Genomic DNA, 57,671 nt, shown 5'->3' on the forward strand with positions numbered 1-57,671 from the left:
TCCCCGCGGGCCGCTCGGGCGGCAGCGCCCCCTCCCCCCCCCCCCGCCCGGATCCGGGGGTCAGTGCCGCGGCGGCTGGACGCAGCGGAAGCTGCTCGCGGCGCCCGGGTCCCCGTGGCCGGTGTAGCGGGACACCATCGGGTAGCGGCACAGGTCGCGGGCGACGGTGGTGCCGGTGCCGGTGGTCAGGGTGGCGTGCAGCACCGACGGCGCGCTGCCCTGCTCCACCCAGGCGGTCAGCGCCGCCAGGTCGTCGACCTTGCCGCCGTCCAGGCCGCAGTGCTCGACGCCGGGGGCCAGGAACAGCCGGTAGAAGTCGTCGACCTTCTTCGCACCGCCCATCCGCTCCTCCACCCGCTTGCGGTAGTCGACCGTGCCGGCGGTGGGGATCAGCTGGTCGGCGTCGCCGTGCCAGCTGAGCAGCTTGCCGCCGGCGTCGCGGAACGCGGAGAGGTCCGCGTCGCGGGTGCCGATGACCTGGTCGTACTCGGCGCGGGCCGCCCGGAAGATCCGGTCGAACTGCGCCCGGCTGAGGTGGGCGGTGTCGAACCCGGGCTGCTTCTGCACGAAGGTGGCGACCCACGCCGCCGGGACGACGAACGGCACGCCGGTGGTGACGCCGTTCGCATCGGTCCTGCTGGCCGCCAGGTAGCGGAAGTCGGCGCCGATCGGCAGGCCGTACCAGAGCCGCTTGCCGTTGACGTCGCGCGGGCCGTCCCAGATCCGGCGGACCACCTCGGCGTCCGCCGCCGTGACGGTGACCTGCTTGCCGTCGCACTCGACCCGGGTGCCGACCAGGCGGCGCGGGTCGAAGTCGCACCGCTGCGGGTCGCTGATCAGGCCGTCGGCGACGCCGTCGAGCGTGTCGCAGGCCTTGAGGGCGGCCCGGTTGAAGGCGTCGAACTCGCACCCGGTCGGGTAGGTGCGGGTCTCGTTCATCACCACCTGGGGCCACAGGGTGGCCACCTCGAACTGGTTCCAGTTGACGCCCGGCGCGGCGGCCTTGATGCCGTCGAAGTCCGTCGGGTAGCGCTGGGCCTCCAGGTAGCCCTGGCGGCCGCCGGTGGAGCAGCCGTTCCAGTAGGAGTAGGACGCCGCCCGCCCGTAGGCCGCGGCCACCACCTCCTTGCCGACCAGCGCCATCTCGTGCGCCGAGCGGGAGGCGAAGTTGTCCAGCAGCGCGGTGTCGACCCGCCCGGCGGCGTCCAGCGCCCAGCTGGTGTCCAGGGCCCCGCCGACACCCGCGTCGGTCGTGGCGGCGGCGTAGCCCTGCTTGACGGCCGCGGCGAGCCCGGCCCCGTTGTCCCCGGCGGCGTAGGCACTGCCGCCCACCGCCTGGAAGCGGCCGCTCCAACCCGCCTGCGGCAGCCAGACGTTGACCTTGGCGTGGTCGTTCGCGCCGGGGTGGGTCAGGGTGACCGTCACCTCGCAGTGCGCCGGGACGTCGGGCACCGGGAAGCCGCCGAGCGGCGGTTCCCCGGGCACCTGGAAGGTCCCCGCCGGCACCGCGACCGCGGTGACGGACTCCACGGCGGTGCCCGCCGGGGCCGGGATCCCGGCCGGGGCGCAGCTGAACGCCGACGGGCCGGCGGTGGCACTCGTGGCCGTGGCACTCGTGGCCGTGGCACTCGTGGCGGTGGCACTCGCGCCGGTGCTCACGGTGGTGGCGCTGACGGCGGCGGCGAGCTCCGGTGACGCGCTCACCGGAGTGGACACCGCAGCGGCGGCGACCAGGGGGACGGCCGCCGCGACGACGGCCAGGAACCGTCTCTTCATGATCTCTCCTCGGTATCGGGCTTGGCCCCCTCACTCTGGCCGCGCCGGCGGTGACGGCACATCAGTCACCTGACGCTCCGCCGACACCGCCCGGGGCGCACCCGAGCGGCCGGAAGGATGGAGTCACATGACCGATGCGCCGGGCCCGGACGGCGGACCACAGTGGGGCCCGCTGGATCCACTCACCATTCGAAACCCCTTGGAGCACTTGCATGTTCAGCCTTGAGCACGGCCGCCTGCGTCGCCTCGCCACCGGTGCCGCCGCCGGGGTCGGCGCGATCGCCTTCGCCGTCGCCGGCACCGCGAGCGCCGCGACCGAGGACGCGGCCGCCGACCGGGGCCCGAAGCCGACCGTCGTCCTGGAGCACGGCGCGTTCGCCGACGGCTCCAGCTGGGACGGCGTCGTCGCCCGGCTGCGCCACGACGGCTACCCGGTGGTGGCCGCCGCCAACCCGCTGCGCGGCCCGGCCTCCGACGCGGCCGCGCTGCGCAGCGTGATCGACCACGTCAAGGGCCCCGTCGTCCTGGTCGGCCACTCCTACGGCGGCTCGGTGATCAGCGCGGCCGCCGTCGGCCGGCCGCAGGTCAAGGCGCTGGTCTACGTCGCGGCGTTCCTGCCCGCGCCGGGCGAGTCCGCGCTCCAGCTGACCGACGCGTTCCCGGGCTCGACCCTGTCCGGCGCGCTGGACCCGGTACCGGTCACCAACGCCGACGGCAGCACCGGCACCGACCTGTACATCCGGCAGGACCGGTTCCGGGCCCAGTTCGCCGCCGACGTCCCCGCCGACCGGGCCGCGCTGGCGGCCGCCGCCCAGCGGCCGATCGCCCAGGCGGCGCTGACCGAGCAGGCCACCTCCGCCGCCTGGCAGACCGTCCCCAGCTGGGACGTCATCACCACCGAGGACCGCAACATCCCGGCCGACGCCCAGCGGTTCATGGCCGGGCGGGCCCACGCCCACACCACCGAGGTGGCCGCGTCGCACTCCGTCGCGGTGTCCCACCCCGGTGTGGTGGCGGGCGTCGTCGAGCAGGCCGCCCGCGCCACCCGCTGACCGGCGGCCCTGAGCAGGGAGGGCGGCGCCCCCGATCCGCCCTCCCGATCCGCCCGCCCTCCCGCCGTCGGCCCCGGGTCGGCCCCGGAGCGCTGCTCCGGGGCCGATGCGTCAGCGCAGCGCGCGGAAGGCGGTGCGGAGTTCCTCGGCCAGCAGCTGCGGCTGCTCCCAGGCGGCGAAGTGGCCGCCGCGGTCGACCTCGTTCCAGTGGATGATGTTGCCGAAGGTCCGCTCGCCCCAACTGCGCGGCGCCGGGTAGATCTCGGCGGGGAAGACCGTCACCGCGACCGGCAGCTTCGGGATCGGCACCGCGTTGAACGGTCCGCCGCCGGCCCGGGTGCCCTCCCAGTACAGCCGGGACGAGGAGGCACCGGTGCCGGTCAGCCAGTACAGCGAGATCGCGTCCAGCATCTCGTCGTACGTGAGGACCTTCTCGGGCTCGCCGTCGGAGTCCGTCCACTCCGCGAACTTGTCGTAGTAGTAGGCCGCCATGCCGACCGGGGAGTCGGTGAGGGAGTAACCGATCGTCTGCGGGCTGCGGTTCATCATCGCCGCGTAGCCGAAGCCGTCGCGGTAGAAGTGCAGCAGCCGGTCGTACGCCCGCACCTCCTCGGCCGACAGGTTCGCCGGGGCCGGGTCGAAGTTGCGCAGCCGGCGCAGCAGGTCCTCCGGCACGGTCCCCGGCATGTTGACGTGGATGCCGAGCAGCCCCTTCGGCTGCTGGACGGCGAGCACCTCGGAGAGGATCGCGCCGTGGTCGCCGCCCTGCGAGACGTACTCCGGGTAGCCGAGGCGCAGCATCAGCGCGTGGAAGGCCCGCGCGATCCGGGCGAAGTTCCAGCCGGCCTTGCCGGGGTTCCCGGAGAAGCCGTAGCCGGGCAGGGTCGGCAGCACCAGGTGGAAGGCGTCCTCGGCGCGGCCGCCGTGGGCGGTGGGGTCGGTCAGCGGGCCGATGACCTTGAGCAGTTCGACGATCGAGCCGGGCCAGCCGTGGGTCATCAGCATCGGCATCGCGCCGGGGTGCGGGGAGCGGATGTGGGCGAACTGGACGTCCAGTCCGTCGAGTTCGGTGACGAACTGCGGCAGCCCGTTGAGGCGCCGTTCCACGGTCCGCCAGTCGTACCGGGTGCCCCAGTGCTCCACCAGCGGGCGCAGCTTCGCCAGCTGGGCGCCCTGGCTGCGGTCGTCGACGGTCTCGCGGTCGGGCCACCTGGTCGCCCGGACGCGGCGGCGGAGTTCGTCGAGCTCGCTCTGCGGGACCTTGATGCGGAAGGGGCGGATGCCCGGGGCGGGCCGCGGAGCCGGGGCGGGTGCCTGGGCCGGGGCCGACGTCGGGGCCGGGGCCGCGTTCGGGGTCTGCGCCTGGGCCTGGGCGGACACGCCGACCTGCCCGGCGACGACACCGGCCGCGGCGAGGCCGAGGAAGCGGCGTCGGCCGGTGGAGGGGCGGTTGGTGCTGGTGTTTCCGGATGCTGCCATCGAGGACTCCTCGGGTTCGGAAGGGGACGGGAGGTGCGGTGCGGACGCCGGGGCACCGGCGCGGCCGTTCAGTGCGCGGCGTCCAGGTGGGCGGTGAAGAAGCCGGCCAGCTTGTCGACGGCCCGGTCGATGTACTCCTGCCGGTCGTAGAGGTCGACGTGGCTCGCGCCCGCGATCCGGTGCAACTCGGTTGGTCCGGTGGCGCGTTGGTGGGCCTCGACGGCCATCCAGGCGGTGACGGCACGCTCGCCGACGATCTGCAGGATCGGGCGCGGGCCGATCAGCGGGACGGCGAAGAAGGGGTCGTAGCCGGCCAGACGGTCGACGCTCTCCCAGGCCAGGGACTTCGCGGACCGCTCGTGCGCGCCGCGTGAGGTGCAGTAGTACGCGAAGCCCTCGGCGCCGTGCTCGCCGCCGAGCTCGCGCGCCTGCTCGGCCGTCTCCGGGAACACCGTCAGCCCGCCGGGGTCCTGCCCCCGGGCGGCGGCGGTGCGGGCCCGGGCGGCCGCGTCCAGCAGGGCCCGGAAGACGGCCGGGTCCTGGCCGCCGTCGGCGCCGAGCCGGAACTGGCGGGACGGGTCGGCGGTGCACACGGCGGCCACCGCCCGGACCCGGCTGTCGCCGCCGGTGGCGGCCAGGGAGTACCCGCCGGACGCGCAGATGCCGAGCAGGCCGATCCGCTCGGCGTCCACCTCCGGGCGGGTGACCAAGTGGGACACGGCGGCCTTGAAGTCCTCCACCCGCTGGGCCGGGTCCTCCAGCCCGCGCGGCAGACCGCCGGACTCGCCCTGGTGGGCCGCGTCGAAGGCGAGGGTGACGAAGCCCCGCCCGGCCAGCAGCCGCGCGTAGGTGCCGGACGCCTGCTCCTTCACCCCCGTCCCCGGGTGGCCGACCACCAGGGCCGGGCGCGGACCGGGGGCCGGGGTGTCGGGGAGGTACAGGTGCGCGGCGATCTCGATGCCGGCGCTGTCGAAGCGGATCTCTGACCTGGCCATCCGGGGCCTCTTCCTGTCGATCGGCACATCGCGTGCGCGTCGTATGCGCGTCGGGCGCACGTCGGTGGTTCATGGGTGGTTCGTGCTGCCACCACCGTGGCCCACTGGCGGGTGCCGGGGCTTCGGTCAGATGACTCCGGAACCGACGTGCAGTCATGGAGCGGCCCGCCGCCGACCGGCCCGGACGTCAGATGACCGATGCGGGGCTCCCCGGCCGCCCGAAGGATGGAGACCCCCAGGTCACGGACGTCGGCCCGGTCCCACCCCCCGCCGACCTCCCTTCCCCCGACAGGAGTCGCTCCCATGGACGCGAACGACGAACCCGCCCACAGGCCGGCCACGGTGGTCCTCGACGCCGCCTTCAAGGCGGACGCCCCCGCCCGGTACGCCCGGCTGCGGGAGCTCGGCCCGATCCACCGGGCCGAGTTCCAACCCGGCCTGGAGGGCTGGGTGGTGGTCGGCCACGACCTCGCCAGGACGGCGCTGACCCACCCCGGCCTGCTCAAGGACGCCACCCCCGCCGCCGACGCCCTCGACGCGGCCGGCTTCGTCCTGCACCGGCCCGCCGTCGGCCTCGGCGCCCAGATGATGGAGGCCGACCCGCCCGAGCACACCCGGCTGCGCCGCCTCGCCGCGGCCGCCTTCACCCCGCGCCGCACGGCCGAACTCGCCCCACGGATCGAGCAGATCGCCCACCGGCTGCTCGACGCCCTGCCGCCCGCGGGCACGGCCGACCTCGTCGAGGCCTACAACGCCCCGCTGCCCGCCACCGTCATCGCCGAGCTCCTCGGCGTCCCGGCCGCGCACCACCGCGACTTCCGCCACTGGTCCGCGCAGGCGCTGCGGCCCGCCTCCCCCGAGCACCGCCCCGCGCTGGCCGCGCTGCACCACCTGCTGGCCGACCTGGTCGCGGCCAAGCGCCGCCACCCGCAGGACGACCTGCTGTCCGCCCTGGTCTCCGTCCGCGACCGGGAGGCGGGCCGCCTCACCGAGGAGGAGCTGGTCGGCACCGCGCTGATGCTGGTCGTCGCGGGCCACGAGAGCACCGTCAACCTGCTCGGCAACGCCCAACTCGCCCTGCTCCAGCACCCGGACCAGCTACGGCGGTTGCGCGAACGGCCGGAGCTGCTGCCCGGCGCGGTGGAGGAGTTCCTGCGCCACGACACCTCCGTGGAACGCTCCACCAACCGCTACGCGGCGCAGGACCTGGACCTGGGCGGGGTGAGGATCCCCCGGGGCGGCGTGGTCGTGGTCGCCCTCGGCTCCGCCGGCCAGGACGCCCCGCAGACCGGCTCCGGCGACCCGGCCGCCCTCGACGTGGCCCGACCCGACGCCCGCCACCTCGCCTTCGGCCACGGCATCCACCACTGCCTCGGCGCCCCGCTCGCCCGGCTGGAGGCCACCATCGCCCTGCGCGTCCTGCTCGCCCGTGTCCCGGAGCTGGAACTCGCCGTCCCGGTGGACTCGCTCGACTGGATCGGCTCCGGGATCATCCGCGGCGTGCTCACCCTCCCCGTCCGCTACCGGCTCGGCTGACCGGACGGGGGCTCCGAACGGCCCGCCTCCGTCACCTACCAGACTGGTGACGGGGACGGGCCCGTCCCTGCTAGAGTCGCCGTGACGTGCAGTCAGCATGCAGTCAGCCGGCCGTCCGGGTACGGCCGGAGGAGCGAGGAGCGGCAGACGTGGCGGGTGACGACGACATCTCCGGGTGAGCCCCGGAGCTGACGGCCACCGGCGGGTGCTCAGGAGCACCGCCGAAGTGGTCCGCCTCGTCGTACCCCTTTCCCCGGCGCCCGCCCACGGGCAGAGCTCCGCCCTTCCCGCGGACCGCCGGGGCCCGACGCCCCCCCGGAAGGATCCCCGTGCTCCAGCACGCCCTGCTCGCCCATGACCTCGTCCGCAACCTCGACGGCCGCCGCGTCCTCGACGGCTTCGGCCTGACCGCCTCGCCCGGCCAACGGATCGGCCTGATCGGGGAGAACGGCGCCGGGAAGTCCACCCTGCTGCGGGTGCTCGCCGGCCTGGACGAACCCGACTCCGGCACCGTCTCGCGCCCCGCGGACCTCGGCTTCCTGCACCAGGAGCTGCCGTTCCCGGCCTCCGCCTCCGTCGCCTCCGTCCTGGACGACGCGCTCCGCGAGGCCCGCGCGGACCTCGCCGCACTCGACCGGCTCGGCGCGGAGATCGCCCGCGTCCCGGACACCGACCCCGGCCACGGGGACCTCCTGGACGCCTACGGCCGGCGGCTCGAACAGGCCCAGTACCGGGAGTCCTGGGACGCCGACCGCCGCGCCGCCCTGGTCCTGGACGGACTGGGCCTCGGCGCCTTCGGCCCCGGCGCCCCCGGCCACGGCCGCCCGCTCGGCTCGCTGTCCGGCGGACAGCGCGGCCGACTCGCCCTGGCCGCGCTGCTCGTCCGCCGGCCGTCCGCACTGCTGCTGGACGAGCCCACCAACCACCTCGACGACGGCGCCGCCGCCTTCCTGGAGCAACAGCTCCGCGCGCACCCCGGCACCCTGCTGGTCGCCACCCACGACCGGGCCTTCCTCGACGCCGTCTGCACCCACCTGATCGACCTCGACCCGGCGGTGGACGGCCCGGTCCGCTTCGGCGGCGCCTACTCCGCCTACCTGGGCTCGCAGCGCGCCGAGCGGGAGCGCTGGGAGCTCCGGTACGCCGAGGAGCAGGAGGAGTTGGCGCAGCTGCGGCACTCGGCCGGCGTCACCGCGCACCTGGTCGCCCCGGACCGGGGACCGCGCGACCACGAGAAGATGGGCTACGGGCACCGCGCCGGCCGGGTGCAGAGCCAGGTCGCCCGCCGGGTGCGCAACGCCGCCCGCCGGCTGGCGGAGCTGGAGCGCGCCCAGGTGCCCGAGCCGCCGCGCCCGCTGCGGTTCGCGGCCGACGCCCTGGCCGCGCCGGACGCCCTGGCCGCAGCGCAGACCCCGGAGACCTCGGAGACCCCGGAGCCCCTGGTGTCCCTCCGGGGCGTCCGGGTCCCCGGCCGGCCCCCGCTGCCGGAGCTCGACGTCACGGCCACCGACCGACTGCTCGTCACCGGCGGCAACGGCACGGGCAAGTCGACCCTGCTCGCGGTGCTGGCCGGCCGCCTCCCGGCCGGGGGCACGCTCCACCGCCACCCCCGGCTGACGGTCGGCCTGCTCACCCAGGACACCGCGTTCGACCGCCCCGACCGCACCGTCCACGACACCTACCGGCTCGCCCTCGGCCCGGCCCGCGCCGAGCGGGTGCCGCTGGCGTCCCTCGGCCTGCTGCACCCGGCGGACCTCGACAAGCCCGTGGCCCGTCTCTCCGTCGGGCAGCGCCGCCGCCTCGCCCTCGCCCTCCTGGTCGCCCACCCGCCCCGACTGCTGCTGCTCGACGAGCCCACCAACCACCTCTCCCCGCGCCTGTGCGACGAGTTGGAGGACGCCTTCGGCACCGGCCCCGGCGCGATCGTCGTCGCGAGCCACGACCGCTGGCTGCGCCGCCGCTGGCAAGGCCGCGAGGTGCGGCTGGAGCCGGACCGGAGTGAGCAGCGGGCACCGCTGCCGGGCCGCGCCGCCGTTACCGGAACCTGACGCTACCGATGGACGGGCGATACGCGGTCCAGACACGGACCTGACGTTCCGTTCGTACAGTGCCGGACATCCCCGGTGAGCAGGGGCGGACCGCGGCCGCCCCTGCCCACCGACCGCACCGACCGAGATGGGCGACGATGTCAACCACACGCCGAGCACTCCCCCGCCGACTCCCCACCGCAGCAGCCCTCCTGCTGAGCGCGGCCACCGCGGCGGCCCTGCTGCCCACCGCAGCCCTCGCCGCGGAGCCGGACACCGTCACCTCGCACGCCGGCGCCACCACCCCGCAGGAGCGCAGCCGGATCGACGCCTACTGGACGGCCGACCGGATGAAGCTGGCAGGCGCCATGGTCCCCGAGAACACCCCCGTGCCCGCGGACGACAACACGCCCGACGACCCGCGCCCGCTCGCCCCCAACACCCCGGACCCCGGGGCGGTCTGGACCCACGGCGGCGCGGTGAACAGGAGCGTCGGCCGGCTCTTCTTCACCTTCTCCGACGGCTACGACGGCAGCTGCACCGCGACCGTCGTCACCGGCGCGAACCGCAGCACCCTCGTCACCGCGGCGCACTGCCTGCGGGGCGTCGGGGCGCCCACCGCCGACGGCACCTGGACGCACAACGTCTACTTCGTGCCCGGCTACCGCAACGGGACCAAGCCGCTCGGCGGGTTCAGCATCAAGTCCATGGCGACGTCCTCGCGTTGGGACGCCGACCGGAACGGCACCGGCTCCTCGGACGTCGCCGCGGCCGGCTTCGACACGGGGGTCCTGGTGGCGAACCCGTCTCCCGACGGGCGGCGGCTCGCGGACGTCACGGGGAACCAGCGGATCGCGTTCTCCGATCCCGTCGACGCGGAGTTCGTCCACGCCTTCGGCTACCCGAAGGACCGGCTCAACGATCCCGCGGCCCAGTACGCCGGTTCGCGCATGATCCACTGCGCCGGCCCGAACCGGCAGAGCCCCAAGGCGCCCCTGCTGTGGGGCGAGTCCTGCAACATGGGCCACGGGGCGAGCGGCGGCCCGCACCTGGCCCGGTTCGACACCCGGACCGGCTCCGGAACCGTCGTCGGCGTCACCACCACCACGGACGAACTCGTGGGCGGGCAGCCGGGCACGCTCTACGCCACCCGCTTCGGTGACAGCGCCCACCGCCTCTACGACTGGGCCCAAGCGCGCTGACAGCGCCGGGGAACGCCGGTGCCGGGGGCGCGGCTCGCACCCCCGGCACCGGCGTCCGTCACCGCGCCCCGGCCTCCGTCAGGCCGGGACCACCCGGTAACTCAGCATCGCCCAGGGCGTGTTGGACTGGGCCAGCGAGCCGGTGCCCCACGGGACCGCACCCGCGCAGCCCCGGCCCGGGTACAGCACCACGGACGCGGAGCCGTCGGCGACCTGCACCGAGCGGACGGGCGCCGCCAGGGTGTGGCAGGTGCCGAGGTCGCCCAGGTCGACCGTGGTCACCGCGCCGCTCCCGTCGGTGCCGGTGTACAGGTGCGCGCCCGGCTGCAACGGCGGCCAGCCGGCCGCCTGCGCCGAACCGGCACCGAGACCGATCAGGGCCGCAGCCGCGACGGCCGCCGCGGCCGAGCCGCGGAGCATCCTCTTCGAAGTGGACATGTGGGAACCGCCTTCCGTGGGTGTGCCGGGATGCCGAACGATTCGGACCCCGCCGGGTCCTACCCGCCTCCACCCTGCCGCGGGGGGCGCCGGCGCGGCATCGGTCATCTGACTGCACATCACCGGTGCCGGTACGGGGGCGGGATCGGTCGAATGACTCCGTACGCCCGGCGACGCTGTACGTCCGGTGACTCCCGTACGTCCGGACCGGCTCACCGCGAACGGTGCGCGGTGCGCGGCCCGGGTCACTCCAGCAGCCCGGCGGCCACCCGCCGGACCAGCTCCCGGCGCTGCGCCGCGTCGTCGAAGTCCACCACCGTGCGCACCTCGGGGGCCATCGCGGGCCACAGCATGGCGAGGTGGACCATCAGCGCGAACAGGAACCGGGCCTCGAACCGGTCCGACACCACGCCCCGGGCCTGGGCGTCGGCGAGGATGCCGGTCCGCCTGCGGACCTCGTCGACGGCGTAGCCGTTGAGCGCCTCGTCGCCGCGCTCCAGGTTCTGCCAGGTGATCAGCCGGGGGATCTCCGGGTGCTCGGCGTAGATGTCGCTGAGCCGGGCCGCGAACTCGGGGAGGTCCTCGTCCCCGTCGAAGGGCAGGCTGCCGATGATCTGCTCCACCGCGGAGTTCCAGACCGCGTCGAAGAGGCCCACCTTGCTGTGGAAGTAGTGGTAGATCTGCGCCTTGTTGCTCCGGGCGGATTCGGCGATGCGGTCGACCCGGGCGCCGTGGAGTCCGTGGGCGGCGAACTCGGCCCGCCCGGCCGCGATGAGTCTCTGCTTGGTGGCTTCGGCGTCGCGTTGCATGCGCAGACCTTAGCCCAGCACCGACTAACCGGTTGGTTGACAGCGGGTTCCTTGTCCGGGTGTAATCAACCAACCAGGTAGTTGAAAGTTGGCCGGCGTCCATGGCTCGCGGTCTTCGAACGACCTGGAGGTTCGATCGGGGAGGGAACTGGACCGTGGGATCAGCCGTGCCGTTGCTCGGTCGGGACAGCGAACGCGAGCAACTCGCCGAGTTCGCACGCTCCGTGGAGGGCCGCACCCTCCTCCTCCGCGGCGAGACCGGGGTCGGCAAGAGCACCCTGCTCGACTACGCCGCCGACCTGGCCGTCCGGGAGGGGCGGCTCGTGGTCCGGGCCACCGGGGTCGAGGCGGAGTCGGAACTGCCGTACGCCGGACTGCACCAGCTCCTCTACCCGCTGCTGCCGCACACCGCCGGACTGGAGCACAACTCCCGGGCGGCCCTCGACGCCGTCTTCGGCCACACCGGCGCCGGGGGCACGCCGCCCTCCCTGATGACCCTCGGCATCGCGGTGCTCGGCCTGCTGTCCTCGGCCTCGGTCGAGCAACCGCTGTTCCTCGTCCTGGACGACGGCCAGTGGCTGGACGACTCCAGCGCCGCGGTCTGCGGATTCGTCGGCCGCCGACTGACCGGCAGCCGGTTGAAGCTGCTGCTCGCGGTCCGCTCCGACATCGCCTCCCCCTTCGACACCGCCGCACTGCCCGAGCTGGCCGTCGGCACCCTCACCGACGAGGACGCCGCCCTCCTGCTGGACGGCCACTACCCCGCGCTGGACCGGCAGTCGCGCCGCCTCGTACTGGACCAGGCCCAGGGCAACCCGCTCGCCCTGCTGGAACTGCCCGGCCACACGGCCGGCCGCCACCCGGAACGTGCCGCCGCCGACCCGCAGGCCCTGCGCGGCGCCTCGCCGTCCCGGCGCCTCCAGTACCTCTACGGCACCCGGATCGCCGCCCTGGACGCCGCCGTCCGGGCCGAGTTGCTCAAGGGCGCCCTCGACGGCGTCGCGGCCGGACCCGGCGACGCGGCGGGCCCCGCCGGCCGGTACCGGATGCGCGACGCCGACGAGGCCGTCGCCCGCGGCCTGCTGGTGATCGAGCCCGCCACCGGTGAGTTCGCCTTCCGGCACCCGCTGGTGCGCTCCAGCGTCGTCCAGCTGGCGACCCCCAACCAGCGCCGCGAGGCCCACCGGACACTGGCGCTGCTCCACCGGGACAACCTCGAACGGCGGGCCGCCCACCTGGCCGAGGCCACCCTGGACCCGGACGAGGAGGTGGCCCGGGTCCTGGAGGCCGCCGCCGAGTCCGCGACCCGCCGCGGCGGCGCGCTGACGGCGGTGACCTGGCTGACCCGCGCCGCCGAGCTGAGCGAGCACCCGGCGGAGCGGTCCCGGCGGCTCGGCGACGCGGCGTTCATCGCGGGGCACGCGGCCCGCCTCGGCCACGCCCGCCGGATCCTGCGGGCCGACCCCGGGCCCGACGCCGACCGCTCCCCCGCCGCCGCACTGGCCTCCGGCTACCAGGCGCTCTACCAGGACGGCGACGTGCGCTCCACCCACCGGCAGATCGCCGCCGCCGTCGAACGGCTGGTCGGCGGAACTGCCGACTCGGCGGCCGACCCCACCGCCGGGTACGACCCCGAGGTGCTGGACCGGCTGCTCGCCCTGCTGCTCGCCACCAGCCAGTTCGCCGCCGACCGGACCCTGTGGGAACGCACCCACGCCCTGCTCGCCACGCTCGGCGAACGGGTCGGCGAGCGGGCCCGGATCTACAGCGCCACCTGGAGCGACGTCGTCCGCCACGGCGCCGGCTGGACCGCACCGGTGGAGCGGGCCGCCGCCGACCTGCCGGGCCAGGAGCCCTGGGACGTCGCCCGCTTGGCCGTCTCCGCCTACCACCTCGACGTCCTCAGCCCGCTCCGCCCGCACCTGCAGCGCGTCGTCTCCCGCGAGCTGGAGACCGGCGCGGTCTCCACCGGCATGGTGATGCTGCACCTGATCATGCTGGACCAGATGGCCGTCGGGGAGTGGGAGGCCGCCGAACGGACCGGACGGCGGGCCCTGCTGCGCTCCGACGAGCACGGGCACGAGCTGTTCGCCCAGCAGACCCGGGCCTACCTGGCCCAACTCGCCGCGATGCGCGGGCAGACGGCGACCGCGCGCGAGCTCCAGGCGGTGGTCGACGCCTGGGCCCGCCCGCGCGGCATCGGCTTCCTCACCCAGCTCGCCGACGCGGCCGGCACCACCGCGGCGCTGAGCGACGGCGACTACGAGGGCGCGTACCTCCAGGCCATCGGCATCACCGCGCCGGGCGCCTTCCAGCCCTACGCCCACCAGGCCTCCCGCACCCTGCTCGACCTCGTCGAGGCCGCCGTCCACTCCGGGCGCACCGCGCAGGCCCGCGCCCACGCGCTGGCCGCCCGGGAGGCCGGCCTGCCCGCCGTCTCCCCCCGGCTGTCCCTGGTCACCCACGGGGCCCTGGCCATGACCGCCGAGGACGAGGACGAGGCCGCCGGGGCCTACGCGCACGCCGTCTCCCACCCGGCCGCGGCACACTTCCCGTTCGAGCTGGCCCGGATCCGCCTGGCGCACGGCATCCGGGTGCGCCGCGCCCGGGGCGCCACCGTGGCACGGGAGTTCCTCGCCCCGGCCGCCGACTCCTTCGAGCGGCTGGGCGCGGTCGCCTGGGCCGCCCGGGCCCGGGCCGAACTACGGGTCGGCGGCGTCCCGACCCGGCCGGCGGCGCGCACCGCGAGCCTGCTGACCTGGCAGGAGCGCCGGATCGCCGACCTGGCCGCGGGCGGCCTGACCAACAAGGAGATCGGCGAGCAGACCCGGCTGTCCCCCCGGACCGTCAGCGCCCACCTGTACCGGATCTTCCCCAAGCTGGGCATCACCACCAGGGCGGCGCTGCGCGACGCCCTCACCGGGCTGGACGAGGCGTCCCCCGCGCCGGACCCGGGCCTGCCGGAGCGCTGCTGACCGAACACCGCTGACTGAACGCCGCCGGGGGCGGGTAGGGCTCGGGGATCCGCCAGGGAGGGAGTCCGGATGTCGCTGCCGCTGACCGGCACCACGGTGATCGCGCTGGAACAGGCGGTGGCCGCGCCGCTGGCCACCCGGCACCTGTGCGACCTGGGCGCCCGGGTGGTGAAGATCGAGCGCCCGGACGGCGGCGACTTCGCGCGCGGGTACGACCGCAGCGTCAACGGCCTGGCCAGCCACTTCGTCTGGCTGAACCGCGGCAAGGAGTCGGTCGTCCTCGACCTCAAGGCGCCCGAGGGCCGCGCCGTGCTGGCCGACCTGGTGGCCGGCGCGGACGTCTTCCTGCAGAACCTGGCCCCCGGGGCGGCCGCCCGGCTCGGCTTCGGCTCCGCCGAACTGCGGGCCCGGCACCCCCGGTTGGTCACCGTCGACCTGTCCGGCTACGGCACCGGCGGCCCGTACCGGGACAAGCGCGCCTACGACATGCTGATCCAGTGCGAGTCCGGGCTCGCCTCGGTGACCGGCCAGCCGGAGCGGCCCGCCAAGACCGGCGTGCCCACCTCGGACATCGCCGCCGGGATGTACGCCCTGACGGCGACGCTCGCCGCCCTGCTCGGCCGGGCCGGCAGCGGACGCGGCACCGCGATCGAGGTGTCGATGTTCGAGGCGACCGCCGAGTGGCTGGGCCACCAGCTCCACCACACCCAGGGCACCGGGCGGGCACCGGGCCGCGCCGGACTCTCCCACCCGGCCATCGCCCCCTACGACGCCTACCCGACGGCCGACGGCCACGAGGTCATGATCGGCATCCAGAACGACCGCGAGTGGGCCCGGCTCGCCACCGGCTTCCTGGACCGCCCGGACCTCGCCGACCACCCCGAGTGGGCGACCAACGTCGCCCGGGTGCGGCGCCGCCGGCTGGTCGACGCGCTGGTGGGCGGCCGGACGGCGACCATGACGGCCGAGGAGGGCGTCAAGCGCCTGGACGCCCTCGCGATCGCCTCGGCCCGGCTGAACGGCATCGGCGACCTCCTGCACCACCCCCAGCTCGCCGCCCGCGACCGCTGGCGCCCGGTGGCCACCCCGGTCGGCGAGGTCCGCTCCCTGCTGCCCCCGTTCGACTTCGCGGAGGTCGAACTCCCGATGGGGCCCGTCCCCGAGCTGGGCGCCCACACCGACTCCGCCCTGCGCGCCCTCGGCTACCCCGCCACCCGCATCGCCGCCCTGCGGGCGAACGGGGTGCTGGGCGGGTAGCGCACCCGTATCCTGGGTCCCGACCCTCCGGGCAAGTGGCGTACGGAAAGCATGATCTGACGCTCCGTCATCCTCTCGCCGCGACCGGACGACACCTGGACACGACGGGGGCGCGCGTGGGATCGGCCGACCGCAACGGACCGGGCACCGGCACCACGCGCGAACGCGTCCGTCGGGGCGAGGCCGCACCGGCCGGGCGCGCGGAGCCGCCGCTGGTGGTGCTGCACGGGTGGCTCGGACTCGCCTCGGGGCTCGCCGCACTGGTGGTGGTCCTGCTCGGGGCCTGGTACGCGGGAAAGGGCGAGCCCGGCCCGGTGGACGGGCGGATCCAGGACGCGGTGTACGGGGTGGAACCGCCGTGGCGCTACGCCGCCCGCGGCCTGGACTCCCTGGGGGAACCGCTGGGCGCCGCGCTGCTGGTCGGAGCCGTGGCGGCGGGCTGCCTGCTGCTCCGGCGCCCCCGTGCCGCGGTGTTCGCGGTCGTCGGCGTCGCCCTGCCGGTGCTGGCGGCGACGCTGCTCAAGCACCTGGTGGGCCGCACCATCCACGGCGACGCCAACCTCTCCTACCCGAGCGGGCACACCGCTTTCCTGACGGCAGTGACCCTCGTCCTCGCACTGCTCGCAGCGGGCCCGAACGCCCGCCCGCTCCCGGTGCTGGCCGCAGTGGCGGTCGCCGGGGCGGCCATGGCCTGGGCCCAGGTAGCCCTGGGCGCCCACTACGCGACCGACACCCTGGCCGGCGGCTGCACCGCCCTGGCACTGGTACCGCCCGCCGGATGGCTGGTGGACCGGGCCGCCGACCGGCTGGCGGCCCGGTCGGCGCCCGGTGACCCGACGTAGCTCAGACCCGCTGCCGGAAGACCGGCTTGACCGGGCGGCCGCCGAGCCAGGGGGTGGGGTCGCCGGCGTCGAGGGCCTTGCGGTAGACGGCGCAGGCGACGGAGACGGCGTCGATGGTGTGGGCGATGTCGGCGTCCGTCAGGGCGCTGCTCACCACGAAGGAGGGGGCCAGCACCCCGCCCGCGAGGAGTTGGCGCAGGAAGAGGGTGCGGTAGGGCTGGGAGGGCTGCCCCAGTTCGTCGAGGGTGGCGAAGACCAGGTTGCTGGCCCGGCCCCGGACCAGCACGTGGTCGGCGACGCCCATGCCGGCGGCGGCCTCCCGTACGCCGGCGGCGAGTTGGTCGCCGAGGGCGTGCAGCCGGGCGGTGATGCCCTCCTCGACGTACGTGTTCTGGACGGCCATCGCGGCGGCCAGCGCGTGGGTCTCGGCGCCGTGGGTGGTGGAGAGCAGGAACACCCGGTCGCCGGGGTGGTGCAGCCCGCCGTGTTCCATCAGGTCGCGGCGCCCGGCGAGCGCGGAGACGGCGAAGCCGTTGCCGAGCGCCTTGCCGAAGGTGGAGAGGTCGGGGGCGACGCCGTAGAGGCCCTGGGCGCCCGCCGGGGACCAGCGCAGCCCGGTGATCATCTCGTCGAAGACCAGCAGGCAGCCGTGCCGGTCGGCGAGTTCGCGCAGGCCGGCCAGGTAGCCGGGCGGGGGCTCGGCGTGTCCGGCGGGTTCGAGGACCAGGCAGGCGATCTCGCCGCGGTGGCGGGTGAGCAGTTCCTCGGTGGCGGAGAGATCGCCGTAGGGGAAGGAGACGGTGAGGTCGGTGATCGCCGAAGGGATCCCGGCGTCCATCGGGGTGGTGCCGATGAACCAGTCGTCGACCGAGAAGAACGGGTGGTCGCCGCAGACGGCCACCAGGGTCCGCCCGGTCACGGCGCGGGCGAGGCGCACGGCGGCGGTGGTGACATCGGAGCCGTTCTTGGCGAACTTGACCATCTCGGCGGTGGGCACGGTGTCCAGGAAGCGTTCCGCGGCCTCGAGTTCGAGGATGGACGGGCGGGTGAAGTTGCTGCCCCGGTCGAGCTCCCGCCGGACGGCCTCGGTCACCCGCGGGTGGGCGTGGCCGAGGCTGACGGAGCGCAGGCCGGAGCCGTACTCGACGTAGCGGTTGCCGTCGACGTCCCAGACGTGGGCGCCGCGGCCGTGGCTGATGACCGGGGCCAGGTGCTCGGGGTACTGGTCGTCGCCCTTGGCGTAGGTGTGGGCGCCGCCGGGGATCAGGGCGTGCAGCCGCTCGTTGGCCGCCCGGGATTTCGGAAGAGTGAAGTCGACGGTCACGGCGCTCAGTTCTCCTCCGCGCGCAGGACCTCGGCGAGGCTCGGCGCCTCCCGGTCCCGCTTGGACACCGACTCGGCCGGCAGCGGCCAGGGGACGGCCAGCTCCGGGTCGTCGAAGGCGATGGTGACGTCCTCGCTCGGGTCGTGCGGGCGGTCGATCCGGTACGAGACGTCGGCGTCGGTGAGCGCCTGGAAGCCGTGCGCGCACCCGGCCGGGATGTAGACGCTGGCCTGGGTCTCGCCGGAGAGCTCGAAGGTGGCCACGTTGCGGTAGGTCGGCGAGTCGGGGCGCAGGTCCACGACCACGTCGAACACCTCCCCGTGCGAGCAGCGCACGATCTTCGCCTCCCCGGCGCCGGAGCGCAGGTGCAGGCCGCGCAGCACGCCCCGCACCGAACGGGAGACGCTGTGTTGGACGAAGGCGTCGGGGTCGATGCCCACCGAGCGGAGCACCTCGGCGTCGAAGGTGCGGCAGAAGAAGCCGCGTTCGTCGGCGTAGGGGGTCGGTTCGAAGAGGTAGGCGCCGGCGATCGCCGGGACTTCGGTCGCCTTCATGAGGTCTCCGTAAGGTGTCAGTCGGCGGTCGGGAAGACGGCCGTGGTCAGGGCGGTGAACTGGTGGTCGAGCCGGCGGGTGGCCGTCAGGTTCCGCTCGGCGAGGGTCTGCCGCAGCTCCGTCGCGTGCTTCTCCAGCTCCCGGAACTGCTCGATCAGCCGGTCGGCGTCGACCTCGCGGGCCGGGTGGCAGTACTCCCCCAGCCCCATCCGGGCCATCAGCGCGTCGCTCTTGGCCGCGTAGCTGAGGGCGAGCGTCGGGGTGCCGGTCCGCAGCGCGCAGACCAGGTTGTGGTACCTGGTGGCCACCACGGCGTCGGCGGCGGCGGTCTCGGCCATCAGCTCGGCCAGCGAGGCGGCCCCGGAGACGGTGACCAGCGGGGAGTCGACGGCCTCGACGATCGCGGCGACCACCCGGGCGTCGACCGCGTCGCCGGTGAGCAGCCGGACCGGCCGGCCGTCCTCGACCAGCGCGCGGACGAAGCGGGTGGTGCCGTCGAGGTACTGCCGGTGGATCTGCTCGGCCCGGGCACGGTCGTCGTCGCCGCCGTGGAAGTCCATGACGCCGACGCAGACCCGCCCGTCGGGGGAGCCGGTGGCGGGTGGTGCCGGGAGGGCGAAGGCGATGTCCGGATGCACGGCGTCGCGTGCGGTGTCCACGCCCATCGCCCGCATGGCGTCGCGGGACAGCTCGTCCCGGTACGAGCGGTGCGCGGCCAGCCGGGCGGACCAGCGCACCAGCGCCCGGGTGGCCGGGTTGCCGATCCGGGCGGCGCCGACGCCGACCAGCGCCACCGGGGTGCGCAGCAGCCGGCCGGAGGCGCAGAGCAGGAACAGCGCGTACGGGAAGCCCCAGGGGCGCAGCGGCAGGGTGGCCTCCAGGACCCCCATGCCCGGGACGATCACCACGTCGTGCCGGCGCACCCAGGCGACGGTGCGGGCGGCGTCGACGAGCTTGCCCAGGCCCTTGCCGAGGACGGCACCGGCCCGGGAGGCGGTGCGGTACTCGCCGCGGTACCAGTGCAGCCGGGTGGCGGGGATGCGGTAGCGGGCGGTGACCACCTCGGGGCCGCCGCAGAGCGCGTCCACCGCGGCGTCCGGGTGCTCGGCGCGGAGGTGGCCGAGTACGGCCTCCAGCGAGCCGTCGTTGCCGAGGTTGCCGGAGCCGAGCAGGCCGAACACCCCGACGCGCACCGGGGTTCGCGCGGTCATGCCCGCCTCCCCCCGCGTCCGGCCACCAGGTCGTCGACGGAGGCGGCGGAGCCGTCCGAGGACGGCACGGGGGTGCGGTCCTCGACCCGTTCGCCGGCGCCCGGCCGGGCCCGGCTGGTCATCCAGGCGGCCAGGTGGCCGTAGCAGGCCCGCCGGTCGGCGGTGGACAGCGGCGCCCGGCGGACGGCCGCGGCGAAGCCCCAGACGTACTCTGCGAGCAGCCGGGGCGTGGGGTGCAGCGGCCCGGCCCGGCGCGGGTCCAGGTTGACGCAGCGGGAGCGCTTGGAGGGGTTGGCCCGCTCGGCCCGGGTGGGGTGGTCGCGGCGGAAGTAGAGCAGTTCCGGCACCTGGTGGAAGGGGCCGTGCAGGGTGATCTCGGCGACGAAGGTGCGGTCGGCGTGGTGGTAGCTGTCGTGCGGCTTGACCCGGCGCAGCACGTCGGCCCGCATCACCCCGTAGAAGTCGTCGCCGCCGGGCTCGAACAGCAGGCTGCGGAAGCGCTCCGGGGCGCGCGGGGAGTCGGTGGCGAGGCCGTACGCGTAGGGGACCTTCACCCGGCCGTGCTCGTCGATGACCGCCTGGCCGGAGTGGGCGAGGATGACCTCGGGCCGGTCGTCCAGCGCCTCGACGCAGCGCAGCAGGAGGTCCCGGGCGTAGAGGTCGTCGTGCGAGGCCCACTTGAAGAGTTCGCCGCGGCACTGGGCGAAGACGTAGTTGTGGTTGGGCGCGGCGCCGATGTTCCGGGGCAGCCGGAGGTAGCGGATCCGGGAGTCCTGCGCGGCGTACTCGCGGCAGATGGATTCGGTGGCATCGGTCGAGGCGTTGTCGGAGATGACCAGTTCGAAGTCCTGGTAGGTCTGGCCGAGCAGGGCGTCGAGCGACTCGGCGAGGTACTCCTGGCCGTTGTAGACGGGCAGGCCGATGCTCAGTCGGGGAACGGCGGTCAAGGCGTCCTCACTTCGGGGGTGTCGTCCACCGTTTCGGGGACGGGGGTGCGGTGGTGCTCGCGCAGGGCGGCGCGCAGTTGGAGCCACCAGACGGCGGCGCCGCAGGCGGTGGCGGTGGCGACGCCCCAGGCGGAGCCGACGGTGCCGGCCGCGGCGGCGCCGCCGAGCCCGCCGCCCAGGTAGCAGGCGGAGGCGAAGAGTTGGCAGCGCAGGCTGCGCCGGGCGGCGGCGAGGGCGCGCAGCCCGGCGGCCGCGCCGCTGCCGAGGCCGGCGCCCGCGACGCCGAGGGTGGCGGGGAGGATGAGCGGCGAGGCGGAGTGCCAGACGTCGCCGAGGACGAACTGTCCGGCCCGGTCGGGCATCAGCAGCAGCGCCGAGCCCCACAGCAGGGCGGCGCCGGCCTGTCCGCCGCCGAGCAGCAGGCAGAACCGGCCGAGCCGGCGCGGTGTCTGCCGCAGGACCCGGGCGGCCTCCGCCACGGTGACCAGGGAGAGGCCCATCAGCAGGGCGAGGAACGGCCCCTGGAGGAGTTCGGCGCCCCGGACGGCACCGACCGCGCCGACGCCGACGATCGCACCGAGCCCGTACGCCCGCAGCTGGCCGGCGCCGCTGAGGCTGACGTTCTCGACCAGGTAGCGGCTGCCGAGGTCGCGCTGTTCGCGCAGCCAGCCGCGGGCCTGGGTGACCCGGGGCCGGACGCCGGACTGGAGGAAGCCGTACCCGGCGGCGGCCGCCGCGGCGGCGCCCCAGGCCAGCAGGAAGGCGGCCACGGTGCCCACCCGGGCCGCCACCACCATGGCCGGGATCAGCGCGAGGCCCTGCACCAGGTCGTTGGCGAAGGCCTTCCGCCCGGTGCCGGCGGCGAAGAAGGCGAACCGCCGGGAGTCCTGGAGCAGCAGCGCCGGCAGGGCGAGGCCGAGGCTCGCGAACGCGGGCCCCACGTCGCCGCCGAGGCCGAGCCCGACCAGCAGGCAGACGGCGCCGAGGGTGGCGCCGACGGCGAGCGCGGTGCCGGAGGACCGGGCCGCCGCGGCGCGCCAGGTCGCCTCCGGCACGCCGCTGAACCGCACCATCAGCGGGTCGGTGGCCAGCCCGCGGGAGACGTTGAGCACCACGCCGTAGGTCAGCCAGGCCAGGCTGAACACGCCGAACGCGTGCACCCCCAGCTCCCGGGCGACGTAGATGCCCACCGCGAAGTTGATCATGCTGGTGACCGCCTGGTCGGCCAGCCCCCAGGACACCCGGCCGAGCACGCCCCGCCCGGCGGGCCGGGCCGGCGCCCCGTCCCGGCCCGCCGGTGCCGCCGTCCTCACCTCCTCGGTGGTCATCGGCGTCACGCCTTGATCAGCCCGGCGCCCCGCAGGGCGTCGGCCGCGGCGGCGACGGTGTCGAACGGCAGCCCGGAGCGCTCGGCCACGTCCAGCAGGCCGTGCTCGCCGTCGGCGAGGCTGAGCACCCACAGCATGGCCAGCTGGGCCTGCTTGGCGTCGCTGCGCCCGCCGAGCGAGTCGTACAGCCCGCGCCGGCCCAACTGCGGTTCGCCGTAGGGGCTGAGGTTGAGGTAGCGCCGGTTGCGGTCGAGCACGGCGAAGGCCTCCCGGCAGACCGCGAGGGTGTCCGCCATCGCCTCGGGCCGCACGAAGTCCAGGTCGTCCGCCGAGGTGTGGTACTCGGGGTACCCGGCGTACGGGGTCCGGCTGAGCGAGCCCACGCCGAGGTCGAACCCGGGCGAGCAGTACTGCCGCTCGTCGTAGCCGTACGGCGTGAACTCGGTGACCCGGTGCGGGCGTTCGGAGGTGCGCAGGACGTGCCGCAGCACCCGGTCGATCTCCGCGTCGCCGCGCCGGCTCTGCTTGTACGTCAGCTGCCCCCGGTCCCCGGCGCAGGCCAGCACCAGGCCGTGCTTGACCCGGTCCACCCGCTCCCGGTTGCGGGCCAGCCAGGTGATCGCCCCGATGGTGCCCGGGGCGAAGACGAAGCGGTAGGTGTAGTACGGCGTCCGCTCCGCCAGTTCGCGGGCCAGGAAGGTCGCCACCGCGATGCCGGCCAGGTTGTCGTTGGCCAGCGCGGGGTGGCAGACGTGGCAGGAGACCAGCACCTCGTCGGCGACCTGCCCGGGGACGACGTGCTCGGCGTAGGTGAGGTGGCCGTCCGCGAGGGTGGAGTCGATCCGCACCTCGTAGTCGCCCTCGGGCAGCGCGTCCAAGGTCTCCTGGGCCAGGCAGAACCCCCACTCCGGGGTGTAGTAGCTGGTGCGGTAGGGCACCCAGGTGGGGTGGTCCGGCAGGGTGTGCAGGTGCGGGCGCAGCTCGCTCAGCGGCATGGTGGCCGCGACCGGCACGCTGTAGCCCAGCACGTGCAGGCTGGACGCGGCGAGGTCGACGACCCGGCGGCCCGCGGCGTCGGCGACGTAGGCGTCCCGGACGTTCCACTCCTGGGGCACCGTCCAGTCGAGCACCTGCGTCCCGGTCGGCACCTCGTGCACCGTCAGCGGGAGGTACTCGCCGACGACGTCCAGGGTGGCGCGCACCCCGTCGCCGGTGATGCTCCGGCGGAGCGGGTACAGCCGCTCCACCAGGGCGTGCATCCGCTCCCCGACCCCGGTCACCGGCGCCACCGCAGGGTGTCGTCGACGGCGCCGGCGCCGGTGGCCTCGCGGAGCACCGCCAGCCGGGTGAACCGCCGCTCGAAGTCCTCCCTGGTCAGCCCGAACTTCCGGTAGGCCTCGGCGAGTTCGACCGCGCCCTGCTTGACCGTCCACTCGCAGTCGAAGCCGGGCAGGGCGGCCCGGAACCGGGAGAAGTCCACCCGGTAGGAGCGCGGGTCGGCGCCGTTCTCGCCGGTGATCACCACCTGGGCGCCGACCACCGCCTCGGCGACCTGCTCGGCGATCTCGGCGACCGTGACGTTGTTGGCCTCGCTGCCGATGTTGAAGGCCCGGTCGTGCACCGCCTCGCGCGGCGCCTCCAGCGCGGCCGTGAAGGCCCGGGCGATGTCGGCGGCGTGCACCAACGGGCGCCAGGGGGTGCCGTCGGAGAGCACCAGCACCTCGCCGGAGAGCAGCGCGTGGCCGACCAGGTTGTTCAGCACGATGTCGGCGCGCAGCCGGGGCGAGTAGCCGAAGGCGGTGGCGTTGCGCATGTACACCGGGCTGAAGTCGCCGTCGGCCAGGGCGTGCAGGTCGTCCTCCACCCGCACCTTGGACTCCGCGTACGGGGTCACCGGGCGCAGCGGGGCGTCCTCGGTCACCAGCTCGTCGCCACCGGCCGCGCCGTAGACGGAGCAGGTCGAGGCGTACAGGAAGCGCTTCACCCCGGCCTCGCGGGCCAGCTCGGCCAGCCGCACCGAGGCGTGGTGGTTGATGTCGTAGGTGAGGTCCGGCGCCAGCGAGCCGAGCGGGTCGTTGGAGAGCGCGGCCAGGTGGATCACGGCGTCCACCCCGGCCACGTGCTCGGCGGTCACGTCGCGCAGGTCCACCCGCCGGCCCGGCGGGTCCGCGGGCTTCGGGCCGAGGACGCACTCCGCGAACAGGCCGGCGTCCAGGCCGACGACGTCGTGGCCGGCGGCGGCGAGCACCGGGGCCATCACGGTGCCCAGGTAGCCCTGGTGTCCGGTCAGCAGTACGCGCATGGTTCAACCCCCCAGGTTGAGAGTGACTTTGGTGGCGTCGAAGGCTTCCGCGTAGCGGGCGTGGCATTCGATGCCGCGGATCCGGGCGAGCCCGAGGAAGGCCTCCCGGTCGTACCAGGGGCGGTGCCGCTGCGAGGGGTAGTGCTCCTGCAGCAGCCGCACCTTGCGTTCGGCGGTCTCCGGGCTCAGCGGCTGGTAGGCCGTCGGGCGGCCGAGGTCGGCGTCCCACTTGACGATCTCGTAGCCGAGCACCAGGTGGTCGCGGAACGCGGTGGGGACCAGCCGGGCCAGGCCGCGGTGGTCCTGGTGGGCGTCGGCGGTGCGCGGGGCGAGGACCAGCTGCGGGTCGGTGCGCCCGCGCAGTTCCTCGACGGCGGCCTTGGCCTCCTCCCAGTGCGCGGGCAGCCGGCCGTCCGGCAGCTTGAGCACGGTCAGCCGCAGGTCGGCGCCGGGGCAGAAGGCGGCCAGCGCGGCCTGCTCCTCCTGCTCCCGGGCGCTGCCGCCGCCGGAGAGCACCAGCGCGTCCACCCGCAGCCCGGGACGCGCCTCGCACAGCGTCAGCAGCGTGCCGCCGGCGCCGATGGCGATGTCGTCGCAGTGCGCGCCGACGGCGGCGATCCGCTCCAGCGGCCCGGGGCCGAGCCGGATCACGAGGGCCTCACCGCGGCCCCGTCCCGCTCCCAGACGGCCCAGGGGCGGTCGCCGTGGGCGTAGGCGGCGTCCAGGGCGGCCCGCTCCTTCACGGTGTCGGTGGGCTTCCAGAAGCCGCGGTGCTGGTGGGCCACCAGGCGGCCGCGCTTGGCGAGTTCGGTGCAGCCGTCGGCGACCAGGTCGCCGTTCTCCGGGATGTGGTCGAAGATCTCCTGGCGGAGCACGAAGTACCCGCCGTTCTCCCACAGCGGCATGTCGCTGACCGCGGTGATGCCCCCGACCAGGCCGTCCTCGCCCAGGTCCACGCAGTGGAAGGAGGACTGCGGCGGCACCACCATCATCGACGCCCCGGCGTCCCGCTCGGCGAAGCGGTCGATCATCTCCGGCAGCGGCGCGTCGGTGAGCACGTCGGCGTAGTTGGCGAGGAACATCTCGTCGCCGTCCAGGTGGTGGCGCACCCGGCGCAGCCGCTCGCCGATCGGCGACTCGATGCCGGTCTGCGCGAAGGTGATCGTCCAGGAGGCGATGTCGGTCGACAGCAGTTCCGTGCGCCCGCCCCGCAGCACGAAGTCGTTGGACGTCGTCTCCTGGTAGTTGAGGAAGAAGTCCTTGATGTGGTGGGCGCCGTAGCCGAGGCAGAGGATGAACTCGGTGTGCCCGTAGTAGGCGTAGTAGCGCATCACGTGCCAGATCAGCGGCCGGGGGCCGACCATCGCCATCGGCTTGGGCACGTCGTCGGAGGCTCCGCTGCGCATCCGCAGCCCGTAACCGCCGCAGAACAGGACGACCTTCACCGCTCCCCCTCGACGATGCTGAGTTCCGGGATGGGGAAGACCAGGCGGCCGCCCCACTCGTGCACGAAGGACAACTGCTCGACCAGTTCGGCCCGCAGGTTCCACGGCAGGACCAGCACGTAGTCCGGCCGGTCGGCGGCGATCTGCTCGGGCGCCAGGATCGGGATGCGGGTGCCCGGGGTGAACCGGCCGTGCTTGTACGGGTTCCGGTCGACGGTGTACGGGAGCAGGTCGGGCCGGATGCCGCAGTGGTTGAGCAGGGTGTTGCCCTTGCCGGGGGCGCCGTAGCCGACGACGCTCTCGCCGCGCTCGGCCACCCCGATCAGGAAGGTCAGCAGGTCCCGGCGGACCTTGGCGACCCGGGCCGAGAACTCGGTGTAGCCGGCCAGCTCCTGGAGCCCGGCGGCCTTCTCCCGGGCCAGCACGTCGGCCACCCGCGGGGTCGGCTCGCCCGCCGCCTCGGCCGGCCGGGCCCACAGCCGGATCGAGCCGCCGTGGGTGGGCAGCAGCTCGACGTCGACCAGGGTGAGCCCGCCGCTGGCCAGCGCCCGGATCGCGGAGGCGACCGTGTAGTACTGGAAGTGCTCGTGGTAGATGGTGTCGTACTGGTTCTCCTCGATCAGGGTCAGCAGGTGCTGCACCTCGATCGAGACCCAGCCGTCGTCGGCGACCAGGGCGCGCAGCCCCCGGGTGAAGCCGACCACGTCGGGGATGTGGGCGTAGACGTTGTTGGCCACCACCAGGTCCGCCGGGCCGTGTTCGGCGCGGACGTCCGCGCCGGTGTCCGGGTCCAGGAACGCGGTGAGGGTGGGCACCCCGGCCTCGCGCGCGGCGGCGCCGACGTTCACCGACGGTTCGACGCCCAGGCAGCGGATCCCGCGCTCCACCACGTGCCGCAGCAGGTAGCCGTCGTTGCTGGCCACCTCGACCACGAAGGCGTCGGCGCCCAGCCCGAGCCGCTCCACCGCCCCGGCGACGAAGCCTCGGGCGTGCTCCACCCAGGAGGTCGAGAAGGAGGAGAAGTACGCGTACTCCTGGAAGGTCTCCTCGGGCGTGATCAGCGGCGGGATCTGCGCCAGCCAGCAGTCCGTGCAGACCCGCAGGTGCAGCGGGTACGCCGGCTCCGGCCGGTCCAACTGGTCGGCGGCGAGGAAGCTCTCGCACGGCGGGGTCGCCCCCAGGTCGACGACGCTCCCCATCGCCGTCGAGCCGCACAGTCGGCATCGTGTCATTGACTGCTCCCATTCCTGCCCGCGCGGGTGCCCCGCCGCGGGCCAGCGTGTCCGTTCCCCACCGGCGGCGCGCCGACCGCGCCGCCGGACCGGGCCGCGATCGCGGCCCGGTACCCCTCCACCAGGCGCTCCAGCCCGACGGCCGGGCTGAACCCCTGCTCGTACCGGCGCCGGGCGGCCCGGCCCAGCTCCCGGTTGGCCGCCGGGTCGGCCGTGATCCGGCGCAGGCAGGCCGCGAGCGAGGCCGCCTCGCCCGGCTGGTGCAGCAGCCCGGTCACCCCGTCCTCGACGAGTTCGACGAAGGCGCCGTGACCGGCGGCGACGGCCGGCACCCCGGCCGCCATCGCCTCCACCACGACCAGCCCGAAGGCCTCCAGCCAGGTCGAGGGCGCCACCACGGCGACCGCCCGGGCGACGGCCTCCCGGCACTGCGCCTGGTCGTACAGGCCGACGCAGCGCACGTCCGCCCGGCCGGCCGCCCAGGCCCGCACCTGCGCCTCCAGCGGCCCGGCGCCCGCGATGACCAGCGGCACCCCGGCCCCGCCCTCGGCGGCGAGCCGGTCCCAGGCCGCCATCAGCAGCCGCACGCCCTTGGCCTCCGCGAGCCGGCCCAGGTAGAGCAGGTGCTCCCCCGCGCCGGTGCGGACGGGGCCCGGCTCCGGCACGAAGTTGTGCTTCACCGCCAGCCGTTCGGCCGGCAGCCCGGACCGCACCAGGACCTCGCGCTGCGCCGCGGAGATGCAGAAGAACCGCTCCACCCCCGTCCACCAGCGCCGCCGGTTGACCACCAGGCCCACCGCGAGCGGCACCGTCGCCAGCCGGGAGCCCCGGTAGCAGCCGTGCCGCACGGCGGGCAGCGGCGAGCCGCCGACGCACTCGGTGCACGGCCGGCCGTCCCGCTGGAGGGTGCCCGGCGGGCAGACCTGGGTGTAGTTGTGCAGCGTCGCGACGGCGGGCACGCCCGCGTCGGCGCAGGCCGCCAGCACCGCGGGCGACAGCAGCGGGAAGACGTTGTGGACGTGCACCACGTCCGGCCGCTCGGCCCGCAGCCGGGCGGCCAACTCCGCGCGCACCGCCGGGTTCCAGGGCACCAGCAGCGGCACCGCGGCCTTGCCCGGCAGCGAGCGGCGGGCGATGTCGTCGCTGCGCCGCTCGAACAGCTCGACCCGGTGGCCGGCCTCCCGCAGCAGGCCCACCTCCTGGTCGACGACCTTGTTCTCCCCGCTCGGCTGCGCCGAGGCGTAGCGGTTGTGCACCACGAGGACGCGCATGTCAGGTGAGCTCCGTTCGCCGGGCCCGGGGCGCGGTGCGCCGCCGGGGAGCAGCAGGGGTCGGGAGGAGGGCGGGCGGCGCGAGGGCGGCGGGCCCGGCGGGCGCCGCCAGCAGCGAGGCGGCCACGGTCAGGTGCAGCAGGTACGGCGAGGCGTCGCCCAGCCCGGCCTCGGTGTACGAGGCGATCGCGCAGTAGCCGATCAGGAAGATCGCACCGGCCCGGGCGAGCGAGGGCGGCCGCAGCAGCGCGACGCCGCCCAGCACCACGAAGACCACGGCCACCACGGCGACCCCGGCCAGGCCCTGTTCGTTGTAGACGGCCAGCCAGCTGTTGTCGATCGGCAGCCCGCCGAAGGACTTGTCGCCCAGCCCCATGCCGAAGACCTGCTCGACGGTGGTCCGGGGCGCCGCCAGCAGGGCGTCCCAGACCTTGGCGCGGCCGGTGAGGTTGGAGATGTTCTCCTGGGTCTGGCCGCGCAGGAACCAGGCCTGGAGCAGGGAGTTCAGGCCGACCCCGACCACGGTGGCGAGCAGCACCGCCCAGCTGAACAGCCGGCGGGCGGCGGCGCTGGTCAGCAGCAGCGAGCCGATCGCCAGCAGCAGTCCGGCGATCAGTCCGATGGTGGCGGTGCGGGTGTGGGTCAGTGCGAGCAGGACGAGCGAGGGCACGATGATCGTCGCCGCGCTCGCCCCGGTGGTGCGGCGGTCCAGCAGGAGCAGCACGGTGAGCCCGATGATCACCGCCGCGTACTGCCCGATCTGCGGCGGGGTGAGCGGCCACAGCGCGCCGACCAGCCGCCCGCCGTAGACGTCGGGGAAGGCCGCGCCCGGTGAGGCGACCAGGCCGGCGGCCACCGAGACCAGCACCACGAAGTACATCCGGATGTGGAACCGGACGAAGCTCTGGCTGCCGTCCCACCAGCGGCTGAGCAGCCACAGGGTGGCGACGAAGAGCGTCAGCCGGAAGCAGCGGAACAGCGCGCCGTAACCGGAGTGCAGGTTGGCGCTGGAGATCACGCTCAGCACCAGCAGCAGGGTGAGCAGGAACAGGAGGGCGCTGGGCCGGATCCGCAGCCGCAGGTTGAGCAGCAGGGCCAGCGCGAAGGCGGAGACCAGGGCGCCCATGGTGGCCATCTGGATCAGCGAGCGGGGCAGCGGGATGATCGTCTGCGCCCCGGCGGAGCCGAGGGTGTTGAGGATCAGCAGGCCCCAGATCAGCTCGACGGTCCTCGGCGGGCCGGCCGGGCCCCCTTCGCGGGTGAGGTCCCGGGCGCGGGTCGCGGTCGCGGCCACCTCAACCACCGGCCCCGGGCTTGAGGGTGCTGCCCTGGTCCTGCTGGTACGGCGCGCCCTGCCACTGCTCGAAGTCGAGGGTGCGGCTCGGGTCGTGGGCGACGAAGCTCCACGGCCCGACGTAGGTGTTGTCGTGCCAGCGGTTCTGCTGCTTGCCGGTGACGGCGTCGGCCACCGGTTCGCCCTTGTACGGCGACCAGTCCGGGAAGGTGCCGTAGTTGGCCAGCACCGCCATCCGGCCGCAGGTCGAGGTGCAGCCGACCACGGACGGGTCCAGCGTGAAGCGGTTGTCGTGGACGTCGACGCGCTGGGTCTTCCAGCGGCAGTCGTCGTACAGCGGTGCGGCGGCGATGCCCGGCCGGGCGCAGCGGGCGGTGTCCTGGACCAGCAGGGTGCAGGCGCCGGAGGAGGTGTTGGCCGGGCTATTGCAGAACCGGTCGGCGTTCTCCCACAGGGTGATGCCGGACCAGTTGTCCTCCAGCGTGTTCCGGTCGATCTCGATCGTGTCGGTGCGGGCCTTGATCCGCGGTTCGCCGCCGGACTCGGACAGGTAGACGGTGGCGAACGGGAAGGTGTCGCCGCGGTCGGCGGAACGGCGGCCGTCCACCCAGTTGTTGCGCCGGATCGTGTTGTCGCGGATGACGGCGTTGTAGCTGGTCTCGTAGATCAGCGCGGCGCCGTCGTTGGACTCCAGCAGGTTGCCCTCGATCCGGAAGTCGTTGTTGTTCGTGTCGGCCCACAGGCCCGTCCCGCGGTTGTCGTGCACCCAGTTGCCGAGCACGTCGGCGCCGTTGACGGCCCAGAACTTGACGCCGCCGGTGCAGCCGCAGCCGGGCTGGCGCTTCTCCCACTGGTCGGTGTCGTTGCCGGTGATCTCGTTGTCCTCGACCAGCAGGTCGCCCAGCGGCGCGCCGGACTTGTAGGCGTTCATGCCGTACTGCCCGTTGCCGCGCAGGCAGCTGGCGCGGACCTTCTGGTGGGCGCCCGCCATCAGCCCGGCGCCGGAGTTGCGCTGGATCGTCGCGTGCTCGATCACCCAGCCGTCGGCCGAGTCGTGGTTGACCACGCCCTCGTTCTGCGGGGCGACGAAGCCCTGCACGGTCAGGTAGCGGAGGGTGACGTTCCCGGCGCCGCCGCCGAAGGCGTACTGGTTGGTCCCGTGGCCGTCGAGCACCGCGCCGGGCGCGCCGAGGTAGCTGTCGCCGTCCTTGGGGACGACCTGGGCGTAGCGGTCCGCTTCGAGGCTGTGCGTCCCCGGTCCGAGCCAGAACGTGGTGTTCGGCGGGCTGGCCTTGGTCTTCGCCGCCAGGTCGTTGACCACCTCGGGGTCGACCGTCACCGCGCCGGCGGGCGCGGTGGCCGGCCCGGCCTCGGTGTGGTCGCACACCCGGGCCACCGCCGTGGCCGGGGACGGCGGGGCGGTCGGCTCCGCCGGGGCGTCCGACGTGCTGGTGCAGCCCGCCGCCGCCAGCAGCGCGAGCACCAGCACCGACGCGGCCGACGCCGCCCGGCGCCACCTGGTGATCCCCACCGTCCCCATCCTCCCGCTAGCCCCGGAACCCGAGGACGCTGATGAACTCCCGCTCGCCGTCGGCGGTTCCGGTGCCGATCAGCGTGGTGGCGGGCTCCTTGCGGCCGAAGCCGGCCGAGTACCAGCCCAGCGGCGGCGTGCTCTCGCCGCGGTGCGCCCGCCAGGCCAGCTGCCCGGGCAGGTCGAGCACCGCGGAGCGGTCCTGGCCGTCCCTGGTCCAGGTCAGCACGGCCCGGTGGCCGGTCAGTTCGGCGCTGACCGCCGGGCCGAGGTGGAACGCCAGGCGTACGACCCGCGCCGGGCCGCGCACCTGGTCGACCACCCGCAGCTCCCGGGTGGCGGCCGTCAGCTCCACCCGGCGGCGGTGCACCGTCTCCTGGTAGCCGTCGTGCTCGGCGCACCAGCGGGCCACCGCCGGGTCGGAGGTGTCCGCGACCAGGACGCGGGTGCGGGCGTGCCTGGTCCACAGGAACGGGCCGCCGGGGACGGACTGGTCGGTGCCGGCCAGCTCCAGGGTGTTGTGGCCCAGCGTCGAGCGGAAGTAGCGCCGCCACTCGGGCTGCCCGTGGTAGCAGTACGTCCCCGGGTCGGCGAGCACGTCGACGCCCTCGTAGCGGACCTCCACGGACAGCGCGTCGGCGTGGCCGTGCGCGGCGATGGACAGGAAGCCGTGCGGGCCGCCGTCGCAGCGGCACCAGATCTCGCCCGTACGACTCTCCCCGGGGTCGCTCCACGCCGGGGCCCGCAGCACCGTCATGCCCGCGTCCGGGAGGTGCACCGGCCGCGCCGCCGGGCGGGCCACCGTGCCGTCCTGGGCGTACGGCCGCAGCAGCGCGGCCAGCAGCGGGGTGCGCACATCGGTGCCGGTCACCGCCGGCCACCAGGGGAGCCGGCCGAACACGGCCTCCCCGGTGGCCAGCAGCGAGGCCCAGCGGTCGCTGCCCGCGCCGTCCAGGACCAGGCCGTGCCCGTCGTCGGCGTCCCCCTGGCGGGGCGGGCGCAGGCGCTCGTCCACCACGGCCGCGAGGGCGTCGGTCATCCGCAGCAGCACCAGCCGGACGGTCCCGGGGACGGGCACGGCGGCCGCGTCCGCCTCGGCCACCGCGGCCAGGCCGAGCTCCAGGACCAGTCCGTGGTACTCGGTGGCCAGTTCGCGGTTGAGCCCGGAGGGGAAGGTGTTGGCGCGCAGCTGCCGCTCCAGCGAGCGCAGCGCGTCGGCGCGCCAGCGCTCCGAGGCGGGGAACCAGTCGAACGCGCAGGCCGCCGCGAACTGCCCGGCGTCCTCGGCGATCACGTGGTTGTTCGCCGAGGAGCCCCGGCTGGGGAAGGCGGCCAGCCAGTGCTGGTGGTGCCAGATCTGCTCCAGTGCCACCGGGTTGTCCTCGAACAGCCCGGCCGCGCCGGGCCAGCCGTCGAGCAGCCGGCGGACCCACACCCAGGACAGCAGCCGGATGCCCAGCTCGATGCCGCTGATCCAGTGCACGCCGCGCAGCGGCGGGTTGGCCTGCCACCAGGACCGCAGGTGCTCGGCCGCCCGCTCGGCGTACCGCTCGTTGCGGGTCAGCGCGTAGGCGGCGGCGAGCACCGTCAGGTGCTGGTGCCGGGACGGCTCCCAGATCTGCTTGATGTCGCCGACCGCGTCCTCCTCCCGGTAGGGCAGGTCGAAGGCGTAGCCGTCCGGGGCGCGTCGGCCGGTCTTCGGGTCGAGCCACCAGTCCGGGGCGGCCAGGTCGGCGCGCTCCACCCCGAAGTACTCGGCGTGCCCGTCCATCAGCCGGTCCGCCGCGGCGACCAGCCGCTTGGCGGCGTCCGCCGGGACGGCGGCGAGCGCCCCGGCGGGCAGGACGGCGGTGAACCGGGCGCCGGTGACGGCCGGGGCGCTCGGCGGCGCCGCGCGCCACCGCCGCCGGCGCAGCACGTCGCCGGCCCGGCCGCCGACCTCCTGCGGTCCCATCCGGGACAGCCGGCGCAGGTACCAGCCCGGACTCATGGTCACTTCGGCCCCGCCAGGGTCACCGGCGCGCCGCCGGACAGGGCGGCCTGGACGGCGAGGGTGGCCGCCGTGGTGGCGACCAGCGACTCCAGCGGTACCGGCATCGGCCCGCCGGTCCGCACCGCCTTGACGAACGAGGCCAGTTCGGCGGACTGGCCCTTGTCCCGGGCCTTCGGCAGCCGGGAGCTGACCCAGCGCTTGCGTCCGGCCGTGCCGCTGAAGTGCACCGAGGCGCGGACGAAGTCGTCGAGCTTGAGCACCTTGCCGTCCGCGACCAGGTCCAGCGTCTCCTTGGGGAAGCCGGGCGCGCCGGTGGTGACGTAGCTGAGGGTGGCGGTGGAGCCGTCCGGGTAGCCCAGCACGATCTGCAGGTCCTCGTTGCCGGCCGGGGCGACGGCGTACACCGAGACCGGGTCGGCGCCCAGCAGCCAGCTCGCCGTGTCGATGAAGTGCCCGCCCTCGCCCGCGAACCGCGAGCCCTCGGTGCCCTGCTGGAGGTACCAGCTGCCGTGCTGGAGCCGCCCGGCGTTGACCAGGTAGCGCAGGCTCGCCGGGCCGCTGCGGGCTCCGAAGTGGCTCCTGGCCTCGCGCAGCAGCGGCGCGAAGCGGCGGTTGAAGCCCACCTGGAGGCGGTCGTTGCCGGACTCCTCCACCGCGGCGAGCACGCGCGCCAGGTCGTCCTCGGTGAGGGCCAGCGGCTTCTCCACGAACACCGGCTTGCCGGCCAGCAGCGCCCGCTCGGTCAGTGCGGCGTGCGAGCTGTGCCGGGTGACCACGAAGACCGCGTCGATCGAGTCGTCGCCGAGCACGGCGTCCAGGTCGGTGGTCGCCCGGTCGAAGCCGAACTTGCGCTGGGCGTTGGCCGCGGACAGCGCCGTGGTGGTGACGACGGTGGACAGCGCGACGCCCTCGCGCTGGGCCAGGTGCGGCAGCAGCATCGACGTCGCGTAGTTCCCCGCGCCGACGAACGCCAGCCGCACCGGCGTCCCGGCCGGCCGGGCGGGGGCGGCGGCCCGGCCCGGGCGCCGCACCTCGGGGACGGCCAGCGTCGGGGCCTGCGCCGCCGGCCCGGCCTCGGCGCCCGGGTACTGGAACAGCACCGCCACGGCCTTCAACTCGCCGTCCTTCAAACGCCGGTAGGTCTCCACCGCGTCGTCGAAGTCGGCGATGTGGGAGATCAGCGGCGCCACGTCCACCCGGCCGCGGGCGGCGAGGTCGAGGAAGCAGGCCAGGTTGCGGCGCTCGGTCCAGCGCACGTAGCCGATCGGGTAGTCCCGGCCCGCGAGCTCGTACTCCGGGTCGTAGCGCCCGGGGCCGTAGGAGCGGGAGAACCGGACGTCCAGCTCCTTCTCGTAGTACGCGTTCCAGGGCAGGTCGAGGCGGCACTTGCCGATGTCCACCACCCGGCCGCGGTCCCGGCTCAACTGCGCGGCCAGCTCGACGGGTTGGTTGCTGCCGCCGCCGGCCGCCAGGTACACCTGGTCCACGCCGTGGCCGTCGGTCAGCTCGGCGACGGCGGTCTCCACCACCGCGGAGCCCGGATCGCCGCAGGCCACCGCGCCCAGCCGCTCGGCGAGTTCGCAGCGCACCGGGTCGGGGTCCGCCCCGACCACCCGGACGCCCGCGGCGGTGAGCAGCTGCACCACCAGCTGGCCGATCAGCCCCAGGCCGATCACCAGCGCCACCTCGCCGAGCTGCGGCTCGCCCTGGCGCACGCCCTGGAGGGCGATGGACCCGACGGTGCCGAAGGCCGCGTGCTGCGGCGCGAGGCCGTCCGGGACCGGGGTGTAGAGGTTCTTCGGCACCCAGTTCAGCTCGGCGTGCAGCGCGTGCTCGTTGCCCGCGCAGGCCACCAGGTCGCCGACCTTGACGTCGTCGACCCCGGCGCCGACCTGCTCCACCACCCCGCACAGCGAGTAGCCCAGCGGCGTGTAGGAGTCCAGCTTGCCCATCACCTTGCGGTAGGTGGCGGGCAGGCCGTTGGTGGCGACGCTCTGCATGACCTTGGCCACCTGGTCGGGGCGCGAGCGGGCCTTGCCCACCATCGACATCCCGGCCTCGGACACCTTCATCAACTCGGTCCCGGTGGAGATCAGCGAGAAGGCGCTGCGCACCAGCACCCCGCCCGGCTTGCACCCCGGCACCGGCACGTCGAGCACCGACAGTTCGCCGCTCTTGTAGTTCTGCACAACCTGTTTCACCGGAAGTCCCCTTGCTTCTCTCGCAGTTCAGTGGGCGGCGGAGCCTGAGGTCGCGCCGCGGTACCAGTACTCCAGGGTCAGCACGTGCCACAGGTGCTTGGAGAAGTCCTGCTGCCCGGCGGCGTCCTCGGCGGCCAGCCGGGCCAGTGCGTCGCGGCGCAGGAAGCCGGAGCGCACCAGCTCGCCGTCGTTGATCACCTCGCGCACCAGCGGGGCGAGGTCCCGGCTCATCCAGGCCCGCAGCGGCGCGCTGAACAGGCCCTTGGGCCGGTAGACGATCTCCCGGGGCAGCACGGAGGTGGCCGCCTCCTTGAGCACGGCCTTGCCCTGGCGTCCGACGATCTTGCGGTCGCCGGGCACCGTGAACGCGGCCCTGACCACCTCGACGTCCACGTACGGCACCCGCACCTCGGTCGACGCGGCCATGCTGGAGCGGTCGGTGTAGGCGAGGTTGAGGCCCGGCAGGAACATCCGGGCGTCGCCCAGGCACATCCGGTTGACGAAGTCGTCGAGCTCGTTGTCCCGGTAGACGTCCGCGTGCTCGTCCAGCACGTCCTGGACCGTCCCGGCGAGGTCCGGGTCGACCAGGGCGAGCAGCTCCTCCCGGTCGTACATGGTGTAGCTGCGCCGGAACGCCGTCTCCTCCGGCAGGTCGGCGAAGGAGAGGAAGCGCTTGGCGAACCGCACCGAGCGCAGCCCCCGGTTGGCGGTGGCCACCGGCAGCCGGTCCACCGCGGCGGACAGGCCGCGCCGCAGCGGCCGCGGCACGCGCTGGTAGCGCAGCGCCAGCTGGTTGGCCAGGTGCTTGCGGTAGCCGGCGAACAGCTCGTCGGCGCCCATCCCGGAGAGCAGCACCTTGACCCCGGCCTCCCGGGCGGCCGAGCAGATCAGGAAGGTGTTGATGGCGGCCGGGTCGCCGATCGGCTCGTCCAGGTGGTACGTCATCCGCGGCAGCAGGTCCAGCACGTCCGGGGCGATCTCGATCTCGTGCAGGTCGACGCCGAACTGCGCCGCCACCTGCCGGGCGTAGCGCAGGTCGTCCGGCATCGCCTCGAACCTGGCGTCCTCGGCGCGGAAGCCGATCGTGTAGGCGGAGATCCCCGGGCGGTCGCGGGCCGCCAGTGCGGTCAGGTAGCTGGAGTCCAGTCCGCCGGAGAGGAAGGTCGCCACCGGGACGTCGGAGAGCAGGTGGCGCCGCGTCGACTCCTCGACGATCGCGGCGAGGTCCGGCAGTTCGCCGGCCCGGGCCCGTTCCCGGCCCTCGGCGGCGACCTCCCGCAGGTGCCAGTACCGGCCGCGCTCCACCCGGCCGTCGGGCCGGCAGCGCAGCCAGCTGCCCGGCGGCAGCTTCTCCGCCTCGCGGTACGCGCACCGGGAGTCCGGCACCCAGTAGTAGAGCAGCGAGGCCACCATCGCCGCGTGGTCCACCTCCAGCGAGCCGCCGGTGGCGGCGGCCAGCGCCTTGAGCTCGGAGGCGAACACCAGGCCCTCGCCGCGCCGGAGCAGGAACAGCGGCTTGATGCCGAGCTGGTCGCGGGCGAGCACCAGCTCGCCGGTCCGCTCGTCGAAGACCCCGAAGGCGAACATGCCGCGCAGCCGGGGCAGGCAGTCGGTGCCCCAGCGCCGCCAGGCCTCCAGCAGCACCTCGGTGTCGGAGGTGCCGCGGAAGCGCACCCCGGTGGCGGCCAGTTCGGCGCGCAGCTCGGGGGCGTTGTACAGCTCGCCGTTGTAGGTCAGCACCAGGCCGTCCTTGGCCATCGGCTGGGCGCCCGTCCCGGAGAGGTCGACGATGGCCAGCCGGCGGTGCCCCAGGTGCACCTCGCCGTCGCCGAGGGAGTGGCTGTACCGGCCGGCGCCGTCCGGGCCGCGGTGGGCGAGGGTGTCGGTGAGCAGGTCGGTCACGACCTTCCCGTCCGGCCACCGGTACGTTCCTGCGATGCCGCACATGTCCTACCTCGCCTCCTGGTCGATGTCCGGGACCCGTGCGGTCCAGGCCGGTAGTCGTTCGGTCCGCCGTCGGCCCAGCCGGATCAGCCGGGCGGGCCGTTCGTCGCGGTCGGGCGGCGCGGCGGGCGGCCCGTCCCAGCGGGTGCCGTCGGTGCGGTCGCGCGGGTCGGGGTCGATCAGCACCACGCCGAGCACCGGGACGTGCTGCTCGGCGAGCTGACGGGCCACGGTGTGCAGCCAGGCGGCGCTGCCGGCCCCGGCCCGGACGACCAGCACCGTCCGGGTGCCGAGGTACCGCAGGTCGGTCCAGGCCGTGCCGGGCGCCACCGAGCCGACGCCGACCCGGCGCTCCTGCGGCTGCGGAACGGCCCCGGCCTGTTCGCCGCGGACCACGGTCGGCTCCCCCGGCTTCGCGGTGCGCCGGGCGAGCTGCGGTCCGGGCAGCCCGTCGACGACGACCACGGGGCCGTCCTGCTCGGTCAGCGCCCCGGCGAGGTCCAGGGCGAGCGCGCCGGTGCTGTGCGCGCAGCCCAGTTCGAGCAGCGACACCGGCTCGGCGCAGCCGCGCACGGTGCGGGCCAGGGTGGCGGTGACCCGCTCCCGGGCGGCCCTGGTCCGGCGCAGCTGCCAGCGGCCGCGCGAGCGGCGCGGCACCCGCGCCAGCTCCGCGATCACGGAGGCGCCGAGGTGGGCCGCGATCTCCCGGCGCAGCACCGGGCGGTCCGCCACCACCGCGCCGACGGCGGCCACGGCGATCCCGAGGAACAGCCCGAGGACGGCTCCGATCCCGGCATCGGTGGCGGCCGTCTTCGGCAGCGACTGCCGCACCGCGTGCGGGGCGTCCACGATCTGGGTGCCGGCCACCAGCCGGGGCGCGCCGACCTTGGCCTCGGCGGCGCGCTGGCCGAAGTCGGTGATCCGGGCGGTGAGTTCGGCCCGGCTGGCGTAGAGCGACTCCAGGTTGGCCGGCCCCTTGGCGCCGTTCGGCTGCGTGCCGGTGCCGATCTGCTGGTTGACCTGGTCGAGTTCCTGGCGCATCCGGTCGCGCTGGTCGAGCAGGGCCTTGGACTCGGCGTCCGCGGCCTCCTGGATCCGCTGCACGTGGTCGGCGACGAAGGCCTCGGCCAGCGCCTTGGCGCGGGCCTGGGCCTCGGCGTCGCTCTTCCCGGTCACGGTGATCTCCAGCAGGTTGTTGGTCAGGCCCGCCCCCGCGTACTCCTTCATGAAGTCCTCGGGCTTCTCGGCGGATCCGAGGGCTTTCAGCGCCGCGCCGGCGATCCCGGTGGTCTGGAGCAGGGCGGCGTCGGTGCGGATCAGCGTTCCGGGGTCGTTCGGCTGGTCCGCCGCGTGGGCGACCAGCACCTTGGCCGTCGCGCTGGGCGGCGGCGGCCGCAGGACGGCCAGTGCCGCGCCGGCCAGCAGGCCGAGCAGCGCCAGGGCGCACCAGAGGCGGCGGCGCCTGCGCACCGCGACCACCAGCGACTGGAGGTCCAGCAGTGGAGCGGCGGTCGACGACTCCCCCGTCGTACTCGTCGTCACCCCGATCATCCCCCCGTTTCGTCATCGGCTTCGGACCGCGCCGCGGCGGCGCCCGCGAGCACCGGCTCGGCGCCGCCCGTACGGCGGCCGGCCGGGCGCTCGGGGCCGCCCTGGACCAGGTCGGCCACCACGATGCCGACCAGCTCGTGCTCGGCGTCCGCGCACGCCCCGGCCAGGCCGGCCAGCTCCCCCGCCGTCCAGCTGCCCGCGCTGAGCACGACCAGGGCGCCGGCCTCCTCCTCGCGGTCCGGCACCAGCGGCCGGGTGACCGGCACCCCCACGACCCGCAGCCGCGGCTCGCCGCCCGCCTCGGCGGCCAGCCGGTCGGCGGCCCGGCGGGCCGGCTCGTCGCCCTCCGGGACGACGACCAACAGCCCGCGCGAGGGCGGCAGTTGCTCCCGGATCCGGGTGCAGACCCGCCGGTAGCGCAGCTGCCGGCCGGCCTCGTCGCCGGAGGCGTGCGGGGTCGGCAGGTCCCACCGGACGTCGGTGCCCAGCACCCGGCGGAGCAGAGCACGCGGGCCGCGCGCCGCCGACCGCCGCGCGGCCCGCCCGCCGGGGACGTCGACGGTGCCGAGCAGTTCGGTGCCCAGCGCGGCGGCGATCTCCGGTTCGGTGCGCAGCCGACGGCTCATCCGGGCGGCCGTGAGGTGCCCGACCACCCCGAGCAGGAGGAACACCAGCGCGCCGGCGGCGACGAGTTGGACCCGGGTCGGCGGTGCCTGGCCGGTCGGCCGGGCCGCCGTGCCCATGACGACCATGTTGGCCTTGCTGGCGGCCAGGTCGACCTGGTCCAGCTTCTTGACGGCGTCCTGCAGCGCGGTGCGCAGCTTCTCCAGCTCGGTACGGACCTGCACGCTCTCCACGGTCTGCCCCGGCCCGACCGAGTTGGCCAGGTCGGTGATGCGCTGGCCGGTCTGGACGACCAGCTGGCGCAGCTGCTCGGGCTGGGCCGCCTCGGGGTCGGTGCCGTCGCCCGCCATCCGCGCGGCGAAGCCGACGAACTGCTTGGCCATCTGGTCGGCGAGCTGCTGGGCGCGTTCCGGGGTCTCCGCGGTGCCCGAGATCTTGATGATGTTCCCGTCCGCGGCGGTGGCGCTCACCCGGCTCTGCAGCTTGGCGCCGTTGACCCCGCTCCACTTGAGCGCGGCGGCCGCCCGGTCGACCACCACCGAACTGGTCGCGATCTCCGCCTGGGTCATCAGCTCGCGCTCCTGCCAGACCCCCGGCAGCAGCACGGACGACGAGGTGGTGTAGCTCGGCGGGAACAGCAGTGAGCTGCCGTAGCCGACCAGCGCCCCCAGGACGGTGAGGACGGCGAGCAGCCGCCACCGCCGACGGAGGATCCGGCTGATCGTGACCAGGCGGATCGTGTCCTCGCTCAACGGCGCTGCCTTCTCCCCGCCCTACCCCGGCCGCCCGCCGCCGGGGCGCCGTCACCGCAGGCGGCGGCGTAGGCGGCGAGCAGGGCCCGCTGGGAGTTCCGCCAGGCGAGCGGCCCGTTGATCCGCTCCTGGCCGACCTTGCCCATCAGGGCCCGCCGCTCCGGGTCGTCCATCAGCTGCGCGACCAGCCGGGCGAACTCGGACTCGTCGTTGGCGGGCGCGTAGAGGGCGGCGTCACCGGCGGAGACCCGGGCCTCCCGGAGGTCGAAGGAGACCATCGGCCGGCCCATCACCATGTACTCCAGGACCTTGTTCATGGTCGACACGTCGTTGAGCGGGTTGCGCGGGTCCGGGGAGAGGCAGACGTCCGCGGTGGACAGGTAGCGCGCCAGGTCGGCGTCGGACACCCGGCCGGTGAACTGCACCCGGTCGGCGAGTCCGAGCCGCCGGGACAGTTCGACCATCGCGTCGAAGGTGTCGCCGCCGCCCACGAACACCGCGTGCCAGTCGGTCCGGCCCTGCTCGTCGCGCAGCTTCGCCAGCGCCCGCAGGGCGTAGTCGACACCGTCCTGCGGCCCCATCACGCCCAGGTAGCACAGCAGATGGGGCTGTCCGCGCTTGAGCTCCGGCTCGGGCGGCACCGGGCGGAAGCGGGCGGTGTCGGGCGCGCTGCGCACCACGAAGACGGACTCCGGCCGCTTGCCGCCGCGGCGCAGCGCGACGTCCCGGTAGCTCTCGTTGGTGGCGAGCACGACGTCCGCGGCCCGGTAGGTCATCCGCTCCAGCGCGCACACGCCCCGGTAGAGCAGGTCCTCGCCGCGGTCGAAGCGGGAGAGGTACAGCTCCGGCACCAGGTCGTGCTGGTCGAAGACGAACCGCGCGCCGCGCCGTTTCAGCCACAGCGCGGGCAGGAACAGCAGGTCGGGCGGGTTGCAGGCGTGCACGACGTCGACCGGGCCGACCTTGCGGGCCAGCCGGGCGGTGTGCCAGAGCGCGCTCCCGTACTCCCGCAGGTAGCCGGCCGGACCGCCGGTGGCCGCCCGGAGCGGGTAGCGGTGGATCCGCACCCCGTCGATCACGGCCTCCGGCTCGGTGTCCCGCTTGCTGCCCTGCGGGCAGATGACGTCCACCCGCCAGCCCGCGTCGCGCAGGGTGGTGCACTCCTGCCACACCCGCCGGTCGAACGGCACCGACAGGTTCTCCACCAGGATCAGCGCGCGGCGTCCCCGCCCGTCGCCGACCGCTTCATCGAACATCGCGTCACCAGGCAAGGCCCACGTACCCCGGTTCGGTCCGGCGCCGCTCGGCGTCCGGAAGGCGGACGAGGTCGACGATCACCGCTCCGTCGCCCTGCGGCAGGGCCGACAGCACGGCCTCGTCCCTGGTGCCGACCACGCACACCTCGGCGTGCTCCAGCACCTCGGCGACGGAGGGCACCAGCAGCTGCGCGAGGTGCGGCAGCCGGGTCTCGATGTACTCCCGGTTCGCCCCGAGCAGCCGGGAGAGGTGCACGTTGGGGTCGTAGATCCGCAGGTCGTAGCCCTTGCCGAAGAGCCGCTCGGCGAGTTCGACCAGCGGGCTCTCCCGGAGGTCGTCGGTGCCGGGCTTGAAGGACAGGCCGAACAGGCCCACCCGGCGCTTGCCGGTGCGCTCGACCAGCTCCACCGCGCGCTGGAGGTGGTCGGCGTTGGAGGCCAGCACGTGCGAGAGGATCGGCACCGAGACGTCGGCCCGGTGCGCGGCGTGCACCAGGCTGCGCAGGTCCTTGGGCAGGCAGGAGCCGCCGAAGGCGAAGCCGGGCCGCAGGTAGGCGGGGCTGATGTTGAGCTTGCGGTCGGCCAGGAAGACGTCGACCACCTGGTGCGAGTCCACCCCGAGCGCCTGGCAGACCGCGCCCAGCTCGTTGGCGAAGCCGATCTTGAGGCCGTGGAAGGCGTTGTCCGCGTACTTGATCGCCTCGGCCACCGGGACGGGCACCCGGAACACCTCGCCCGGCAGGCCCTCGTAGAGCGCCGCGACCACGTCGCCGCTGGCCGCGTCGAGCTCGCCGATCACCGTCTTCGGCGGGTCGAAGAAGTCCCGCACGCTGGTGCCCTCGCGCAGGAACTCCGGGTTGACCGCGACCCCGACGTCCACCCCGGCGGTGCCGCCGAGGTGCTTCTCCAGGATCGGCACCAGCAGGTCGAGGCAGGTGCCCGGGAGCATGGTGCTGCGGAACACGACGGTGTGCCGCCCGCCCTTCTCGGCCGCCGCCGCACCGATCTGCTCGGTGACCCGCTCCAGGTAGGTGGTGCACAGGCTGCCGTTGGCCGCCGAGGGCGTGCCCACGCAGACCAGCGACACGTCGCTGCCCAGGACCGCCTCGCGGACGTCCGCGGTGGCGCGCAGCGCCCCGGACCGCACCATCTCGGCGGTCAGCTCGCCGATCCGCTCCTCGACCACCGGGGCCCTGCCCTCGTTGACCAGGTCGACCTTCACCTGGTTGACGTCCACGCCGATGACCTCGTGACCGAGGCTGGCCAGGCACGCGGCCGACACGCAGCCCACGTAGCCGAGCCCCAGGACGCTGACCCTCATGACCCGTTCCTCCCCTCGGGCCGGCCCTCACGGCCGACCGTCCGCGGGGGGGGGCGCCGCGCCCCCCCCCCGCGTGGGGGAGGGGTGGGGGATCGGGGGTCAGCCCTGCTGGTCCTCGGGGAGGCTGATCACCCAGCGGGTGTCCTGCCGGGGGCGCAGGTAGAACAGCCAGTAGAGGGTGGCGGCGGCGGTGATGCCGCCGGTCCACAGCAGGGGTTCGGCGTCCAGCTGGGTCATCACGTACACCAGGACGACGATCAGCAGCGCCGGGACGGCGGGCCACAGCGGCATCCGCCAGGCGGCGGCGTGCTTGTGGTGGCCGCGGCGGGAGAGCAGCGAGGCGATGGCGACCAGCAGGTACATCGCGGTGACGGCGACGCCGGTGATGTTGCTGAGGAGTTCGCCCTTGACGAAGCAGAGCGCGGCGCCGGGCAGGCCGACCGCGAGGGTGGCGATCCAGGGGGAGCCGAAGCGGCCGAGGGTGCCGAAGGCCTTGTTGACGGGCTCGGGCCAGGCCTTGTCGCGGGCGGAGGCGAACAGCACCCGGGAGTTCTGGATGACCATGACGATGCCGGCGTTGATGATCGCCAGCGCGATGCAGAGGCTGATGAAGGTGCCGACGGCGGAGTTGCTCCAGGCGGTGACCATGCCGGAGATGTCGCCGGAGGTCAGGGTCTGCAGGTCGGGGGCGCCCAGGGTGATGGCGGCGACCGGGATCAGGATGATGGCGCTGGAGAGGCCGAGGGTCCACAGCACGGTGCGGGAGACGGTGCGGCGGGGGTTCTCCAGCTCCTCGGAGAGGTAGACGGCGGTGGAGAAGCCCTGGGTGGCGAACAGCGCGATGCCGAGCGCGCCGATGATGGCGCCGATGCCGACGGGGCTGGCGGCGCCGCCGTCGGTGGAGACCAGGCCGTGCAGCAGGCTGGGGTGGGCCGCGTTGGCGTGGGAGAAGCCGAGCACCGAGACCACGCCGGCCGCGATGACCTCCAGGACCAGGAAGATGCCGGTGATCCAGGCGTTGGCGCGCAGGTCGAGCAGGCCGGCCAGGGTGGCGGCGAGCATCACGGCGGCGCCGGCGATCGGCTTGTCGACGTGCAGGACGGGCGCCAGGTAGTCGGCGGTGCCGAGGGCGATGACCGAGGGGACGATCATCACCACGATGAGCGACTGGATGAAGACCAGCCAGCCCGCGAGCCGTCCGGCCAGGGTGCCGACCATCGCGTACTCGCCGCCGGCGCTGGGGATCAGGGTGCCGAGTTCGGAGTAGCAGAACGCGACCGCGACGCAGAGGACGGAGCCGATGGCGATCGCCAGCGCGGTGGCGCTGCCGATGCTGGAGAACAGTTCCGGCACGATCACGAAGAGCGTCGACGCGGGGGTGACGCAGGACAGCGTGAGCAGGGTGCCGCCCACGACGCCGATCGAGCGCTTGAGCTGCTGGGGTGCGGCCGCGCCGTCCGCCGTGGCGGCTACGTTCTGTGGCGGGCGAAGCGTGTCGGTCATGTGGATTCCGATCGGCTCTGTTCGGTCCTGGGACGGGAGCGGTATCGCCTCCGCTGGCTCGTTGCTCGGGTCTGGTCCGGTCGCTCCCGGGCCGCCATGGAACCTTGGGCGTATTGATTGCGTCAACGCCGGAACTGCTTCGGAATCCGTTGCGGTGAACGGCATAAGCATGCGATCCGATGATCACTTAGGGTCATGGCGCTGTTTGTCCGACTTGTTACTTTGGCAACATCAGGCATGAATCAAAGGTGAACGGTGTGTTGCGGGCCACCATTCAAAGGCCGCGACTCGGTCGTACGGCGACACGCCAGGTGTGACCCCGCCGTTCGGCAACTGCCCAGGTGGGTACGGGAACCGCAGCCCCGGCCCGGAAAGATCTAGGTAACGTTTCAGCACCTGGGACGCGGAAGGGGTCGGACTCCGCGGAGTCCGACCCCTTCACTCACTGTCCGTAGCGGGCGGCCCGTGGCCGCGCCCGGTCACTGCACCGGCAGCCAGCCCGTCTGGACCATCTGCCCGTTGGTCGCACGGCGTGACACGAACACCCCGCGGCCCGGCGGCAGCGCCTGCGGCTTGACCGTCCCCAGCAGCGCGCCCTCGTCCCGGTTGCCGGACAGGATGACGCCCTGCCCGCCCAGCTCGCGCATCCGCTGCATCACCGGCTCGTACAGCGAGCGCCCGGCGCCGCCCGCGCTGCGGGCCACGATCACCCGCAGGCCGATGTCCCGGGCGAACGGCAGGAACTCGGCCAGCGGTGCCAGCGGGTTGCCCGAGCCGGTGGCGACCAGCTCGTAGTCGTCGACGATCACGAACATGTCCTTGCCGGTGTACCAGCTGCGGTTGCGCAGCTGTTCGGCGGTCACGTCCGGGCCGGGCAGGCGGCGGGCGCAGGCCCCGCGCAGCATGTCCACGATGGCGGTCATGGCCGGCTGCGCGGCCGCGTACTCCACCAGGAACTCCGGCGGGACGGTGCCCAGCAGGGCGCGCCGGTAGTCGCCGACCACGATGCCCGCCTGGTCCGGGGTGTAGCGCTCGGTGATCTGCTTGATCAGCATCCGCAGCAGCGCGGACTTCCCGGACTCGGTGTCGCCGAACACGATGAACAGCGGGTCGGTCTCGAAGTTGACGAACACCGGCGCCAGCTCGGCCTCGTCCACGCCGAAGCAGACGCCGCGCTCCGGGTGCTCGAAGCCCTTCGGCAGCGAGGTCCCGTCCAGGACGGCCGGCAGCATCCGCACCTGCGGGGCGCGCGGGCCGGTCCAGGCCCCGTCGACCGCGGCGACCAGCCCGGCCACGCCGTCCTGGAGGTCGTCCACCGAGGGGGAGCCGTCCAGTCGCGGCAGGCCGCTCAGGAAGTGCAGCCGCTCCGCGGTGATCCCGCGCCCGGCCAGCGGCGGGACGTTCTGCGCCACCCGGCGGTCGACCTCGGACTCCATCGCGTCGCCGAGCCTGAGCTCGATGCGGTTCTGCAGCAGGTCCTTGAGCGCGGGGCGGACCTCCGCGTACCGGGCGGCGCTGATCACCAGGTGGACGCCGTAGCCGAGGCCGCGCTGGGCGATGTCGCCGATCACCGGTTCCAGCCCCTCGAACTCCTGCTTGAAGGTGTTCCAGCCGTCGATCACCAGGAAGACGTCGCCGAAGGCCTCGTCGGGCAGCTGCCCGGCGGCCCGGCGGGCCCGGTAGGTCGCGATGGTGTCGATCCCGGTCGCCCGGAACAGCTCCTCGCGCCGGTTCAGCACCGCGTGCACCTCGGAGACCATCCGGCGGACCTTGTCCACGTCCAGCCGGCCCGCCACCCCGCCGACGTGCGGCAGCCCGAGCAGCGACTGGAAGCTGCCCGCGCCGAAGTCCAGCAGGTAGAACTGCACCTCGCGCGGGGTGTGGGTGAGGCCGAAGGCCGCCGTCATGCCGCGCAGCACGGTCGACTTGCCCGAGCGCGGGCCGCCGACCACCAGGCCGTGGCCGGCCGCCCCGGAGAAGTCGACCTCCAGGATGTCGGTCTTCTGCTCGCGCGGCTTGTCCACGATGCCGATCGGCGCGCGCAGCCGCCCGCCCGGGTAGCCGGGCGCGGTGAGTCCGCGGTCGGGGACGACCTGCAGCGGCGGCAGCAGGTGGTCCAGGCTCGGCGCCTCGTCCAGCGGCGGCAGCCACACCTGGTGGGCGGCCGGGCCCTGGCCGGACATCCGCTGGACGAAGACGTCCAGCACGGTGTCCACCAGTGCGTCGTCCTGCTCCTGGACCTGCGGCGCCTCCTCCTCCACGGGGGCCGGCGGCAGGTCCACGAAGGCCGAGGTGAACTCCACCGGCCGGGTGTTCACCCGCCGGCCGCCGGTCGACCGCTGCTGCCCCGGCGCCCGGTAGGGCCCCGAGACGTACGCGGCCTTGAACCGGTCCATCACGTCCTCGCCGAACTTGAGGTAGCCGACGCCCGGCACCGGCGGCAGGTGGTACGCGTCCGGTACGCCGATCGCCGCCCGCGACTCGGCCGCCGAGAAGGTGCGCAGGCCGATCCGGTAGGAGAGGTAGGTGTCCAGGCCGCGCAGCTTGCCCTCCTCCAGGCGCTGCGAGGCCAGCAGCAGGTGCACGCCCAGGGAGCGGCCGATCCGGCCGATCTGGATGAACATCTCGATGAAGTCGGGCTTGGCGGTGAGGAGTTCGGAGAACTCGTCGATGATCAGCACCAGCGAGGGCAGCGGGTCCAGCGCCGCGCCGGCCGCCCGGGCCCGCTCGTACTCGTGGATGTTGGCGTAGTTGCCGGAGCGGTGCAGCAGCTCCTGGCGGCGGTGCAGCTCGCCCTCGATCGCGTCGCGCATGCGGTCGACCAGGGTGAGCTCGCCCTCCAGGTTGGTGATCACCGCGGAGGTGTGCGGCATGTCCGCCATGCCCAGGAAGGTCGCGCCGCCCTTGAAGTCGGCGAGCACGAAGTTGAGCGTCTCCGAGGAGTGGGTCATCGCCAGCGCCAGCACCAGGGTGCGCAGCAGCTCCGACTTGCCGGAACCGGTCGCGCCCACGCACAGGCCGTGCGGGCCCATGCCCTCCAGCGCGGCCTCCTTGATGTCCAGGTAGACGTGCTCGCCGCCCGCGCCGACGCCGATCGGCACCCGCATCCGCTCGTGCTGGGCGCGCGGGCGCCAGCTGCGGGCCACGTCGAAGGAGCCCGGGTCGCCCGAGCCCATCATGTCGGTGAAGTCCAGGTTGGACAGCAGCGGCTCGTCGTCCCCGCCGGCCGAGGCCCGGTACGGCGCCAACTGCCGCGCCAGTGCCTCGGACTGCCACAGCGAGAGCAGGTCCGGCTTGCCGCTGTACGTCGCCCCGGAGGCCGAACGCAGCACCAGCTCCTGCGGGTTGACCGTCACCATCAGGTGCCCGCTCGGCTCGTCCACCTCACCCGGGACGACCTCGATGACGGTCACCCCCTGCACGCCCTCGGGGCCGGCCAGCACCGAGTCGTGCGGCACCCCGGCGCCGTCCATGATCACCACCAGGTGCGGCTGGTCCGCGGCGGGCGCCGCGTCCCGGACGAAGCGCTGGCGGCCGGCCAGCTCGTCCTGCAGCAGGTACTCCAGCTCGCCCAGGTCGGCGGCGCTCAGCCGGCGCGAGCCCGCGCCGTCGCTCTCCTTGCGGTGCTGGTTGTGCGGGAGCCACTTGGTCCAGTCCCACTCCTCGGCCGCGCCGGGGGCCGCGGCGACCGCGATCAGCAGGTCGTCCGGCGAGTGCAGGGTGGTCAGTTGGGCGATCATCGCGCGCACGTTCCCGTACACCGAGTCCGGGTCCCCGCACACCGTGATGTGGTAGAAGGCCCGCAGCGAGACCGCCAGCGGCAGGTCCTGGAGGGTGCCGTGCGCCTTGAGGAACGAGTGCATCGCGGCCGCCGACAGCGGCTCCAGCTCGTCCATCGGCGCGGTCTGCGGCGCCACCAGCGGGGTGGACAGCTGCACCGGCCCGAGGCCGACCCGGATCTGCGCGAAGTCGCCGTCCGCCGTCCGCCGCTCCCACAGCCGGCGGCCGTCCTCGACGATCGACCAGAGCTGCTCCGGCGCCGGGTTCAGGAACAGCAGCGCGCCGCGCTGGCTCTCCGCCGTGCGGCGCACCTGGCGGCGGGTCTGCTGGAGGTACTTGAGGTAGTCGCGCCGCTCGTCCGCCATCACGGTCGAGCCGCCCCGGCGGGCCCGCACGATCTGGGCCAGCACCATGCCGACCGTCGAGACGATCATCAGACCGCCCATGATCTTCATCGGCGCGGCCGCACCCGGCGAGAAGAAGAACACCGCCGAACCGCCCATGCCGAGCATCGGCAGGATGCTCATCAGCCAGTCCTCGCCGCCCTGCCGGGGCAGCTCCGGTGGACTGACCAGCTCCACCGGCTCGTCCGGCACCGTCGGCGGGTAGGCCCTGGCCGGTCGCTTGACCATGATCACACCCATGCGTCACCCACCCCGCGGCGTCGATCGATCACTTCGGCATCAGCCCTCACGCGACTGCGCTCGGCCCGGTACGGGATTCCCGTGGCTGAGGACGCCCCACACAGCGCAGCCCCCGTACCACCTCGCGCAGGCGCCGATCCTACATAGCGGCGCACAGCGGGGCGTGCCCGCACCGACGGGGGCCGCACCCCGCACCGGCACCGGGCACGAACCGAGCGGGTAGGGTAACGCCGCGCCAACTCGCGGCCCGGCCGGGCCGGTTCCACAGCCACCCCGCGCGCCACCGTGCCGCGGCACCGTCCACACAGGGGGAGCGTCCAGTGCGTCGAAGGATCGAGGTGCCGTCGTGAGCGCGACAGCCGCCACGGGCTACTGCCGGGTGACCGTCGTCGCCCCGGACCGCCGGATCGACGTCGCCCTGCCCGAGGACGTCGCCCTCGCCGACGTCTACCCCGAGGTGCTGCGGCTGGCCAACCAGAGCCAGCCCGACGGCACCCCCACCGGCTTCCACCTGGTCCGCCGCGACGGCACCGTCCTCGACAGCAGCCTGTCCCTGGCCGCCCAACACGTCCGCGACGGCGACCTGCTGGCGCTGCGCCCCTTCGCCGAGTCACTGCCGCCCGCCGTCTACGACGACGTCGCCGACGCCATCGCCAGCGCCGTCGAGGCCGACCGCCGGTTCTGGACCGTCGACCTCATGCGCGGCTTCGGCCTGATCGGCGCCGGGGTGCTGCTCACCCTGCTCGGCTTCGCGCTCTGGTTCTCCGACCTGCGCCACGACATGCACAGCCTGCCCGGCGTGCTGGCCGGCGTCGCCGCCGTGGTGCTCACCGCGCTCGCCGGGGTCCGCGCCCGGGTCTACCAGGACGCCCACGCCGCCGTCGCGCTCGGCCTCGGCGCCCTGCCGCACGCCATGATCGCCGGCAGCGGCGTCATCGCCGTCGCCCACCCGTGGGACGGCCCCGGCCGGCTCCAGTTCCTCACCGGCTGCGTCACCGTCCTGGTGATCTCCGTGCTGCTCGCCGGACTGCTCCCGGACAAGGACGCGGTGTTCGTCGCCGCCGCCTTCGTCGCCACCGCCGGCGCGCTCGCCACCTTCGCCGCCGTGCTGATGCCCGACACCCCGGCCGGGAACATCGCCGCCGTCACCGGCGTCGCCGCCGTCGCCGCGATCGGCTTCCTGCCCAGCCTCTCCGCCCGCTTCGCCCGGCTGCCGGTCGGATTCAGCGCCCCCGGCCAGACCCGCACCCGCAGCCGCGACTACGACGAGGAGGCCGAGCGCGCCGAGGCCGTCCAGTACGAGCGGATCGCCCACCAGGCCCGCCGCGGCCACGAGGTGCTGGTCGGCCTGGTCGGCGGCTGCGCCGCGGTCGTGGTCGGCGCCTGCGCCGTCCTCTCCTTCACCGACCGGACCTTCCCCGAACTGCTCGCGCTCGCCCTCGGCATCGCCGCCATGCTGCGCGCCCGGCTGTTCCGCTACACCGCGCAGGTCCTCAGCCTCACCGTCGCCGGCCTGCTCGGCCTGTGCCTGCTGATCGTCGGGCTCTCCCTGCACACCCCGCAGTTCGTCCTGCGCGCGGCCGGCTCCAGCACCGAGCTCGACCTGCGCACCATCTGGCTGGCCGCCTCCGTCGCCTTCGGGGCCGCGCTGCTCACCGCGATCGCCCTGGTGGTGCCCCGGCTGGGCGTCTCCCCGTTCTGGGGCCGCATCCTGGACCTGGTGGACAGCCTCACCCTGATCTCGCTGGTCCCGCTGGCGCTCGCCGTGCTGAACGTCTACCGGCTGGTCCGCGGCGCCACCGGCTGACCGCGCACCCCCCGCCGCCGGGCGCCCGCCACCCGCCGCCCACCCGCCGACCGGCCGGGTGGGCGGCACTGGTACCCTTGGCCTTCGAGCGCAGCCGTGTGTCCACCCCTTCGTGGGCCGTCGACCGCGGACAGCGCTCGCGACACCGAGTTCTCGCAGAGTCCTGTGCTGTCGACCAGGACCGCTCGGTAGACCTTGAAGGAGTTGCAGTGGCACTCGCCTCTGACGTCAAGAAGCAGATCTTCGCCGAGTTCGGCCAGAAGGAGGGCGACACCGGTTCCCCCGAGGTCCAGGTGGCCATGCTCTCCCGCCGCATCTCGGACCTGACCGAGCACCTCAAGTTCCACAAGCACGACCACCACTCGCGTCGTGGCCTGCTGATCCTGGTCGGCCAGCGCCGCCGCCTCCTGCAGTACCTGGCCAAGAAGGACATCGAGCGTTTCCGTACGCTCGTCGACCGCCTGGGCATCCGTCGCGGTGCCGCCGGCGGCGCCCGCTAAGACCGCCGCAGGGGGCGGCTCCCCACACCGGGGAGCCGCCCCTCGCGCGTATGCCGCGGCGGGTTCGAACGCGGCACCCTGACATAACAACTCGCGCGCACCTCCCCAGGTGGCCGAGGATTGCACCGTAGGGTTGTGGGCATGCCGGGTGATGGCGCAGGAGCGCCACCCGGGCAGCAGACCCAAACCCCCCGCGGGACGAAGGCTTCAAACGGAAGCCGCCCGCATCCGAGAGAGCGTCCAGACGCGGACCGCCCGTCCCGGCCCGGCAGCCGTGAGGCGCCGGTCCTCGGTAGTGGCCCCCGGAACCCCCGCCGACGAGCGGGGCACCCCGGAGGCTTCGATCGAAGACCGGCCCGACTGCCGCCCTCCCTGGCAGGAGGGCCCCAGGGCCAGCCCGAGGCAGTGCGCGGGGACGCTCTCCCGGAGAACGTACGAAAGAGGAGATCTTCCAGGTGGAAGAGAACGTGTTCTACGCCGAGGCCGTGATCGACAACGGTTCCTTCGGCACCCGTACCATCCGCTTCGAGACCGGCCGTCTGGCCCGTCAGGCCGCCGGCTCCGCCGTGGCCTACCTCGACGACGACACCATGGTGCTGTCGGCCACCAGCGCGTCCAAGCAGCCGAAGGAGCACTTCGACTTCTTCCCGCTGACCGTGGACGTCGAGGAGCGGATGTACGCCGCCGGCCGCATCCCCGGCTCGTTCTTCCGTCGCGAGGGCCGGCCCTCCGAGGACGCGATCCTCACCTGCCGCCTGATCGACCGCCCGCTGCGCCCGTCCTTCGTCAAGGGCCTGCGCAACGAGGTCCAGGTCGTCTGCACGATCATGGCGCTCAACCCCGACCACCTGTACGACGTGGTCGCCATCAACGCCGCCTCCGCCTCCACCCAGCTGGCGGGCCTGCCGTTCTCCGGCCCGATCGGTGGCGTCCGCGTCGCGCTGATCAAGGGCCAGTGGGTCGCCTTCCCGACCCACAGCGAGCTGGAGTCGGCCGTCTTCGACATGGTCGTCGCCGGTCGCGTCCTGCCGGACGGCGACGTCGCGATCATGATGGTCGAGGCCGAGGCCACCGACAAGACCATCAAGCTGGTCGAGGGCGGCGCCGAGGCGCCGACCGAGGACGTCGTCGCCGCCGGTCTGGACGCCGCGAAGCCCTTCATCAAGGTGCTCTGCGCCGCCCAGTCGCAGCTCGCCGCCCAGGCCGCCAAGCCGACCGCCGACTTCCCGGTCTTCCTGGACTACCAGGACGACGTCCTGGCCGCGCTGACCGCCGCCGTCAAGGACGAGCTGGCCAAGGCCCTCACCATCCCGGGCAAGCAGGAGCGCAACGCCGAGCTGGACCGCGTCAAGGCGGTCGCCGCCGAGAAGCTGCTCCCCGAGTTCGAGGGTCGCGAGAAGGAGATCAGCGCCGCCTACAACGCGCTGACCAAGAAGGTCGTCCGCGAGCGCGTCATCAAGGACAAGGTCCGCATCGACGGCCGCGGTGTCACCGACATCCGCACCCTGGCCGCCGAGGTCGAGGCCATCCCGCGCGTCCACGGCTCGGCCCTGTTCGAGCGCGGCGAGACCCAGATCCTGGGCGTCACCACGCTGAACATGCTCCGGATGGAGCAGCAGCTCGACACGCTCTCCCCGGAGACGCGTCGCCGCTACATGCACAACTACAACTTCCCGCCGTACTCGGTCGGCGAGACCGGCCGCGTGGGCTCGCCCAAGCGTCGCGAGATCGGCCACGGCGCCCTCGCCGAGCGCGCCATCCTCCCGGTCCTGCCGACCCGCGAGGAGTTCCCCTACGCGATCCGCCAGGTCTCCGAGGCGCTGAGCTCCAACGGCTCCACCTCGATGGGCTCGGTCTGCGCCTCGACCATGTCGCTGCTGAACGCCGGTGTGCCGCTCAAGGCCGCCGTCGCCGGCATCGCCATGGGCCTGATCTCCCAGGAGATCGACGGCGAGACCCACTACGTCGCGCTGACCGACATCCTCGGTGCCGAGGACGCGTACGGCGACATGGACTTCAAGGTCGCCGGTACCCGCAACTTCATCACCGCGCTGCAGCTCGACACCAAGCTGAACGGCATCCCGGCCTCCGTGCTGGCCGCCGCGCTCAAGCAGGCCAAGGACGCCCGCCTGCACATCCTCGACGTGATGAACGAGGCCATCGACTCGCCCGACGAGATGTCCCCGAACGCGCCGCGGATCATCACCATCAAGATCCCGGTGGACAAGATCGGTGAGGTCATCGGCCCCAAGGGCAAGATGATCAACCAGATCCAGGAGGACACCGGCGCCGAGATCACGATCGAGGACGACGGCACCATCTACATCGGTGCCGCCGACGGCCCGGCCGCCGAGGCCGCCCGCACCACGATCAACCAGATCGCCAACCCGACCATGCCGGAGGTCGGCGAGCGCTACCTGGGCACCGTGGTCAAGACCACGACGTTCGGCGCGTTCGTGTCGCTCATGCCGGGCAAGGACGGCCTGCTGCACATCTCGCAGATCCGCAAGCTGGCCGGCGGCAAGCGCGTCGAGAACGTCGAGGACGTCCTCGGCGTCGGCGCCAAGGTGCAGGTCGAGATCGCCGAGATCGACCCGCGCGGCAAGCTCTCCCTGATCCCGGTCGTCGAGGGCGAGGAAGGCGGCGAGGCCGCTTCCGAGTGAAGCGCCGCTAGCTGACCCTTGCGGCCCGTACGCCTCCCGGCGTGCGGGCCGCACCCTGTTGTCCACGCGTTCGTCCGTACGTGCCATTCCACGTGCGTTTCCTCTGGAGGTACCCCCCGTGGCCCAGGCCCCGGCGGTAAAGCAGCGTCCCGGCTCCACCCGGACCCTGCTCAAGGGCGTCGACGGCGCCGGCACGGTGCGCCGCACCGTCCTCCCCGGCGGCCTGCGGGTCGTCACCGAGACCCTGCCGACAGTGCGCTCCGCGACCTTCGGCATCTGGGTCGGCGTCGGCTCCCGGGACGAGACCCCGCAGCTCAACGGCGCCACCCACTACCTGGAGCACCTGCTCTTCAAGGGCACCGAGCGGCGCAGCGCGCTGGACATCTCGGCGGCCCTGGACGCGGTCGGCGGCGAGATGAACGCCTTCACCGCGAAGGAGAACACCTGCTACTACGCCCGGGTCCTGGACACCGACCTGCCGCTGGCCATCGACGTGGTCTGCGACATGCTCACCGGCTCGCTGATCCGCGCCGAGGACGTCGACGCCGAACGCGGCGTCATCCTCGAGGAGATGGCGATGGCCGAGGACGACCCGGGTGACGTCGTCCACGACCTGTTCGCCAAGGTGATCTTCGGCAGCGGCCCGCTCGGCCGCCCGATCCTCGGCACCCAGGAGACCATCAAGGCCCTCACCCGGGACCAGGTCGCCGGCTTCTACCACCGCCGCTACCGCCCGGAGAACCTGGTCGTCGCGGCGGCCGGCAACCTCGACCACCGCAAGGTCGTCAAGCAGGTCCAGGAGGCCTTCGCGCCGGTGCTGGCCCGCTCCACCGCGGCGCCCGCCGAGGCCCGCCGCGGCGTCAAGGCGCTGCGCACGGCCGGCCGGGTCGAGGTGCTCAACCGCTCCACCGAGCAGGCCCACCTGGTGCTGGGCGTGCCCGGCGTGCCCCGGCACGACGAGCGCCGCTGGGCGATGGGCGTGCTCAACGCGGCCCTGGGCGGCGGGATGAGCTCCCGGCTGTTCCAGGAGGTCCGGGAGAAGCGCGGCCTGGCCTACTCCGTCTACTCGTACTCCTCCTCCTACGCGGACAGCGGCCTGTTCGGCATCTACGCCGGCTGCCAGCCCAAGCGCGTCGAGGAGGTGCTGCGGATCTGCCGCGAGGAGCTCGCCAAGGTGGTCGCCGACGGCATCACCGAGGAGGAGCTGCAGCGCGCGATCGGCCAGATCTCCGGCTCCACCGTGCTCGGCATGGAGGACACCGGCTCGCTGATGAACCGGATCGGCAAGGCCGAACTCAGCTACGGGCACCACCTGTCGGTGGACGACATGCTGGCGCGGATCGCCGCGGTGACCCTGGAGGACGTCCACGCGGTGGCCCGTGATGTGCTGGGCGCGTACCGGCCGTCGCTGGCGCTGATCGGGCCGGTCAACGACAAGCGGGCCGCCCGGCTCGCCGATCTGCTGGTCTGAGGATTGTCCCCCCGGAGAGGAACGTCGCTATGACGCTGCGTGTCGCCGTGATCGGTGCCAACGGACGGATCGGCTCGGAGGCGGTCAAGGCCGTCGAGGCCGCGCCGGACCTGGAGCTGGTGGCCACCCTCGGCCGCGGCTCCAGGCTGGAGGAGCTGACCGAGGCCGGTGCCCAGGTCGCCGTCGAACTCACCCACCCGGACTCGGTGATGGGCAACCTCGACTACTGCCTGCGCCACGGCATCCACGTGGTCACCGGCACCACCGGCTGGACCGACGAGCGACTGGCCACCGTCGAGGGCCTGTTGGCGCAGGCCCCCGACCTCGGCCTGCTGATCGCGCCCAACTTCTCCATCGGCGCGATCCTCGGCATGAAGTTCTCCCAGCTGGCGGCGAGGTACTTCGAGTCGGTCGAGGTGGTCGAACTCCACCACGACCGCAAGGCCGACGCCCCCAGCGGCACCGCCACCCGCACCGCCCAGCTGATCGCCGCGGCCCGCGCCGAGGCCGGCCGGCCGAAGCAGCAGGATCCGACCACCCACAGCCTGCCCGGCGCGCGCGGCGCCGACGTGGACGGGGTGCCGGTGCACGCCGTACGGCTGCGCGGCCTGCTCGCCCACCAGCAGGTGATGTTCGGCGACACCGGCGAGACGCTCACCATCCGGCACGACTCACTGCACCACAGCAGCTTCATGCCGGGCATCCTGCTGGGCGTGCGCAAGGTCGTCGAGACCCCGGGGCTGACCTTCGGCCTCGAACACTTCCTGGACGTGTGACCGTGGTGAACCCCAGGAGCGCGACATGACCTCCCGTACCGGTTTCTTCGTCCTGTCCGGCGTACTGCTGCTGGTCGCCCTCCTCTGCGTGGGGGAGGGCGTCCAGCTGGTCGCCACCGGAAAGCCGCTCGGCATCGGCATCGGCCTCTGCGCCTTCGTGATCCCGGTGATCGGCATCTGGTTCCTGCGCCAGACCGTCCGCTTCGGCCGGGCCAGCGAGCAGCTCGCCCGGGAGCTGGAGGCCGAGGGCGGCCTGCCGGTGGACGAGCTCCGGCGCACCGGCGGCGGACGGATCGACCGGGCCTCGGCCGACGCGGTGTTCACCCGCCGCCAGGCCGAGGCGGAGGCCGCGCCGGGCGACTGGCGGGTCTGGTTCCGCCTCGCCGTGGCCTACGCCGACGCCGGCGACACCCCGCGCGCCCGCAAGACCATGCAGCACGCCATCAAGCTGCACAGCACCGAACCCGCAAGGAGTAACGCGTGAGCGACGAACCGACGGCCCCCAGCTTCCGGAGCGACGTGACGGTGGAGCTGGTCCGCAGCGCCGCCGCCGATTCGGACGTCATCTGGTCGGCCCGGGTGTCGACCGCGGGGGAGCAGTCCCTGGAGGCGCTCCAGCAGGACCCGGAGAAGTCCAAGGGCCTGATCAACTTCCTGATGCGCGACCGGCACGGCACGCCGTTCGAGCACAACTCGATGACCTTCTTCATCAGCGCGCCGATCTTCGTGTTCCGCGAGTTCCACCGGCACCGCAGCGGCTGGTCGTACAACGAGGAGTCCGGCCGCTACCGCGAGCTGGAGCCGGTCTTCTACGTCCCGGGCACCGACCGCAAGCTGGTCCAGCAGGGCCGTCCGGGCAAGTACGAGTTCCACGAGGGCACCCCGGAGCAGCACGGGACCACCATCGGGGCGATGGAGGCCGCGTACCGCGAGTCCTACGCCCGCTACCAGGAGATGCTGGCGGCCGGCGTGGCCCGCGAGGTGGCCCGGGCGGTGCTGCCGGTCGGCCTGTTCTCCTCGATGTACGCGACCTGCAACGCGCGCTCGCTGATGCACTTCCTCTCGCTGCGCACCCGGCGGGAGAACTCGGCGGTGCCGTCCTTCCCGCAGCGCGAGATCGAGATGGTCGCGGAGCGGATGGAGGAGCAGTGGGCCCAGCTCATGCCGCTCACCCATGCGGCCTTCGAGAAGCACGGCCGGGTCGCCCCCTGACCTGGGACGACAGGCATATGGGCAGAGTGTCGGGCATGTCTGGATTGCGGCTTTTCTAGCCGCTCCCTACATTCGTGACCACGGATCCCGGTGCTGCCCGAACCCCCGAGCGGGCAGCACCGGGATCCCATTCCCCGCCCCTGGCCTGCTCACCTGTCCGAACCATGGACCGGCATGGGTACCGCCCCACCGCCTACGAGTAGCTTTGGACGCATGGCTCCGACCTCCACCCCCCAGACGCCGTTCGGCCGGGTACTGACCGCGATGGTCACCCCGTTCACCGCCGACGGCGCGCTCGACCTCGACGGCGCCCAGCGCCTCGCCACGCACCTCGTCGACTCCGGGAACGACGGCCTCGTCGTCAACGGCACCACCGGTGAGTCCCCGACCACCAGCGACGCCGAGAAGGCCCAGCTCGTCCGCGCCGTGGTGGAGGCGGTCGGGGACCGTGCCCACGTGGTGGCCGGGGTCGGCACCAACGACACCCACCACAGCGTCGAACTGGCCCGCCAGGCGGAGGCGGCCGGGGCGCACGGCCTGCTGGTCGTCACGCCGTACTACAACAAGCCCCCGCAGGAGGGCCTGTACCGGCACTTCACGCAGGTCGCCGACGCCACCGGCCTGCCGGTCATGGCGTACGACATCCCGGGCCGCAGCGGGGTCGCGCTGAGCCACGAGACCCTGGTCCGGCTCGGCGAGCACCCGCGGATCGTCGCCAACAAGGACGCCAAGGGCGACCTCGGCGCGGCGGCCTGGGCGATAGCCCGCTCCGACCTCGCCTGGTACTCCGGCGACGACATCCTGAACCTGCCGCTGCTGTCCGTCGGGGCCGCCGGCGTGGTCAGC

42 protein-coding genes (1 of these 42 running past the window's edge) are annotated in these 57,671 nt (G+C 74.0%); 15 read left to right on the forward strand and 27 right to left on the reverse strand.

All coding sequences use genetic code 11. From position 1 onward, the window contains the following. Positions 1-60 precede the first annotated feature (60 nt). Positions 61-1,776, reverse strand: a complete 1,716-nt coding sequence (locus ACFXOZ_RS23850; RefSeq protein ID WP_380592504.1) for a tannase/feruloyl esterase family alpha/beta hydrolase — start codon at positions 1,774-1,776, stop codon at positions 61-63. A 212-nt stretch (positions 1,777-1,988) separates the two neighbouring features. Between ACFXOZ_RS23850 and ACFXOZ_RS23855 the strand changes: the two genes are divergently transcribed. Beyond that, the gene (locus ACFXOZ_RS23855) at positions 1,989-2,828 is read left to right on the forward strand and encodes an alpha/beta fold hydrolase (protein ID WP_380592506.1); all 840 of its coding nucleotides are present in this window, start codon (positions 1,989-1,991) and stop codon (positions 2,826-2,828) included. A 111-nt stretch (positions 2,829-2,939) separates the two neighbouring features. Here the strand turns inward: ACFXOZ_RS23855 and ACFXOZ_RS23860 are convergent, their stop codons facing one another. Continuing rightward, the gene (locus tag ACFXOZ_RS23860) at positions 2,940-4,307 is read right to left on the reverse strand and encodes an epoxide hydrolase family protein (protein WP_380592508.1); all 1,368 of its coding nucleotides are present in this window, start codon (positions 4,305-4,307) and stop codon (positions 2,940-2,942) included. A gap of 68 nt (positions 4,308-4,375) precedes the next feature. Next, positions 4,376-5,302 (reverse strand): alpha/beta hydrolase, encoded by a 927-nt coding sequence (locus ACFXOZ_RS23865; protein WP_380592510.1) that lies wholly within the window; start codon positions 5,300-5,302, stop codon positions 4,376-4,378. A gap of 303 nt (positions 5,303-5,605) precedes the next feature. On the opposite strand from ACFXOZ_RS23865, the gene ACFXOZ_RS23870 reads away from it, so the two are divergent. The 3 genes from ACFXOZ_RS23870 (at position 5,606) to ACFXOZ_RS23880 (ending at position 10,067) form a co-directional block, all read left to right on the forward strand. Then, positions 5,606-6,838 carry a cytochrome P450 gene (locus ACFXOZ_RS23870; protein ID WP_380529767.1) on the forward strand — a complete coding sequence of 411 codons (1,233 nt, stop codon included), beginning with the start codon at positions 5,606-5,608 and terminating at the stop codon, positions 6,836-6,838. Positions 6,839-7,167: 329 nt separating this feature from the next. Beyond that, positions 7,168-8,886: an ABC-F family ATP-binding cassette domain-containing protein gene (locus ACFXOZ_RS23875; protein WP_380592512.1), complete on the forward strand. Its 1,719-nt coding sequence runs from the start codon at positions 7,168-7,170 to the stop codon at positions 8,884-8,886. Positions 8,887-9,023: 137 nt separating this feature from the next. After that, complete coding sequence (locus ACFXOZ_RS23880; protein ID WP_380592514.1) at positions 9,024-10,067, forward strand: trypsin-like serine peptidase; 1,044 nt, start codon at positions 9,024-9,026, stop codon at positions 10,065-10,067. A 78-nt stretch (positions 10,068-10,145) separates the two neighbouring features. Here the strand turns inward: ACFXOZ_RS23880 and ACFXOZ_RS23885 are convergent, their stop codons facing one another. Next, positions 10,146-10,505, reverse strand: coding sequence for a hypothetical protein (locus tag ACFXOZ_RS23885; protein ID WP_380592516.1), 360 nt, complete (start codon positions 10,503-10,505; stop codon positions 10,146-10,148). 245 nt (positions 10,506-10,750) lie between these two features. Next, positions 10,751-11,314: a TetR family transcriptional regulator gene (locus ACFXOZ_RS23890; protein ID WP_380529760.1), complete on the reverse strand. Its 564-nt coding sequence runs from the start codon at positions 11,312-11,314 to the stop codon at positions 10,751-10,753. 173 nt (positions 11,315-11,487) lie between these two features. Here ACFXOZ_RS23890 and ACFXOZ_RS23895 point away from each other — a divergent pair, with 173 nt between their 5' ends. The 3 genes from ACFXOZ_RS23895 to ACFXOZ_RS23905 all read left to right on the forward strand — a co-directional run bounded on the left by ACFXOZ_RS23895 (position 11,488) and on the right by ACFXOZ_RS23905 (position 16,388). Next, on the forward strand, positions 11,488-14,289 hold the full coding sequence (locus ACFXOZ_RS23895) for an AAA family ATPase (protein ID WP_380592548.1): 2,802 nt from the start codon (positions 11,488-11,490) through the stop codon (positions 14,287-14,289). 69 nt (positions 14,290-14,358) lie between these two features. Continuing rightward, positions 14,359-15,546, forward strand: coding sequence for a CaiB/BaiF CoA transferase family protein (locus tag ACFXOZ_RS23900; RefSeq protein WP_380592518.1), 1,188 nt, complete (start codon positions 14,359-14,361; stop codon positions 15,544-15,546). A gap of 116 nt (positions 15,547-15,662) precedes the next feature. Then, entirely contained in the window at positions 15,663-16,388 is a 726-nt protein-coding gene (locus tag ACFXOZ_RS23905) for a phosphatase PAP2 family protein (protein ID WP_380529754.1), read from the forward strand. Between the two features lies 1 nt (position 16,389). On the opposite strand, the gene ACFXOZ_RS23910 is transcribed toward ACFXOZ_RS23905, so the two are convergent. The 22 genes from ACFXOZ_RS23910 to eccCa all read right to left on the reverse strand — a co-directional run bounded on the left by ACFXOZ_RS23910 (position 16,390) and on the right by eccCa (position 48,396). Beyond that, positions 16,390-17,712, reverse strand: a complete 1,323-nt coding sequence (locus ACFXOZ_RS23910) for a glutamate-1-semialdehyde 2,1-aminomutase (protein ID WP_380592520.1) — start codon at positions 17,710-17,712, stop codon at positions 16,390-16,392. Positions 17,713-17,717: 5 nt separating this feature from the next. Further along, a complete protein-coding gene (gene rfbC, locus ACFXOZ_RS23915) occupies positions 17,718-18,266 on the reverse strand; it encodes a dTDP-4-dehydrorhamnose 3,5-epimerase (protein ID WP_380592522.1) in 549 nt (182 codons plus the stop codon). Between the two features lie 17 nt (positions 18,267-18,283). Beyond that, positions 18,284-19,477: a polysaccharide pyruvyl transferase family protein gene (locus tag ACFXOZ_RS23920; RefSeq protein ID WP_380592524.1), complete on the reverse strand. Its 1,194-nt coding sequence runs from the start codon at positions 19,475-19,477 to the stop codon at positions 18,284-18,286. Continuing rightward, positions 19,474-20,424 carry a glycosyltransferase family 2 protein gene (locus tag ACFXOZ_RS23925; protein WP_380592526.1) on the reverse strand — a complete coding sequence of 317 codons (951 nt, stop codon included), beginning with the start codon at positions 20,422-20,424 and terminating at the stop codon, positions 19,474-19,476. Before ACFXOZ_RS23925 ends, ACFXOZ_RS23920 begins: the two co-directional genes overlap by 4 nt. Next, positions 20,421-21,752, reverse strand: coding sequence for a hypothetical protein (locus ACFXOZ_RS23930; RefSeq protein WP_380592528.1), 1,332 nt, complete (start codon positions 21,750-21,752; stop codon positions 20,421-20,423). Before ACFXOZ_RS23930 ends, ACFXOZ_RS23925 begins: the two co-directional genes overlap by 4 nt. A 5-nt stretch (positions 21,753-21,757) precedes the next feature. Continuing rightward, positions 21,758-23,041 (reverse strand): DUF4910 domain-containing protein, encoded by a 1,284-nt coding sequence (locus ACFXOZ_RS23935; RefSeq protein WP_380592530.1) that lies wholly within the window; start codon positions 23,039-23,041, stop codon positions 21,758-21,760. Next, on the reverse strand, positions 23,029-24,054 hold the full coding sequence (locus tag ACFXOZ_RS23940; RefSeq protein WP_380592532.1) for an NAD-dependent epimerase/dehydratase family protein: 1,026 nt from the start codon (positions 24,052-24,054) through the stop codon (positions 23,029-23,031). The genes ACFXOZ_RS23935 and ACFXOZ_RS23940 overlap by 13 nt, the downstream gene beginning before the upstream one ends. 3 nt (positions 24,055-24,057) lie before the next feature. Further along, positions 24,058-24,705 carry a PIG-L deacetylase family protein gene (locus tag ACFXOZ_RS23945; protein WP_380529742.1) on the reverse strand — a complete coding sequence of 216 codons (648 nt, stop codon included), beginning with the start codon at positions 24,703-24,705 and terminating at the stop codon, positions 24,058-24,060. Beyond that, positions 24,702-25,499, reverse strand: a complete 798-nt coding sequence (locus ACFXOZ_RS23950) for a glucose-1-phosphate cytidylyltransferase (RefSeq protein WP_380592534.1) — start codon at positions 25,497-25,499, stop codon at positions 24,702-24,704. The genes ACFXOZ_RS23945 and ACFXOZ_RS23950 overlap by 4 nt, the downstream gene beginning before the upstream one ends. Next, positions 25,496-26,731: a class I SAM-dependent methyltransferase gene (locus tag ACFXOZ_RS23955; RefSeq protein WP_380529738.1), complete on the reverse strand. Its 1,236-nt coding sequence runs from the start codon at positions 26,729-26,731 to the stop codon at positions 25,496-25,498. Before ACFXOZ_RS23955 ends, ACFXOZ_RS23950 begins: the two co-directional genes overlap by 4 nt. Then, positions 26,728-28,002, reverse strand: coding sequence for a glycosyltransferase (locus ACFXOZ_RS23960; RefSeq protein ID WP_380592536.1), 1,275 nt, complete (start codon positions 28,000-28,002; stop codon positions 26,728-26,730). Before ACFXOZ_RS23960 ends, ACFXOZ_RS23955 begins: the two co-directional genes overlap by 4 nt. A gap of 1 nt (position 28,003) precedes the next feature. Beyond that, positions 28,004-29,296: an O-antigen ligase domain-containing protein gene (locus ACFXOZ_RS23965; RefSeq protein WP_380532156.1), complete on the reverse strand. Its 1,293-nt coding sequence runs from the start codon at positions 29,294-29,296 to the stop codon at positions 28,004-28,006. A 1-nt stretch (position 29,297) separates the two neighbouring features. Then, positions 29,298-30,827: a right-handed parallel beta-helix repeat-containing protein gene (locus ACFXOZ_RS23970; protein ID WP_380592538.1), complete on the reverse strand. Its 1,530-nt coding sequence runs from the start codon at positions 30,825-30,827 to the stop codon at positions 29,298-29,300. A 16-nt stretch (positions 30,828-30,843) separates the two neighbouring features. Beyond that, a complete protein-coding gene (locus ACFXOZ_RS23975; protein WP_380592550.1) occupies positions 30,844-32,817 on the reverse strand; it encodes an alginate lyase family protein in 1,974 nt (657 codons plus the stop codon). Between the two features lie 2 nt (positions 32,818-32,819). Beyond that, on the reverse strand, positions 32,820-35,021 hold the full coding sequence (locus tag ACFXOZ_RS23980) for a bi-domain-containing oxidoreductase (RefSeq protein ID WP_380592540.1): 2,202 nt from the start codon (positions 35,019-35,021) through the stop codon (positions 32,820-32,822). Between the two features lie 27 nt (positions 35,022-35,048). After that, positions 35,049-36,968 carry an asparagine synthase (glutamine-hydrolyzing) gene (asnB, locus tag ACFXOZ_RS23985; protein WP_380532147.1) on the reverse strand — a complete coding sequence of 640 codons (1,920 nt, stop codon included), beginning with the start codon at positions 36,966-36,968 and terminating at the stop codon, positions 35,049-35,051. A 3-nt stretch (positions 36,969-36,971) separates the two neighbouring features. After that, on the reverse strand, positions 36,972-38,507 hold the full coding sequence (locus tag ACFXOZ_RS23990) for a Wzz/FepE/Etk N-terminal domain-containing protein (RefSeq protein ID WP_380592542.1): 1,536 nt from the start codon (positions 38,505-38,507) through the stop codon (positions 36,972-36,974). Positions 38,508-38,512: 5 nt separating this feature from the next. Further along, a complete protein-coding gene (locus ACFXOZ_RS23995; RefSeq protein WP_380592544.1) occupies positions 38,513-39,892 on the reverse strand; it encodes a Wzz/FepE/Etk N-terminal domain-containing protein in 1,380 nt (459 codons plus the stop codon). Then, a complete protein-coding gene (locus ACFXOZ_RS24000; RefSeq protein WP_380525014.1) occupies positions 39,889-41,148 on the reverse strand; it encodes a glycosyltransferase family 4 protein in 1,260 nt (419 codons plus the stop codon). Before ACFXOZ_RS24000 ends, ACFXOZ_RS23995 begins: the two co-directional genes overlap by 4 nt. 4 nt (positions 41,149-41,152) lie before the next feature. After that, a complete protein-coding gene (locus ACFXOZ_RS24005) occupies positions 41,153-42,469 on the reverse strand; it encodes a nucleotide sugar dehydrogenase (RefSeq protein ID WP_380525013.1) in 1,317 nt (438 codons plus the stop codon). A 99-nt stretch (positions 42,470-42,568) separates the two neighbouring features. Then, the gene (locus ACFXOZ_RS24010) at positions 42,569-43,972 is read right to left on the reverse strand and encodes an APC family permease (protein WP_375896071.1); all 1,404 of its coding nucleotides are present in this window, start codon (positions 43,970-43,972) and stop codon (positions 42,569-42,571) included. Between the two features lie 479 nt (positions 43,973-44,451). After that, entirely contained in the window at positions 44,452-48,396 is a 3,945-nt protein-coding gene (gene eccCa, locus ACFXOZ_RS24015; protein WP_375896073.1) for a type VII secretion protein EccCa, read from the reverse strand. Positions 48,397-48,742: 346 nt separating this feature from the next. On the opposite strand from eccCa, the gene eccD reads away from it, so the two are divergent. From eccD to dapA, 8 genes are all read left to right on the forward strand, one after another. Continuing rightward, a complete protein-coding gene (gene eccD / locus ACFXOZ_RS24020) occupies positions 48,743-50,203 on the forward strand; it encodes a type VII secretion integral membrane protein EccD (protein ID WP_375896075.1) in 1,461 nt (486 codons plus the stop codon). A gap of 209 nt (positions 50,204-50,412) precedes the next feature. After that, on the forward strand, positions 50,413-50,703 hold the full coding sequence (gene rpsO, locus ACFXOZ_RS24025; protein ID WP_188302791.1) for a 30S ribosomal protein S15: 291 nt from the start codon (positions 50,413-50,415) through the stop codon (positions 50,701-50,703). A 455-nt stretch (positions 50,704-51,158) separates the two neighbouring features. Then, the gene (locus ACFXOZ_RS24030; RefSeq protein WP_375896078.1) at positions 51,159-53,366 is read left to right on the forward strand and encodes a polyribonucleotide nucleotidyltransferase; all 2,208 of its coding nucleotides are present in this window, start codon (positions 51,159-51,161) and stop codon (positions 53,364-53,366) included. Positions 53,367-53,484: 118 nt separating this feature from the next. Beyond that, positions 53,485-54,837: a M16 family metallopeptidase gene (locus tag ACFXOZ_RS24035; protein ID WP_375896080.1), complete on the forward strand. Its 1,353-nt coding sequence runs from the start codon at positions 53,485-53,487 to the stop codon at positions 54,835-54,837. A gap of 29 nt (positions 54,838-54,866) precedes the next feature. Next, positions 54,867-55,613: a 4-hydroxy-tetrahydrodipicolinate reductase gene (dapB, locus tag ACFXOZ_RS24040; RefSeq protein ID WP_380529296.1), complete on the forward strand. Its 747-nt coding sequence runs from the start codon at positions 54,867-54,869 to the stop codon at positions 55,611-55,613. 25 nt (positions 55,614-55,638) lie between these two features. Beyond that, positions 55,639-56,097, forward strand: a complete 459-nt coding sequence (locus ACFXOZ_RS24045) for a hypothetical protein (protein ID WP_375896085.1) — start codon at positions 55,639-55,641, stop codon at positions 56,095-56,097. Then, positions 56,094-56,825 (forward strand): FAD-dependent thymidylate synthase, encoded by a 732-nt coding sequence (gene thyX / locus ACFXOZ_RS24050; protein ID WP_380592546.1) that lies wholly within the window; start codon positions 56,094-56,096, stop codon positions 56,823-56,825. Before ACFXOZ_RS24045 ends, thyX begins: the two co-directional genes overlap by 4 nt. Positions 56,826-57,038: 213 nt before the next feature. Next, a protein-coding gene (gene dapA, locus ACFXOZ_RS24055; RefSeq protein ID WP_380529294.1) for a 4-hydroxy-tetrahydrodipicolinate synthase crosses the window boundary here: on the forward strand, positions 57,039-57,671 show its 5' portion. It continues 267 nt past the right edge of the window; 633 of the gene's 900 nt are visible here — the first part of the coding sequence; the start codon lies at positions 57,039-57,041; the stop codon falls past the right edge of the window.

It is taken from the genome of Kitasatospora sp. NPDC059160, from assembly GCF_042755465.1.
GTDB lineage: Bacteria > Actinomycetota > Actinomycetes > Streptomycetales > Streptomycetaceae > Kitasatospora.

Bases quoted from the DNA above. Each gene is read 5' to 3' on its own strand.
- ACFXOZ_RS23940 (WP_380592532.1), bottom strand. From the start codon at position 24,054: ATGCGCGTACTGCTGACCGGACACCAGGGCTACCTGGGCACCGTGATG.
- ACFXOZ_RS24045 (WP_375896085.1), top strand. From the start codon at position 55,639: ATGACCTCCCGTACCGGTTTCTTCGTCCTGTCCGGCGTACTGCTGCTG.
- rfbC (WP_380592522.1), bottom strand. From the start codon at position 18,266: ATGAAGGCGACCGAAGTCCCGGCGATCGCCGGCGCCTACCTCTTCGAA.
- ACFXOZ_RS23880 (WP_380592514.1), top strand. From the start codon at position 9,024: ATGTCAACCACACGCCGAGCACTCCCCCGCCGACTCCCCACCGCAGCA.
- ACFXOZ_RS23920 (WP_380592524.1), bottom strand. From the start codon at position 19,477: ATGACCGCGCGAACCCCGGTGCGCGTCGGGGTGTTCGGCCTGCTCGGC.
- ACFXOZ_RS23975 (WP_380592550.1), bottom strand. From the start codon at position 32,817: ATGAGTCCGGGCTGGTACCTGCGCCGGCTGTCCCGGATGGGACCGCAG.
- ACFXOZ_RS24000 (WP_380525014.1), bottom strand. From the start codon at position 41,148: ATGTTCGATGAAGCGGTCGGCGACGGGCGGGGACGCCGCGCGCTGATC.
- ACFXOZ_RS23955 (WP_380529738.1), bottom strand. From the start codon at position 26,731: ATGACACGATGCCGACTGTGCGGCTCGACGGCGATGGGGAGCGTCGTC.
- ACFXOZ_RS23855 (WP_380592506.1), top strand. From the start codon at position 1,989: ATGTTCAGCCTTGAGCACGGCCGCCTGCGTCGCCTCGCCACCGGTGCC.
- dapB (WP_380529296.1), top strand. From the start codon at position 54,867: ATGACGCTGCGTGTCGCCGTGATCGGTGCCAACGGACGGATCGGCTCG.
- ACFXOZ_RS23860 (WP_380592508.1), bottom strand. From the start codon at position 4,307: ATGGCAGCATCCGGAAACACCAGCACCAACCGCCCCTCCACCGGCCGA.
- ACFXOZ_RS23960 (WP_380592536.1), bottom strand. From the start codon at position 28,002: ATGCGCGTCCTCGTGGTGCACAACCGCTACGCCTCGGCGCAGCCGAGC.
- ACFXOZ_RS23885 (WP_380592516.1), bottom strand. From the start codon at position 10,505: ATGTCCACTTCGAAGAGGATGCTCCGCGGCTCGGCCGCGGCGGCCGTC.
- ACFXOZ_RS24010 (WP_375896071.1), bottom strand. From the start codon at position 43,972: ATGACCGACACGCTTCGCCCGCCACAGAACGTAGCCGCCACGGCGGAC.
- eccCa (WP_375896073.1), bottom strand. From the start codon at position 48,396: ATGGGTGTGATCATGGTCAAGCGACCGGCCAGGGCCTACCCGCCGACG.
- ACFXOZ_RS23900 (WP_380592518.1), top strand. From the start codon at position 14,359: ATGTCGCTGCCGCTGACCGGCACCACGGTGATCGCGCTGGAACAGGCG.
- ACFXOZ_RS23850 (WP_380592504.1), bottom strand. From the start codon at position 1,776: ATGAAGAGACGGTTCCTGGCCGTCGTCGCGGCGGCCGTCCCCCTGGTC.
- asnB (WP_380532147.1), bottom strand. From the start codon at position 36,968: ATGTGCGGCATCGCAGGAACGTACCGGTGGCCGGACGGGAAGGTCGTG.
- ACFXOZ_RS23890 (WP_380529760.1), bottom strand. From the start codon at position 11,314: ATGCAACGCGACGCCGAAGCCACCAAGCAGAGACTCATCGCGGCCGGG.
- ACFXOZ_RS24005 (WP_380525013.1), bottom strand. From the start codon at position 42,469: ATGAGGGTCAGCGTCCTGGGGCTCGGCTACGTGGGCTGCGTGTCGGCC.
- ACFXOZ_RS23870 (WP_380529767.1), top strand. From the start codon at position 5,606: ATGGACGCGAACGACGAACCCGCCCACAGGCCGGCCACGGTGGTCCTC.
- ACFXOZ_RS23865 (WP_380592510.1), bottom strand. From the start codon at position 5,302: ATGGCCAGGTCAGAGATCCGCTTCGACAGCGCCGGCATCGAGATCGCC.
- ACFXOZ_RS23930 (WP_380592528.1), bottom strand. From the start codon at position 21,752: ATGACCACCGAGGAGGTGAGGACGGCGGCACCGGCGGGCCGGGACGGG.